Consider the following 45,009-nt stretch of genomic DNA (forward strand, 5'->3'; position numbering starts at 1 on the left):
ACTCTAGGTAAAACCGGTAGTCATCATCCGCAAAGAAGCAGGCCTGCCGATTGTTGCCACGCTGAATTACGTGCATCGGCACATCCGGCAATACGACACGAGCTCGACGTGGCACCTCTACTCTCCTAACGAAGTCGCCTACTGAAGATTAGCGGAAAACGTGGTCTGTCCCCTATTACCGTAGGTAAAACCGGTAGTCATCATCCGCAAAGAAGCAGGGCTGCCGATTGTTGCCACGCTGAATTAGGTGCATCGGCACAACCGGCAATACGACACGAGCTCGACGTGGCACCTCTCCTCTCCTGACCGAATCGCCTAGGGAAGATTAGCAGGAAAACGTGGTCTGTCCCCTATTATTCGGCTTCGGCCATACCGTCGTCCGACAAAACCACAGACTTCGCCTCCGTTTTTGGGTTACTAATCAACCCCCGTTCGTGTAGCCGATCGGTCGCTTCCCAGGGAACGCCCTTCCATGCCCGCCTATCGTCATGCAGCGTCAAGTACAGCAACGCGAGAACTGCCGCGTCGATTTTATCGTCATCAGGTTCCATAACCGGAGATGATCGCGTCCGCTCAGCCGGAGCCAAATCGGCTCGAACCAATTCCGAGCGCTTCAAAAGCTGCGGATGAACCGCGCTGGATGTGCCAATGCAAGACCTGCCCCCACGCCCGCTTAGCGCACCTTATATCCGGGGCAGCACATCTACCGCGATGCGATCAATCCAACGTTTTTCGGCCAATAGGCTGAATTAAATATACTGCACCTGGAGCACCGAAAGTACGCTGAGCGGGCTAACGTCCTAACTCGATCATCGCTATACGGCGCGCTGAAAGGCCAAAAACGATCGCTTTATGCACAACGCAAGACCTGACCCCAGCTCCGCGGGTTCAAGAGTTCCGCATACTGTCCCTGGATCGCGCCTGACTGCCCTATCTCCTAGTCAAAACCATACTTTTCCCTGCGTTGGTTGAAGGCGGCTTCGCCACCCTCGAGAATATCTGCCGCTAAGCGCTGGATTTCGGGTAGATCAATCGCCCCCTGTTGCTGCGGAAGTATACGACCCTTGCCCTCTTCAACGCTTAGTATCCCAATCCACTCTGCGTCGCCGAACACCGGGATATTGGCGTTGTGTGTGGCAAAAATGAACTGGCGCGTCAATTTCGCATTACGCAGTTCACTGACGATTCGCTCAGCGATAAAGGCGTTGTCTAGGTTGTCTTCGGGCTGATCCAAGATGAGAGGGTCCTCGTTATCCAGCAACAACAGATGCAAGACGGCGGTACATTGCTGCCCAGTGGAGAGATCGTCGATCGGTCGAAATTTCGCCTCTTGTTCACCGTGGGCGATGTTCAATTCGATCTCATTGAGATCCGGCAGGAGCAGCTCTTCCAGCTCTAGAAGTTTGCGCTCCGGCAGACGACACAGCGCCTCGGAAACCCCCGGCGTTATGCCCCACTCTGATTGCCGCAGGGCCTCTGAGCCGTATCGAATCTGGGCCGCAAGGGCTGCCGGAGAAAAGTCCCCCTCATTTACCCATGCGAGACGCTTGGCACCGACCCCCTCAAGGGCACAAGCAGAGAGAAAATCGAACAGCGGCTGTCGATCACCTTCATTCCTGAGTGTCAACAAAACCTTCTTGTCTAGACGCCGGTTGAGGCGTTTTGCTGATCTCTGCATTGCGGCGGCGCGGTCGCTGGCCGCCTCCGAAAGCTCAAGAAGCAGCAACTTGCGCTTGTCATACAGCTCTTCGATTTGAGCTTGACGGGACTGCAGAACATTTCGCTTCGGCTCGATCTGCTCAATCCTCTGAAGCAAAGCTTGGTACTCGGAGCCAATTTGCCGACCGGTTTTACCTTGGCTGGCCGGGATCTCTTTGAATGCCGCCTCCAACGTCCGCTCTTCCGCCTTTATGGCTTCCTCCAAGTTTTGCTGAAGCGGTGCTATACCCTGGACCGACTGTCGGTACGTCTCCTCCAACTGCGCAATCGCTTCCCGACCCATTACGACCACGGTATCCAGAAGCTGCTTCTGGCGTCGCAGTGTCCCTAAATGGGGCAAACCCTTCAGGGCGGCATCGTCAAGATAGGTGGTATCGGGCAAGCTGTCCTTGAGCCCGTTGATCGCCTCGCTAAACCGATCGAGTTCTTCTGTCCCGCGCTTACTGAGCCGCCTCTCTCGTTCAAGCAGAGGAATGACCTTCAGCTTCTCATCTAGTCCGAGATCCCGAAACTGCCGCGCCTGATCTTGCAACTTGGGCAAGCGCTCCACATCTGCCTCGGTCTCCTCAACCTGTTGCAGCGCCTTGACGATGTCCTCCCGATTCCCCTTCAGACGCTGTCTAATGTCGGCGATAGTCGCTTCATAACTGGACGGTTCCCCCTCCAGAAAGCGCTCCATTAAACGGCTACGAATCGACCGATCACGGGTCATTTCGTAAATCTCGTTCTGGCCGAACAGATCCAGTCCGGACATCAAGTCGTGAGGCTGATGGGGAGAGACGTTTCCCTCTTCATCGAGCACCACTGCCTGTTCGCCATACCGTCGAGTGATACGGAAACGACGGCCATGCATTCCGGCCGAACGAATGACAAGCTCGACCCGCCCGCGCTCGTTACCCAGATTGGCTTTGATGACCGCCTCATGCTGTTTTTGGGCCAACTGACCGAAGGGCTGCAGCTCTAGGGCAAAACGAATACATTCCAGCAGAGTGGACTTGCCAGTACCCCGTCCGCCGATCAGTGCGTTTAGACACTCGGAGAACGCGATATCTACCTCATCTAGATATCCGCCGATGAACCGTATACGTTCGATGGCCGAGGCGTAGTGCTCGGGCTTGTCGGAGTTGAGCCGCACCCGAGACTCCGGATCACTGAAGGCCTGCTTGAATGAGGCAAAGCAGGGCCGGGTCATTTTGATGAGACACGAGGCACCAGGGGCCTTGATCTCCTCCGAACTGGCGACATCAGCGGCGTTAATCGCCGCCATAGGGCGTTCCCGGCGATAGTCTGCATTCTTGTTCAACAAGACTTTGCGATAAAAATCGTCTTGCACGCCCTTGAGATCTTCGATCGGTCCGGGGATCTGGGCGGCACATAAGCCTTTGTGCCTCCAGACATGATTCATTCGGCGTTTGAGGACACCATCGTCGTTCGTGCAGTGTGCCGCAAAAACAAATCCCCCAATTTCGTTGACCGTGTCGATCAACTGAACAGCTGTTAAATTCGTCGGCAACACACCATCTTGCGGGTCAAGCAGATCGAGGCGGCCTAGAACTCTCTCCAGCTCTTGGGACGTTTTCCCTTCATCGAACAAACAAACAAAATGGGTCTTTTCGCTCGATGCGATTTCAAATCCTGGGAAGACTACGATTCCATGTTGGGTGAACAGCTCACGAATCCTGTCCACGGCCGCGACCGACCCGTGATCCGCAAGGCCAATCACTTCGAGCCCCGCTTCAAGCGCTGCATCCAGCAGTTTCCGGTTGTATTCGTCCTCGCTAAGCGCTTGCTGCTGCCCCCGGTGTTTGATGTATGCGGCGGGGTTGACCTGCAGGGCGCATTTGTAAAAACGCGCCTTAGTGTGGGTAGGCGCACTATTGCGTGCGACTTCAGTCATTGGCGGACTCTTTCGGTTTCGTTTCGAGTATGAGGAACATTTCGGCCAGGGCCGTATGTGTGCTTCCGGGGTTAGTCTCGCATCGTGCGCCAGTCCCGCGAGTAGCGGCCGGCACGGAGTTCACAGTTACGCGAATTCCAACCACTGTCAAAACTACACGACACAAAAAAGCCCGCACAAGGCGGGCTTTTCTAAGCCGCTTAAGAGATAGCGGTCACTCGGGCGCCTGATCCGTAACCGCCCCCTTGGAGGCCGTCCCGACCAACCGGGCGTACTTTGCCAACACACCCAGCGTGGCGTTCGGCGGCTTGGGCTGCCAGGCCTTGCGACGCTCGGCCAACTCTTCGTCGCTGACGTGCAGGTGCAGTTTGCGTTCGCGGGCGTCGATAGTGATCGTGTCGCCTTCCTGCACGAGCGCGATGTTGCCGCCAACGGCAGCTTCGGGGGCCACATGGCCAACGACCATGCCGTAGGTGCCGCCGGAGAAACGGCCGTCGGTGATCAGGCCGACTTCTTCGCCCAACCCGCGCCCCACAATCACGCGGATATCCGGGGACAGTATATTTAATTCCTGATCCCGCTAAGCGATCAGCTCGGCTTTCAGCCTTTGCCGCCTATTCCGCAAACTGCCTCCGATTCCTTTCTGCACGCAAAGCTAGGACTAGTAGTTCCATATCCGGATCATCCCAGCGCTTTGGGCGGTCAACTTCAGCGATTCATTAGATATCCGACCGCACTCTAAAAGGAGCGTCTACGCCGGAGGTAGCTTACCTGTGCCGGCGCAGAGATTACATTCTTCACCCTTGTAGATCCCTCTGCCTTCGCAGTCAAAACACAGTTGGTTGTCGCCGATTTCTGACTCTTCTCGCGCCTGAATAGCGTTCTTAGCTGCTTCGTAAGTCTCAAACTCCCCAAGGCTAATTTGGGTATCTCCAAATCCGTACGTCGCGTGAAAGATAGCTTGTACTGTGCCATTGCCGACTTTATCAATTACTGGATTACCCATTATTATTTCCTCTATCTAACGCCTCTTAATGAGGGGCACATTTGGAGTCCAGCCAAAAGGGCGTAACGGAAAATACGTCCCACTCTGTCGCGTTGTTAGAACGCACCCAACTCGGAACCGGAGAATCCTGCTAGCTTTCCAATGATCATTTCCAAGCTCCACATTGGATCGACGAAACTGTATTTGTTTGGCGCGGCAAACTCATCGAGCTCTTCGATAATACCCCTTAGGGCTGGAATACTCCTTTTAGGGCACAATACGATGTAGCGCGGCGGAAGAGAAAAATTTCCAACATGCCGCCATTCTCGCTCCCACCAGAATTCCTTTCGATAGCCCTGCTCACCCGGGCCATCTCCGGTTTGCTGTCTTGTTCCCATTTGTTCCATGAATGGCGATATTTCAAGGATTCCCCGCGAATCGCCACCGGGGTTTTCGATATTTGTTTGTACAAGCGTATTTATCGGGTTCGTCAGCCAATTGTGACCGGGGGTTATATCAAGATACCAAACTGGATTGACGCCTAGTGATCGAGCCTGCCGCCTTGTTATGGCTATGCCATAAGGTGCAAATTGACAAGCTCGCCCCTCAATTGCCGAGGCAAGTAGGTTCACGTTTTCAAGCGGTGTTTCTGTAAAACAGACGGTATTCTGACTTGATGCGTCATCCCCCGCGCTTCGTAGCTTATCCGCGGCCATTCCAAAAGGATTTCTAGCTTCTATTACTTGGCTCCGAAGAATACTCGCCAACGAGTCTTCAGCCGTCAGTTCTTCGGTGTCGGCACGAGTGAGGTGCACCAGAAAAGTGCTGAGGTCCGTACGGCGGGCAAGAATCTCGTTTACGTTCATATACGTTCTAACGCCCATTCGACGACATTTGTAGGCATAGCGCGCGTTCGCTTCGCAACATAGCGCCATTGTCGTCCATTAATAATCAGTGCTTTGCTTGCCGCTTGCGTGTTAGATCGACACTAACGCGTCCGCGAATTACCTACGCTTCAAATATGAGCGGTCAAAAATATCGCGGCACGCGCGTCTATCCCTTAAGAGCAATATCGCACGATCGCTAGCTATAAGAAAACCCGCCTTTCGGCGGGTCTTCTTTTACCGGGATGTTGCGGGCAGATCAATCGTCGCCTTGGTCAGTAACCGCGCCCTTGGAAGCCGTCCCCACCAACCGCGCATACTTCGCCAACACACCCCGCGTGGCATTCGGCGGCTTCGGCTGCCAGGCGTTGCGGCGGTCGGCGAGTTCTTCGTCGCTTACGTGCAGGTGCAGTTTGCGTTCGCGGGCATCGATGGTGATCGTGTCGCCTTCCTGCACCAGCGCGATGTTGCCGCCGACGGCGGCTTCCGGGGCGACGTGGCCGACGACCATGCCGTAGGTGCCGCCGGAGAAGCGGCCGTCCGTGATCAGGCCGACTTCTTCGCCGAGGCCGCGGCCGACAATCGCGGAGGTCGGCGAGAGCATTTCGCGCATGCCGGGGCCGCCTTTGGGGCCTTCGTAGCGGATGACGACGACATCGCCGGACACAATCTTCTCGTCGACGATGGCCTGCATGGCTCCTTCTTCGGAATCGAACACGCGGGCGGGGCCGGTGATGGCCGGGTTCTTGAGGCCGGTGATCTTGGCGACGCCGCCCTCTTCGGCCAGATTGCCCTTCAGGATGGCGAGATGGCCGGACTTATACAGCGCCTCTTCCATCGGCAGGATGACTTTCTGGCTCTTCGGCGGCTGGTCCGGCACGTCGGCCAGGGTTTCGGCCAGCGTTTCCCCGGTGATGGTCAGGCAATCGCCGTGCAGCAGGCCGGCGTTGAGCAGCATCTTGAGCACCTGCGGGATGCCGCCGGCGGCGTGTAGCTGGGTGACCACGAAACGCCCGGAGGGCTTGAGGTCGCAGAACACCGGCACCTTGGCACGGATGCGCTCGAAGTCGTCGATGGTGAGGTTCACGTCCGCAGCCTGGGCGATGGCCAGCAGATGCAGCACGGCGTTGGTGGAGCCGCCCACGGCCATGATCAGCGTGATGGCGTTCTCGAAGGCTTCGAACGTGAGCAGGTCACGCGGCTTGATGTCCTTCTCGATGGCCTGGATCAGCACTTCCGCCGAGCGCGCCGCACTTTCGGCCTTTTCTTCGTCTTCCGCGGCCATGGTGGAGGAATACGGCAGGCTCATGCCCATGGCCTCGAAGGCGCTGGACATGGTGTTGGCGGTAAACATGCCGCCACAGGAACCGGCGCCCGGGCAGGCGTTGCATTCGACGGTCTTGACGCGTTCGTCGTCGATCTTACCGGCCACGCGCTGGCCGACGGCTTCGAACACGGAGACCACGGTGAGGTCTTCACCGAAGGCATGGCCGGGCTTGATGGTGCCGCCATAGACGAAGATGGCCGGCACGTTCATGCGGGCGATGCCGATCATGGCACCCGGCATGTTCTTGTCGCAGCCGCCCAGCGCCATGACGCCGTCCATGGACTCGCCCTGCACGGCGGTTTCGATGACGTCGGCGATGACTTCGCGCGACACCAGCGAATACTTCATGCCCGGCGTGCCCATGGAGATGCCGTCGGACACGGTGACGGTGCCGAACATCTGGGACTTGGCGCCGCCGGCTTCCAATGCGCCTTCGGCACGTTTGGCCAGATCGTTCAGGCCCATGTTGCAGGGCGTGATGGTCGAGTAGCCGTTGGCGATGCCGACGATGGGCTTGTTGAAGTCTTCGTCGGTATAGCCCATGGCGCGCAGCATGGCGCGGTTGGGCGCACGCGAGGTGCCCTGGGTGACGACGTGACTGCGGCGCTGTTTCGGCGTGTCCTCGGCCATGATGTGTTCTCGTTGTGGGTCGAAAAAAGGTTGTGTGCTGGATCGGGGCGGGCATGGCTGGCGCGCTCGCTGGCATCGCGGCCCGGTCGGCGGCGCGCGGGCCCTGCCCGGTTATCAAGCCGCGTAGTATGCCGCGACCCGTGCAGTACACACAAAAAAGGCGCGGCCTGAAAAGACCGCGCCTTCTTACTTACTTGCCGAAACAGGCTTACTTGTTCGGCTGCTTGGTCATGCGCAGGTAGGGCTTGAGCTCGTTCCAGCCGGCCGGGAACAGTTTCTTGGCGTCCTCGTTCGACAGCGCGGGCGAGACGATGACGTCGTCGCCGTCCTGCCAGTTCGCGGGCGTGGTGACCTTGTAGTTGTCGGTCAGCTGCAGCGAATCGATCACGCGCAGGATTTCGTCGAAATTACGGCCGGCGCTCTTCGGGTAGGTGAGCGTCATGCGGATCTTCTTGTTCGGGTCGATGATGAACACCGAGCGCACCGTCGACGTGTCGCCCTCGTTGGGGTGAATCATGTCGTAGAGCTCGGCGACCTTGCGGTCGGTATCGCCGATGATCGGGAAATTGACCGCATTGCCCTGGGTTTCCTGGATGTCGTTGGCCCAGGCCTTGTGGTCTTCCACCGAATCCACGGACACCACGATCGCTTTCACGTTGCGCTTGGCAAAGCGTTCGGTCAGGCCGCCCACGGCGCCCAGCTCGGTGGTGCAGACCGGCGTGAAGTCGGCCGGATGCGACATGAGCATGCCCCAGCTGTCGCCGAGCCATTCGTGAAAATTGATTTCGCCTTCGGTCGTGTCGGCGTTGAAATCAGGTGCGGTATCGCCCAATCGCAAACTCATATCCCTTACTCCATGAATTGTTGTGCCGCGACTATAACAGTGCCATTTCGCGCCACTAAATAACTTTCACTTCGTCTTTTATTCTGGGGCCGGCTGGGCGCGGGACAAGAGCGGCGTGTGATCGCGCATTGCGCCGCAAACTTCTAGAATGCGGGCGATGAACGACACCCGAAACTCCGCCGACGCCCGCATGGTCTATGTGACCTGCCCGGATATCGAAACCGCCCGCCGCATCGCCAGCGCCGTGGTCGAGCATTTCGAAGCCGCCTGCGTGAATATCGTGCCGGGGCTGGAATCGGTCTATCGCTGGCAGGGCAAGATCGAAATCGACAGCGAGCTGTTGTTGCTCATCAAAACCCGCGCCGAACAGGTGCCGGCACTCCAGGCGCGCGTGACCGCCCTGCACCCGGACGACGTGCCGGAAATGGTCGCGGTGCCCATTATCGAGGGCTCGGCAGCCTATCTCGACTGGCTCGACGAGCAGACCCGGCCACTGTGAACGCCGTCGCAAATAAAGCCCGGCCAGCGTGTCGGCGCTGGCTTGTGCTGAGTCTGACGCTCTGGCTGCTCGCCCTGACCAGCCTCACCGCGTCGGCCGCGAACGACTTCCTGCCGGTGGACGAGGCCTTTGCGCCCAGCGCTGCCCGCACCGAGGACGGCGACATCGCCGTGACCTGGCAGGTCGCCGACGCCTATTACCTGTATCGCCACGCCTTCGACTTCGAGCTCGTCGACGCCGGCGCCTCGAACCTGGGCGATGCCCGCATACCCGCTGGCGAAAAACATACCGACGAGTTCTTCGGCCCGGTCGAAACCTATCGCGACAGCGTGCGCGCGGTGTTGCCGATCGCGGACGATACGCCGCTCGCCGACGACGCGCGTATTCGTGTGACCTATCAGGGCTGTGCGGATGCCGGGCTGTGCTATCCGCCGCAGACGAAAACGCTCACGATCGATGCGGCCCCGGCCGGCGACACGTCGCCGGCAAACGAAACCGCCGCGGGCGACAGCGACAACGGCTTTCTCACCCAGCAGGACGATCTGGCTGGCCGGCTCGCTGGCGCCGGCACGCTGCCCACCCTGGGGCTGTTCTTCCTGTTCGGCCTGCTGCTGGCGTTCACGCCCTGTATTCTGCCGATGATCCCGATCCTGTCGGGGCTGATCGTCGGCGCCCAGGCCACGCCGGCCCGGGCCTTCACGCTGTCGCTGGCCTATGTGCTCGCCATGGCCGCGGCCTATACCGTATTCGGCGTCATCGCCGGCTATTTCGGCGCCAACCTGCAGGCCGCGCTGCAGATGCCGGTGGTACTCATTCCCTTTGCCGTGGTGTTCGTGCTGCTTGCGCTGGCGGCCTTCGGCCTGTTCCAGCTGCAGATGCCGGCACCGATCCGCCAGCGTGCCAGCGCCATCGGCGCCCGCCGTGGCGGCATCGCCGGCGCATCGCTGATGGGCTTTTTCTCGGCGCTGATCGCCGGCCCCTGTCTCGCGCCGCCACTGGTGGGCGCGCTGCTATATATTTCCAGCAGCGGCGACATGCTCCTCGGCGGTGCCGCGCTGTTCATGCTGGGTCTGGGCATGGGCGTGCCCCTGATCGCCATCGGCGTTTTCGGCGCCCGGCTCATGCCCCATGCCGGCGCCTGGATGAAGGAAGTGCAGGTTCTGTCCGGCGTGATTCTGCTGGCCGTCGCACTCTGGCTGCTCACCCGTATTCTGCCCAACGCGGTCAGCCTGGCCGGCTGGGCTGCGCTGGCGCTGGCCTATGGCAGCTATCTCTCCACGCTGGACCCGCCAGCGCGTGCCGGCCGGGCCATTCTGCGTGCCCTGGTATTCCTGCTGTTCGTCTATGCCGGGGCCGCCACGCTGGGGGTGCTGGCCGGGGCAAGCAATGCCACCGCCCTGCGCCCGCTCGCACCGCTGACGGCTGGCCCGAGCGCTGCGCGCACCGACGCGCCGCAGGCGACAGATTCGCCCTTCACCCGCGTCGCCGATCTCGATCAGCTCCAGGCAGCGCTCGCCAACGCCCGCGAAAACGGTCGTGCCGCGGTGGTGGACTTCTATGCCGACTGGTGCGTGGAATGCGTACAGATGGAGCACGGCCTGTTCGCCGAATCGGAGGTACGCGAAGCGCTTTCCAACGTCGTCGCCCTGCAGGTGGACGTTACCGATTACGACAGCGCCGACCGCGCACTCATGCGCGAACTGGACGTATTCGGCCCGCCGACGGTGCTGTTCTACCGCCCCGACGGCAGCGAAGCCGCCGACCAGCGCCTGATCGGCACCATCGACCCGGCCGGGTTCATCAACCGTCTGAACCGTCTGGAGCGTTCGCCATGACTCGCCGTAAGGCCAATATCCTCGGGCTCCTCGTGCTGGTCGCCGTTGCCGCCGCGGCGGGCCTGCTTTACTGGTACAGCGCCGAGGACACGCCATACCGTGCCGATTTCACGCTCGTCGATCTCGAGGGCCAACCGCATGCCATGGCCGACTACGACGGCAAGGTGGTAGTGCTCAACTTCTGGGCGAGCTGGTGCAAACCCTGCCGCGAAGAAGTGCCCATGCTCATCGACGCCCAGCGCGAATACGGCGACCGGGGCCTTCAGATTCTGGGTATTGCCGTCGATACAGCCGAGGCCGCGGGCGAATTCGCCAAGCGCTACGATATCAATTATCCGGTGCTGGCCGACGCCACCGAAGGCGCGCGTATTCAGGATCGCTATACCGCGACCGATGCGCCGGCCGGCGTACTGCCGTTCACGGCCATCGTCGATCGAGACGGACACGTGGTCGCCCGTATAGCGGGTGCGCTGGATCATGCGCGATTGTCCGATATCGTGCAGCCATTGCTCGAAAAAGGGGCATCTGCCACCAAAGACTGAGTCCAGGGCACAAACGCCGCCGAACGGCCGCAACGATGCGGCCCGGCTGGGGTGAACGTCGCCGAATTACCGACAATACGGCAGCGAACGGTCGCGAAAATCCTTTCTTTTCGGTTGTAACGCCGATTCCCTTGGGGCAGACTCCAGCCATCGCCATACTAGGACGGCCTGCGTGGCTCATTTTCTGCTGCTCAACGGACCCAACCTGAACCTGCTCGGCACCCGCGAGCCGGACGTCTATGGCCACGACACGCTCGCCGATATCGAGCAGCAGCTGGCCGCCCGCGCCAGCGAGCACGGCCACAGCCTGGCCTGCTACCAGTCCAACCACGAAGGCGAACTGATCGATCGCATTCACGCCGCACGCGACGAGAACGTTGCCTGCGTGCTGTTCAACCCCGGCGCGTTCACGCATACGAGCATTGCTCTGCGCGACGCGCTGCTGGGCACGCAGCTGGCCTGTATCGAAATCCATCTGTCCAATACCGCGCAACGCGAAGCGTTTCGCCACCATTCCTATATCGCCGATATCGCAATCGGCACCATCACCGGTTTTGGCGCGCACGGCTACAGCCTGGCCCTGGATGCCGCAATGGCGCGCGCCGCCGAGACCACCGAGGAGAAATAGCACCCCATGGATATCCGCAAGCTGAAAAAGCTCATCGAGCTGGTCGAGGATTCGGGCATCGCCGAACTCGAAATCACCGAAGGCGAAGAATCGGTCCGTATCGGCCGCTATCCGGCGCCGGGCAGCGTGCCGGCTGCCCCGCCCCAGCCGGCCACACCGGCAGCGCCGGCGCCCGCGCCGGCCGCCGCAGCCGGCGGTGGCAACGACGCCAGCGCAGCCGAGGAAGAAGACGATACGCCGGAAGGCCATATCGTGCGCTCGCCGATGGTCGGCACCTTCTATCGCGCGCCGGCGCCGGACGCCAAGCCGTTCGTCGACGTGGGTGATCGTATCGGGCCCAGCGACACGCTGTGCATCATCGAAGCCATGAAGATGCTCAACCAGATCGAAGCGGAAGTCTCGGGCGAGGTCAGCGCCGTGCTGGTAGAAAACGGCCAGCCGGTCGAGTTCGATCAGCCGCTGTTCGTCGTCAAATAAGGGGGCGCCCATGTTAGGCAAAGTCCTCATCGCCAACCGCGGCGAGATCGCGCTGCGTATTCTGCGCGCCTGTCGCGAGCTCGACGTGCCTGTAGTTGCGGCGTATTCCACTGCCGACCGCGAACAAAAGCATGTGCTGCTCGCCGAAGAAGCCGTGTGTATCGGCCCGGCCGAAAGCGCCAAGAGCTACCTGAACATGGCCGCGCTCATGAGCACGGCCGAAGTGGCCGGCGCGAGCGCGATTCATCCCGGCTACGGCTTTCTGTCCGAAAACGCGGATTTCGCGGAAAGCGTGGAACAGTCCGGCTTCACCTTCATCGGCCCGCGTGCCGAAACCATCCGCCTGATGGGCGACAAGACCTCGGCCATTCAGGAAATGCAGGCCGCGGGCGTGCCCTGCGTGCCCGGCTCCGGCGCGCCGCTGACCGCCGACGATGCCGCCAACCGCAAGCTGGCCCAGAAGATCGGCTTTCCGGTCATCATCAAGGCCGCCGGCGGCGGCGGCGGGCGCGGCATGCACGTGGTCTACGAGGCCAAGGCCCTGGCCGGCGCCATCGATATGGCCCGCCGCGAAGCCGCGAGCTTTTTCGGCAACCCGGCCGTCTACATGGAAAAGTATCTCGAGTTGCCGCGGCATATCGAGGTGCAGGTACTGGCCGACAATCACGGCAACGCCATCCACCTGGGCGAGCGCGACTGCTCGCCGCAGCGCCGCCACCAGAAGGTGGTCGAAGAAGCGCCCGCGCCGGGTATTACTCCGGAAGAGCGGGCACATATCGGCAAGCTGTGCGTAGATGCCTGCAAGCGAATCGGCTATCGCGGTGCCGGCACGTTCGAGTTCCTGTACGAAAACGGCGAGTTCCATTTCATCGAAATGAACACCCGTATTCAGGTCGAGCATCCGGTGACCGAGATGATCACCGGCGTGGACCTGGTCGCCGAGCAGCTGCGTATCGCGGCCGGCCATGAGCTGCGCTACAAGCAGGAAGACATCGTGCTGCGCGGGCATGCCATCGAATGCCGCATCAACGCCGAGCACGCAGAAACCTTCGTGCCGTCGCCGGGCAAGATCCAGGCCTACCACGCACCCGGCGGCCCCGGTATTCGCATGGATTCGCATATCTATGCCGGCTACAGCATCCCGCCCTACTACGACTCCCTCATCGGCAAGCTGATTGCCCACGGCGATACCCGCGAAGCCGCGGCCGCGCGTCTGGACATGGCGCTCTCTGAAATGGTGGTCGAGGGCATCAACACCAATATCGCCCTGCACAAGCGCATCATCCACGACCCGGCACACATCGCGGGCGGCGTGTCGATCCACTGGCTGGAGAAGAAGCTCAAGGAAGAAAGCGGCCGTGGCTGAAGCGCGTGGCCCGGTAGCCTGGCTGCAGATCACGGTAGAAACGCCGCGCGCGGCGCTGGCCGAAGCGGTGTTCGAAAGCTTCGACGCCGAGGCCGTCACCGTTCTGGACGCCGGCGACGACATCACCGTGGAAAACACGCCCAACGAACAGCCGGCCTTTGCCGATTCGCGCATCACCGGCCTGTTCACCGACGGCACGCTGGCCGAGCCGATCGAGGCCGCGCTGCGCGAGGCCCTGGGCGACGCGGCGACCATCCGCAGCGACCGGCTGGAAAATCAGGACTGGGCCAGCGCCTGGCTGGCCCAGCATCCGCCGATCCGCTTTGGCGAACGGCTCTGGATCGCGCCCCACAACGCGCCGGTCGAGGCTGACGACGATGCCATCATTGTGCGCCTGGATCCGGGCCTGGCATTCGGTACCGGCACCCACCCGACCACGGCCCTGTGCCTGGCATGGCTGGCCGAAGCCGACCTCGCCGGCAGGCATGTGCTCGACTACGGCTGCGGCTCGGGCATTCTCGCGGTGGCCGCGGCCCGCCTGGGTGCGGCTTCGGTCACGGCCGTGGATATCGACGAGCAGGCATTGCGGGCGACGCAGGAAAACGCCGAACGCAACGGCGTACTCGAACGCATCCATACCCCGGCGCTCGACGGCATCGGCGAGCGCTGCTTCGATATCGTGCTGGCCAATATCTTGGCCAAGCCGCTTATCGCCCTCGCGCCCACGCTTACTGCGCATGCTGCCCCCGGGGCACCGCTGGTGTTGTCCGGACTGCTCACACGCCAGATCGAAGAGGTCAGGAACGCCTACGATCGCGCATTCGAGTTCGCCGAGCCGGCCGTGGAAGAGGACTGGGTGCGCCTGAACGGCTGGCGCCACGGGGCTGGATAACGAATAGCCGAAAGTCGTCTTTCTCTGGGCGGTAAATGCCGTTATAGTTTTGCGCCTTGTCCCTGCCAGTGCGCCCGTTTCGAATGCCGAAGACCGACTCCGACGCTGCCCAGCCGCTCAGTCACTATGTCGGCGCCAGTCTCGATCGTTATTTCGAATCGCTCAACGGCTGCGCGCCGCCGCGCGACCTGTATCAGATGGTGCTCGAACAGGTCGAGAAGCCGCTGCTCGAGCGCGTGCTCGACTACAGCCAGGGCAACCAGTCGCGGGCCGCGGAAATGCTGGGCATCAATCGCGGCACCCTGCGCAAGAAGCTGCGCAACTACGCCCTCGATCGCTAGGCCGTCGCACAACGGCATGAACGCTACCACCCGCATCGCGGGTGTTTTTATTTGAACCGAAACAATCCGTTTAACGGACAAAGGCCAACGTGACCGCAACCGAACACGCCCCCATCCGCCGCGCCCTGATCAGTGTTTCCGACAAGACCGGCGTAGCCGCCTTCGCCAAGAGGCTGGCCGCCGAGCACGGCGTCGAAATCCTGTCCACCGGCGGTACCGCGCGGGTGTTGCGCGAAGCCGGCGTGGACGTGGTCGATGTCGCTGCCCACACCGGCGCGCCGGAGATCATGGACGGGCGCGTGAAAACGCTGCACCCGAAGATCCATGGCGGCATCCTCGGGCGTCGCGGTCAGGACGACGCGGTGATGGCCGAGCAGGACATCGCGCCTATCGACCTGGTGGTGGTCAATCTCTATCCCTTCGAACAGACCGTGGCCGACCCGAACTGCCCGCGCGATCAGGCGATCGAAACCATCGATATCGGCGGCCCGGCGATGCTGCGCGCGGCGGCCAAGAACCACGCCTATGTCACCCTCGTGGTCGACGCCGCCGACTACGACGCCGTGCTGGACGACCTGGGCGCCCACGGCGGCACGAGCACGGCCACGCGTCGCCGTCTGGCTGCCAAGGGCTTCAACCATACCGCCGGCTACGACCGGGCCATCGCCGAGTATCTGCAGGGCGACGACAGCACCCCGGACAGCGAAGCCGAAGACGTTCTGCCGGCACGCTTTGCGGCAACCTATACCAAACGCCAGGATCTGCGCTACGGCGAGAACCCGCACCAGCGCGCCGCGCTCTATGCGGCGTCCACGCCGGTGGCCGCGAGCCTCGTCGATGCGCGCGTATGCCAGGGCAAGGCGCTGTCGTACAACAATCTGGCCGATTCGGACGCGGCCCTGGCCTGCGTACGCGCCTTCGATCAGGCGCCCGCCTGTGTGATCGTCAAGCACGCCAACCCCTGCGGCGTGGCCGTTGGCCCCGACCTGAAGACGGCTTACGAGCGCGCCTTCGCGACGGACCCCACCTCGGCCTTCGGCGGCATCATCGCCTTCAACGAAGCGCTGGACGTCGATACGGCGAACCAGATTCTGGCCAACCAGTTTGCCGAGGTGATCCTTGCGCCGCGTATCGACGATGCTGCGCTGGACGCCTTTTCCAAGAAAAAGAACCTGCGCGTGATCGCCACCGGCGATTTCAACGCCAGCGACGCGCCGAAGCTGGCCATGCGCCAGATCGCAGGCGGCCTGCTGGTACAGGACGCCGACGCCCTGCTGTTCGACCGCGACAAGCTGGACGTGGTGACCAAGGCTCAGCCGGACGGCACCCAGCTGCAGGACCTGCTGTTTGCCTGGCGGGTGGCCAAGTACGTGAAATCCAACGCCATCGTCTATGCCCGCGACGGACGCACGATCGGCGTGGGCGCGGGCCAGATGAGCCGCGTGGATTCGGCCCGTATCGCCGGTATCAAGGCCCGCGATGCCGGCCTGGACGTGGCCGGCTCGGTGATGGCATCGGATGCATTCTTCCCGTTTCGCGACGGCCTGGACGCGGCGGCCGAAGCCGGCGTCAAGGCCGTGATCCAGCCCGGCGGCTCGATTCGCGACGACGAAGTGATCGCGGCCGCCGACGAAGCCGGCATTGCGATGCTGTTCACCGGCATTCGCCACTTCCACCATTAGGGTCGTGGCCGGCTCGGAATAACACCCGATTCGGCTGCGCTGGATCGAGCGGATTCAGCGTCGAATGCTTTCCTGGGCGAATTTTCCCAAAAAATTGACAATGGGGTAACCCGTTGTCGTCACAGCCTTGTGCCGCAAAAGACCGCGCTCCGACGCGGTTTTCGCGTTTGCGCGACTTAATTGGCGCGTGCTACCGGTTGCTTCCGACCGAACACAAAATAACAACGACTCGGGCAAGACCGCGAAACTGCCTTGAAGTTGTCGGAGGAGAACCCGATGCGCATGACCCTGTCTGCGGCGACGACGGCCGCCCTGGCCCTTTGCCTGTCATCCAGTCCGGCGCTGGCCGCGCTCGACGACGGCATCCTGGGCAAGCTGCTCAATGCCGGCAAGCCGGATACCCAGACGACACCCGGCGACGCGCCCACCGAGTCGCCCGCGGTCGCCGATAAGGCCGTTTCGGACAAGCCTGCCGCCGACACCCGGGGCTCTGGCGCGAACAACCTGCCGCCACAGGTGGGCGGTCATTTCAGCGAACCCTTCGCCGAACCCACGCTCGTGGTCGACGGTAAAACGGTAGAAACCGACGAGCGCTGTCTGGCCCGCGAAGACGGCACGCTCAGCTGCAAGCCTGCAGCCGGCACGGTGGCCAATCTCGGCGACGGGCGCTTCGTCTATCTCAACGCCCTGGAAGGCACCGAGAACGTGGAACTGTCGATCGTTGCCGAGTTCGGCGAAGTGACCGTCAACGATCAGTCACGCGTACTCACCCTGGGCGAAGACGACACGCCGTCATGGAAAAAGCCCGCGCCGCTCGATGGCGGTGCCAATCCGGACGGCAACGACAGCGAAACCATTGCGCGTGGCCTGCCGGGTGTCCCCAACGGCATCCTGTCCACGGCCGATAATACGGCCAAGAACGACGGTGCCCTGTTCTGTGCGGACGTGGTGTTCCTGGCCGACGGCAGCATGATGGCCGTGGGCGGCACCGACTACTACACCGAGCCCGGCGTGGACGGTCTGCCGGTGGGCGTGGTCGAACTCGAAGGCCTCAAGTCCTCGCGTATCTTCGATCCGCAGAGCAATACGTGGACGCAAAGCGGCGATATGACCTTCGGGCGCTGGTATCCCACGCTGGTCACCCTCGCCGACGGCGATGTGTTCGTGGCCAGCGGTGTCACCAAGCTGCTCAAGCCGGTGTATCCGGAACAGCCGTTGAACTCGGGACGCAACGTCACACAAACCGAGACCTACGACCTGGATACCGGCCGCTGGAGCGAGAACGGCGACGCCGCTCAGCGCTCCCTGCCGCTGTTCCCGCGCCTGCATCTGCTGCCGAACGGTCAGGTCTACTACAACGCCGGCGGCCAGGCCTTCAATCCGTTTGGCCAGGCCTACGATCAGGCGCTGTGGAATATCGTCGCCGCCTACGATCCCGACACCCAGCAGTGGACCGATCTCGGCTATGCCGGGCTGCCGCTCAAGTTCAACGAGATCGGGCTCAAGGAACTCACGAGCACCCTCAACCCCACCAACCTGAACGGCGAACAGGTCAGCAGCCTGCTCGGCGACCTGGTGGGCACGACCGTGAGTAATCCCGCGGCGGCGATCGAACAACTCGCCGATACGCCGGTCGATGCACGCGCGCTCGAACGCACCATCGGCTCCGGCATGCGCGGATCGACCTTCTCGGCCATGCTGCCCCTGCGCCCGGATGAAAACGGCGGCTACCACGAAGCCGAGTTCCTGACCGCCGGCGGCGTCCCCACCTACGTCACCGTAGGCAGCCCCGGCGGCTATCTGCCGGTGTCCTCCTCGCGCATCGATACGGTCGAAGTCAACGACGACGAAATGCAGTATTCCTCGCGCCTGACCGGGCCGCTGAGCCGGCCGCGCTGGTACGGCTATTCGGTGGTCATGCCCGACGACAGCGTCATGATCTTCTCCGGCGGCGATCGCGACGGCGTGGTCGTCCCCGGTGCGGAAGGCGCGATCCGCGAAGCCGAACGCTTCGACCCGCAAACCGAAACCTGGCAGGTGATGGCACGGGCGCACCGCAAGCGTACCTACCACAACACCGCACTGCTGATGCCGGACGGGCGCATACTCATCGGTGGCCATTCGCCGATCAACACCGCCTATGCGTCCAACATCAATTTCGACAGCATCGGCCTGGCCAACTACGAAAGCCGCGATCCTTCGTTCGAGATCTATACCCCGCCCTACGCCATGCGCGGCGATCGCCCCGTGATCACCGACGCGCCCACCGAACTCGAAACCAACGGCGACACGTTCACGGTGACGGTAAGCAATCCGGCCGTGGATCAGGTGATGCTCATCCGCCGTACCGCAACCACGCATCTGGTCGACGGCGATCAACGCGCGGTGGTGCTGCCGATCGTTTCGCGCAGCGGCAACACGCTCACCGTGCAGATGACCGGCAACCCGGCGGTGCTGCCCGCGGGCCAGTACATGCTGTTCGCGAGTTTCGAAGCCGGCGACGGCAAGCGCGTGCCTTCGGTGTCGACCCCCGTTGGCGTGGCCCCCAACCCGGCCGGCCAGGGTGATATCAATCAACCGGAACCGGCTCCGGAGGCTGTCGATTCAGAACGAGGCGACGGTTTGATCGGCGGCCTGCTAACCGGCAGCAACGGTTTGCTGGGTAGCGGACAAGACGCCAAAGCGGTATCGCCGCTCATGCCGATCACCGATCTGCTGTCGGGCGTAACCAGCATCATTCCCGTGCCGGGCGAACTGATCGACGGCGCACCCGCCGTGGCAGACGAGCTGACTCAGGCCGGCAAGCGCGCCGCGGGCGTTGGCGTGGATACGGCCACCAGCCTGCCCGAAGCCGGCAAGGGCCTGGCCGAGGATCTCGGCGACGGCGTGGCCGACGACGATACAAAAGACGAATGATGCGTCGCCTATCGATACGCCGGCTCGGGGTCGCGAGCCGGCATCTCAGCCTGCTGATCCTGCTTGGGGCGAGCGCGCTGGCCCACGGGCATGCCGGGCATTCCGGCGACGAGGACAGTGCGACCGTGCGTGCCGTGCTCGGCCCGCTGCCGGCCGAGCTTGAAGGCCTGCGGGTGCAGCTACGCCGCACACTCGCCCCGCAGCTGCTCGTGGCCAACCCCGGCAAGCAACCGCTGACGGTGTTCGACGACAACGGTCGTGCGTTCCTGCGGATCGGCGCGGAAGGGGTCGAAGCCGACCTGGGCGCCGCGGCGTTTCACCGCAGCAATACGCTCATGGCGCCGGGCACCTTCGGCGCCGATGCCTCGCGCGCACCGAACTGGCAAGTGGTCGAACCGGCCGCAAACTGGGGCTGGTTCGATCTGCGCCTGCGCACCGACGCCGTGGCCGTGGCTGACGGCGTCCGCGAGCAAGGCAAGACCGCCGAGGTCGGCGAGTGGCGTATTCCCGTGCAGTACGGTGACACGCGCACCGCCATTCGCGGCCATTTCCAGTTCGTACCCGAGCCTACTGGCATCCCAGAGGCCCGTGTAACCAACGCGCTGGCGCCGGAGGTCGGGGTCCGTGCCATGAACGGCAGTGCGCGGGCCGGGCTTTTTCTATCCTATTCCGGCGATGCACCGCTGGTGGTGCGCGGCGCAGACGCCGAACCCATGCTGCGCTTCGACGCACGTGGCGTGTCGGTGAATCGGCATAGCGTTACCTGGCAAAAGGCCGCGCCCGCCGGTGCGCCTAGCTACGAGGCCGGCAGCGACGTCAGCTGGACCGCGGTTTCCAGCCAGCCGCGCTACGGCTGGGTCGATCCTCGAATCGGCTATCTCGGGGAGGTCGAGTCCGAGGATACCGACACCGTGATCAAGCGCTGGTCGATACCGGTGACGATAGGCGAACGCGAGGATGCGATCGAAGGCGTGACCGAATGGAAGCCGGTGGCGCCGATCGCCCGCGCGCAGTGAGCATACGCCCTGCAACATTCGCTGCATCGCTCCTGCTGATCATCAGCGCCAGTACGAACGCTGCCTCCAAGCCAACCGAAATACATCGCCTCAGCCTCGACGGCCGCGGCCAGCCCGTGGGGGTGGTGACGTTCTCCGACACCGAGTACGGGCTGTTGATTACGCCCGATCTGCATCATCTGGAAGCTGGCGGCGCTCACGGCGCCCATATTCATACCCATGCCGACTGCGGCGCGGCATCGAAGCATGGGCGAATGACGCCGGGGGCCGCCGCTGGCAACCATTACGACCCGGGTGAAACCGGGCGGCACGGCGGCCCCTACGGTACGGGTCATCTGGGCGATCTACCCAATCTCGTCGTGGAGGCTGACGGTTCGGCAACCATTCCGGTACTGGCGCCGCGCCTGCGGGTTGCCGATCTGGCCGGCCGCTCAATCATGATTCATGCAGCCGCCGATCGTTACCAGAACCACGCGAGCGCGGGCCACGGCCATGGCCACGGCAAGGGCGGCGTACGCATGTACTGCGGCGTCATCGAATAGCGGCACTACCGCTTATTCGACCGGCCAAGCGGCCGCATTGTCGGGTTCGTCCGGCGCTGCAACCCGCGCTTTCATGCAATTCGAACGCGCAGCGGCTGGCCACCCGTCCCGGCGACACGCCCTAGCCCACGGCCGGCAACAGGGTAACCACCACCTCGCGCTTATGCGGCGCGCTGCGGTGCTCGTAGAGATAGATGCCCTGCCAGGTGCCGAGATTGAGCGCGCCGTCGGTAATCGGCACGCTCAAATCCATACCGGTGAGAATACTGCGGATATGGCCGGGCATGTCGTCGGGGCCTTCCATGTCGTGCACGAACATGGGGTCGCCATCCACCACCGCCTTGGCCATCCAGCGTTCCACGTCTTCGCGCACGTCCGGGTCGGCGTTTTCGCAGATCATCAGCGAGGCCGAGGTGTGCCGAATGAATACATGGCATACGCCGGTCGCCACGCCTGCCTCGCGCACCACCGCGTTGACGTCGTGCGCGATATCGCGTGTCGAACGGCCCGGGGTATCGAATAAAAGCGTGCGTTGCATGAGCTTAAGGGTGGCGCCTGTGACCCCGATTACAAGAGCCTTCCAAACTGGACGTACACCGTCCGCAGATCGACGCCGGCCGAAGACGGGCCACCGAGCGCGCGGCTATCGATCAACACGCACCGACGGCACGCGTGGATCCGCGGATAAAAAACCCGCGAGACGGTTGTGCTATTCGGCGAGCTTGGCCGCCAGCATCTGATTGACTTCCTTGGGGTTGGCCTTGCCCTTCGAGGCCTTCATCACCTGCCCGACGAGAAAGCCGATGACCTTGGTCTTGCCTTCGCGGTACTGCTCGACCTGATCGGGATTGTCGGCGATGACCTGATCCACGAAGCCTTCGATTTCGCCGCTGTCGGTGATCTGCTTGAGGCCCTTGGCTTCGATGATCGCATCGGCGGATTCGCCCTCGCCCTTGAACAGCGCCTCGAACACATCCTTGCCGATCTTGCCGGAGATGGTGTTGTCCGCCACTCGGGCAATCAGACCACCGAGCTGCTCGGCACTGACCGGCGACTGGGCGATGGCCAGCCCTTCGCGATTGAGCGCACCGGACAGATCCCCCATGATCCAGTTGGCGGCCGGCTTGCCGTGGCTGGCCGCGTCGCCACCCACCGCTGCCACCGTGGCTTCGAAATAGTTGGCCAGGGCGCGCGAGCTCGTCAGCGCCGCGGCGTCCTCACGGCCCAGGGCGTATTCCGTCATGAAACGTTCGCGCTTGGCATCCGGCAGCTCGGGCAGATCGGCACGCGCGGCATCCACGAACTCATCGTCGATGACCACGGGCAGCAGGTCCGGGTCCGGGAAGTAGCGATAGTCGTGGGCTTCTTCCTTGCTGCGCATGGAGCGCGTTTCGTCGGCGTCCGGGTCGTACAAGCGGGTTTCCTGCACGATGGTGCCGCCGGATTCGAGCACATCGATCTGGCGCTCGACTTCGAACTCGATCGCTTTTTCGAGAAAGCGGAAGGAGTTCACGTTCTTGGTTTCAGTGCGCGTGCCGAACTCGCTCGAGCCCACCGGGCGTATAGAGACGTTCGCGTCCACGCGGAAGGAGCCTTCCTGCATGTTGCCGTCGCAGATACCCAGATACTGGACCAGCGCATGCAGCTTGCGCGCATAGGCCACCGCCTCCGCCGCGCTACGCATATCCGGCTCGGAAACGCATTCGACCAGCGGCGTGCCGGCCCGGTTGAGGTCGATGCCGGTATCGCGATCGAACGCCTCGTGCAGCGATTTGCCGGCGTCTTCTTCCAGATGCGCACGGGTGATGCCCACCCGCTTTTCCGTTCCATCGGGCAACACGATATCCAGATGCCCGTTGGCGACGATCGGCAGCTCGAACTGACTGATCTGATAGCCCTTGGGCAAATCCGGGTAAAAATAGTGCTTGCGCGCGAACACCGATTTGGGCGCGATATCGGCATCGATGGCCAGCCCGAACAGGGTGGCCATGCGGATGACCTGGCCGTTGATCACCGGCAACACCCCGGGCAGCGCGATATCGACCGCGCTGGCCTGGGTATTCGGCTCGGCCCCGTAGGCGGTCGGCGCGGTGGAAAAGATCTTGCTTTGCGTTGCGAGCTGGATATGCACTTCCAGCCCGATGACGGTTTCCCAGGCCATTATTCGAACCCTGCCGGACGCTTGCTGTGCCAATCGGTGGACTGCTGATAGGCATGCGCTGCCCCGAGCAGACGGCTTTCCTCGAACCACGGCGCCAGCAGCTGCAGGCCAACGGGCAGCCCGTCGACAAAGCCGGCCGGCACCGACATGCCCGGCAAACCGGCCAGACTCGCCGGCAGCGTATAGACGTCGTTGAGATACATCGATACCGGATCGTCGAGCTTTTCACCGAGCTTGAAGGCCGGCGCCTGGGTCACGGGCGCGGCGATCAGGTCAACCTTGTCGAAGGCATCGCTGAAATCGCGCGCGATCAGACGCCGCGTCTTCTGCGCTTTCAGATAGTAGGCGTCGTAGTAGCCGGCCGACAGCACATAGGCGCCGACCATGATGCGCCGCTGCACCTCGCGGCCGAAGCCTTCGCCGCGCGAGCGGGTATACAGGTCTTCCAGATCCACCGGGTTATCGCAGCGATAGCCGTAGCGCACGCCGTCGAAGCGGGCCAGGTTGGAAGACGCCTCGGCCGGCGCGAGCACGTAGTAGGTCGATACGGCGAGCTCGGTATGCGGCAGCGTGATCTCGACAATCTCGGCGCCGCGCGCCTCGAATTCGCCGATCGCGGCGTTGATGACCTCGCGACTGGCGTTGTCCAGTCCTTCGGCGAAGTATTCCTTCGGCAGGCCGACCTTCATGCCCTTGAGAAAATCGTCGCCCTGGGCAGCCAGGGCCGCGCTGTAATCGGGCACCGCGCGTTCGACGCTGGTGGAATCGCGCTCGTCGAAACCGGCCATGGCCTGCAGCACCGCGGCACAGTCCTCGGCCGAGCGGGCAAAACAGCCGCCCTGATCCAGGCTGGAGGCAAAGGCGATCATGCCGTAGCGCGATACGCGCCCGTAGGTCGGCTTGATACCGGTCACGCCACAGAAAGCCGCCGGCTGACGGATCGAGCCGCCGGTATCGCTGCCGGTCGCCGCGGGCACCATCCCGGCAGCCACCGCCGCGGCCGACCCGCCGGAGGAACCACCCGGTACATGATCGGTATTCCAGGGGTTGCGTACCGCGCCGTAGAAGCTGGTTTCGTTGGACGAGCCCATGGCGAACTCGTCCATATTCGTCTTGCCGAGCGTCACCGTGCCGGCCGCTGCCAGACGCTCGACCACGGTCGCATCATACGGTGCGACGAAGTTGTCGAGCATGCGCGAGCCGCAGCTGGTGCGTACGCCGCGGGTGCAGAAGATGTCCTTATGGGCGATCGGCACCCCGGCCAGCGGCGTACCGGCGTCGGTGCCGGCATCGATGGCCGCGGCGCGCTCGCGCGCGGCCGACTCGCTACGGCTGATCAGCGTATTCAGGCGCTCGTCGTGGGCGGCAATGCGCTTGAGGAAGTGGTCGGTCAACTCGACGGCGCTCAGCCTTTTCGCCGCCAGATCGCCCGCCAGCTGGCGGATACTGCGCTCGTCGCTCATTCGATCACCTTCGGCACGAGATAGACGCCCTCGGCGACCGCGGGCGCAATCGCCTGGAAATCGTCGCGCGATTGCACCGCGACCGCGGCGTCGGCGCGCAGCCGCGCGGCCAGATCCAGCGGATGCGCCATGGGCTCCACATCGGTAGTGTCAGCCTGTTCCAGGCTTGCTACCACCTCGAGGATGTTCGACAACTCGCCGGCATATTCGGCGATCTGGTCGTCATCGAGGCCGAGACGGGCCAGACGGGCCACATTCCGAACCTGCTCTTCGCTCAGACTCACAGTAATTCTTCCAACCAGTACGGGGGCGTGAAAAACACAGCGCAGCGGCGCTGCGCGCGGCTAAAACTAGCATAAGTGTCTTGGCGGCCGTCGTCAGCGTTGCCGTTACGCATGCCCGTTGCTAGCATTGCGCTCCTGATGAACCTCTGACCTATTTTCAGGTTCCCTAGTGCGTCACGATGCGACTTCGCGGCGCCCGCCGCGCGTGTCGACCACGCGCTTTTTTGTACTTGCCCTCGGGTGTGCTCTACATGTTCGACAATTTCCGCGGCCTGTTCCTCAACGATCTCTCGATTGATCTGGGTACAGCCAACACGCTGATTTATGCGCGCGATCAGGGCATCGTGCTCAACGAGCCGTCGGTGGTCGCCGTCCGTATGGACGCGCGCGGCGGCAAGCGTATCGAGGCCGTGGGCCACGATGCCAAGCGCATGCTCGGGCGTACACCGAACCACATCACCACCATTCGTCCGCTCAAGGACGGGGTGATCGCCGACTTCACCGTCACGGAGAAGATGCTTCAGCACTTCATCCGCAAGGTGCACAAGAAGCGCATGCTGCGGCCGATGACCCGCGTTCTGGTCTGCGTGCCCTATGGCTCGACCCAGGTCGAGCGCCGGGCGATCCGCGAATCCGCCTCCAACGCCGGCGCGCGCCGCGTGTATCTGGTGGAAGAGCCGGTCGCGGCCGCCATCGGCGCGGGTATTCCGATCGGTGAGGCACGCGGCTCGATGGTGCTGGATATCGGCGGCGGCACCTCGGAAGTCGCGGTCATCTCGCTCAACGGCATCGTCTATGCCGAGTCCGTGCGCACCGGCGGCGACAAATTCGATGAGGCGATCGTCAACTACGTGCGGCGCCAGTACAACATGCTCATCGGCGAATCCACCGCCGAGTCCATCAAGCAGCAGATCGGCACCGCCTTCCCCGGCCACGAGGTCAAGGAAATCGAGGTGGTCGGCCGGCATCTGTCCGCGGGCGTGCCGCGCGCGTTCACGCTCAACTCCAATGAAGTACTGGATGCGCTGCAGGAACCGCTTTCGAATATCACCAGCGCCGTGAAGCTTGCGCTGGAGTCCACCCCGCCGGAGCTGGGCTCCGACGTGGCCGAGCGCGGAATCGTGCTTACCGGCGGCGGCGCGCTGCTGGCCGATCTGGACAAGCTGATCTCCGAAGAAACCGGCCTGCCGGTGATCGTGGCCGACGATCCCTTGACCTGCGTGGCCCGCGGTGGCGGCATTCTCCTGGAAATGATCGACCGCAAGACCGGCCAGCTGCTCGCACTGGAGTAAGGCCGCGGTCTATCGCCTTCGCGACTGCAAGACAGTTGCGAAGGTCCGTGCGCCAGCCTAATCTGGCGCGATAATTACGGTTTATTCCACGGTTTCAGGGGCGTTGAGTGCGCGGACTCGCCGAGGACGACAAATCATCGCTGCTGGGTCGACGCATTACGCCAGGCCTTCGGATCGTCGCGATCGTGGTTATATCGATTATCCTGATGATGGTCGATCACGCGAGCACGTCGCTCAAGCCGATCCGCAGTACGCTCGCGGTCGCCACCCAGCCCATTCAGATGATCGCCGAGCTACCCGGCGAGATGGTCCATTATCTGGGCCGCTATTTCGATCGCGGCCAGCTCATTGCCGATAACGAAGCGCTCGAGCAGAAGGTGCTGCTATTGCAGGCGCGCCTGCAACGCCTGGCGTCGCTGCAGGCCGAAAACGAGCGCATTCGTGCCCTGCTCGCCTCGGCCAGTTCGCTCGACCAGAACGTGCTGATCGCGCGCATACTCTCGGTCAGTCCCGATCCGTATCGACACTACATCAAGCTCAACAAGGGCTCGACCGACGGCGTGTTCGTCGGCCAGGCACTGGTCGATGCCAACGGCATCATGGGCCAGGTCACGGACGTGACGCCCATGGGCTCGCGCGCGATTTTGATCACCGATGCCAATCACGGCATTCCGGTCGAAATCAATCGCACCGGCCTGCAGACGATCGCCCAGGGGAGCGGCAAGTCCAGCGAACTGCGCCTGCCGTTTCTGGCCAATAATTCCGATATCCAGGTGGGTGATCTGCTGGTGACCTCGGGGCTGGGCGGGCGTTACCCGGCCGGCTATCCGGTAGCCGAGGTCACGAGCGTCGTCCACCAGCCGGGCGATGAGTTTCTGGAGGTCGTAGCCACGCCGACCGCCCACCTCAATCGCGGCCGGGAAGTCCTGCTGGTGTGGACTGACAACACGCTCGACCCCGTTGCCGAGGCCCAGGAGGGCAACAGCACGGATCAGGCGAAAGACGATGCGAACGGCGACAGCCCGGCTCCATGATTACCGAGCGCCGCGTCAGCGGCCTGCTTATTCTGTCTACGCTGGGCGGCGCGCTGTTTCTGGCCATTCTGCCGCTGCCCGATGCGCTGTCGGCGGTTCGCCCGGCGCTCTACCCGGCGACCGTGCTGTTTTGGGTATTGGTGCAGCCGGGGCGTTTCGGCCTGCTGGCCGCCTGGACCAGCGGCGTTCTGATCGACGTGATCTACGGTACCCCGCTGGGCGAACACGGGCTCGCGCTGGCCGTGGCCGGATACCTCGTCATCCGCATGCGCGAGCTGCTTTGGAGCTTTCCGGTCTGGCAGCAGAGCGTGCTGTTGTTGCCGGTATTCATACTCTATGAGTTCGCGCTGTTCTGGATCGATGGCGTAACCGGGGCCGAGGTCAATCAGTGGTGGCGCTGGCTGCCGGTGGCAACGACCGTGCTCGTCTGGCCGCTTTGGGCGTCGCTGCTGGAACGCATCGCCGAATTAGAGGTCGGATAGATCAGGGAATTCTGAAACGTTCGTGATCGCTGCCCGGACCCACGGTGAAATCCGCCGGGCGCGTCGCTGCGCTGCATGCCGGCGCTGCATCCGTTCGCGCGCCGCGCGACGATTCACGTCATACTTCAACAGATTAATGCAGGCCCTTGGGGCACGGGAGTTTTCAACGCCGCATGGTCACCGATAACGCGATCAAGAACCATGCGGCCGAGCGGCGCATGTTTTTGCTGCGCACCGCGGTGGCGGGGGCGGCGATCATGGTGCTCGTGGGCGTGCTGCTTTTTCGCGTGGGTTTTCTGCAGGTGCTGCGCTACGGCTATTACGAAACGCGTTCGCAGGACAACCGCATGCGTGTTCAGGTGATGCCGCCGGTACGCGGGCTCATCTACGACCGCAATGGCGTGGTGCTGGCCGATAACCTGCCTGCCTACCGGCTCGAGATCGTGCCCGAGCAGGTCGACGACGTGAACGCGACCCTCGATCGCCTGTCGCGCATCGTGGAAATACGCGAGGCCGACCTGCAGCGCTTTCGAGATCGCATGGCCAAGACGCCGCGTTTTCGAGGTGTGCCCATCCGACTCAATCTCAGCCAGCGCGAGGTCGCCCGTTTTGAAGTCAATCGGGGTGCCTTTCCGGGCGTCGACGTACGGGCCGGGCTGACCCGCCACTATCCGCTGGGCGACGTCTCGGCCCATCTGGTGGGCTATGTCGGCGGCATTACCCTGGAGGATCTGCGGCGCGTGGACGAAAAGCGCTATCGCGGCTCCAACCACATCGGCAAGTCGGGCGTCGAGTACAGCTACGAATCACGCCTGCACGGCGAGCCGGGCTCGCGCGTGGTCGAGACCAACGCCAGCGGCCGCGCGCTGCGCGAACTGGAAATGAATCGCCCGGTCGCAGGCGAGAGCCTGTTCCTGACCATCGACGCACGCCTGCAGCGCGCCGCATACGACGCGCTGGGCGACCAGGACGGTGCCGTGGTCGCCATGGACCCGAAAACGGGCGGGCTGTTGGCCCTGGTATCCAAACCCAGCTACGACCCGGACCTGTTCGTCGACGGAATCAGCCACGTGAACTACCAGAAGCTGATATCCGACCCGCATAAACCGCTGTTCAACCGGGCGTTGCAAGGCCAGTACCCGCCCGGCTCCACGGTCAAGCCGGTGATGGCGCTGGCGGGGCTGGAAACCGACCAGATCGCCGCCGACAAGCAGGTGTGGTGTCCCGGTTTCATCACGCTGCCGGGCAGTAATCACCGCTATCGCGACTGGAAACGCTCGGGGCATGGCTGGGTGGATATGCCGGAGGCGATCTATCGCTCCTCGGACGTGTATTTCTACAAGCTCGGGCTCAAGCTCGGCATCGACAATATTCACCGCTACGGGGCGCTGTTCGGGCTCGGCTCGCGTACCGGGATCGACCTGCCACGCGAGAATTCCGGCATCATGCCGTCTCGCGCCTGGAAGAACGGCACCCGTAATCAGCCGTGGTTCCCGGGCGAAACGCTCAATACGATCATCGGCCAGGGCTTCATGACCACGACGCCGCTGCAGCTCGCACAGATGACCAGCCGGATCGCCGAACGCGGCGAGGGCTACAAGCCGCACGTGCTGGGCGGCTGGCGCGATCCGCTTGACGGCACCATGCACCAGACCCGGCCCACGGCCCTGCGTCCGATCAAGCTGGAAGACCCGGCACACTGGGGCGTGATCATCAGCGGCATGGAACAGGTGATCACCAACCCCCGCGGTACCGCGCACTACTACGTGGGCCAGAATCTGGATTACACGATCGCCGGCAAGTCCGGCTCGGCGCAGGTCACCAAGCTGGCCCAGAACCAGGCTGCACCCGATCTTGAAGATGTCGAGCACCAGTTTCGCGATCACGCCCTGTTCATTGCCTTTGCCCCCATCGACGATCCCGAGATCGCGGTGGCGGTGCTGGTCGAACACGGCGGCGGCGGCTCCAGCGTCGCCGGCCCGGTGGCACGCAAGGTGATCGACGCGTTTCGCAGCCAGCCGCCGGTGCTGCAGGCGTCGACCGGAGCGGGCCGATGAGCGCCAATGCCACCAATGCGCCTTCGACGCTGTCGGAGTGGCTCGTCTACTGGCGTATCGACCTGCAGCTGCTGGTCGCACTCGCCTGCTGTGCCGCGCTGGGGCTGTTCGTGCTCTATAGCGCCTCCGGCCAGTCGAGCGCGGTGGTCATCAACCAGGCGATCCGCCTGGGTATCGGCCTGCTCGGCATGCTCGTGGTCGCCCAGATACCGCCCGAATGGTTTCGGGTCGCCGCGCCCTGGGTATTCGGCTTCGGGGTGTTTCTGCTCGTGCTCGTGGTCCTGCTGGGCGATACCGCCATGGGCGCCCGCCGCTGGCTCGACCTGGGCGTGGTGCGCTTTCAGCCCTCGGAGCTGATGAAGCTGGCCGCGCCGCTGACCGTAGCCGCCTATTTTCGCGACCGTAGCCTGCCGCCCAACCTCAAGGACGTGGGCGTGGCCGCGCTGCTGATTGCCGTACCCGTGCTGCTCGTAGCCGACCAGCCGGACCTGGGGACCGCGCTCCTGATCGCCGCGGCCGGCAGCTTTGCCCTGTATTTCGCCGGCCTGCGCTGGCGCATCATTCTGCTGCTGGTGCTTGTGGCCGCAGCGGCCGCGCCGCTGCTCTGGTACAACATGCACGACTACCAGCAGGAGCGCGTGCTGACGTTTCTAAACCCCGCTCGCGACCCGACGGGCGCCGGGTATCACATCTCGCAGTCCAAGATCGCCATCGGCTCGGGTGGCCTGTTCGGCAAGGGATGGCTCAACGGTAGCCAGGCCCACCTGAACTTCCTGCCGGAATCCGACACCGATTTCGTGTTCGCGGTATTCGCCGAAGAAACCGGCCTGTTCGGGGTGATGGCGCTGCTGGCGCTGTATTGCTTCATTGTGGGCCGCGGGCTGTATATCGCACTCAAAAGCCAGGACACCTTCCAACGCCTGGCCGCCGGCAGCCTGAGCCTGACTTTCTTCATCTATGTCTTCGTCAATATCGGCATGGTCGCCGGGCTGCTGCCCGTTGTGGGCGTGCCGTTACCGCTGATCAGCTATGGCGGCACCTCCATGGTGATCCTGCTGGCCTCGTTCGGCATTCTCATGTCCATTCATACCCATCGGAAACTGCTCGCCACATGACACGATCCCTCCTACTGCTCGTGCTGGCGCTGACCAGCGTGCCCGTGATCGCGACGGCTGCGACCGGCAATTATGCCGAACGCCCGGAAGGCAAGGCCCTGCTCGAACGCCTCGAAAAAGCCGACGGGGTGGACATCGACGCGGCCCGCGCCCTGCTCGAAGACGCGCAATACCAGCCCAAGATCGTAGCCACCATGCGCAAGCCCGCCGAGCGCACGCTCACCTGGGCAGACTACCGGCCGATTTTTCTGCAGCCCGAACGGGCACGCAAGGGCGCGGCCTATATCGAAGAGCACCGCGAGCTGTTCGACGGCGCGGTCGCCAAATACGGCGTGCCGGCCAATATCATCGCCGCCATTATCGGCGTGGAAACCAAGTACGGCGCCTTTCTCGGCCGCGATCGCGTGCTCGACGCGCTGGCCACCCTGGGCTTCGACTACCCGGAGCGGTCGGACTATTTCATCAAGGAGCTGGAAAACTTCATCGTGCTCTGCGTCGAAGAAGACCTCGCCTGCGACCGCGAGATCGGCTCCTATGCCGGCGCCATGGGCCTGCCGCAGTTCATGCCGTCGAGCTATCGCGCCTATGCGGTGGACGGCAACGGCAACGGCAAGCGCGATCTGTGGGAAGAACCGGCCGATATCATCTACTCGGTGGCCAATTATCTGGCCGAACACGGCTGGGCCCGTGGCGAGCCGGTCGCGCTGCCGGCCTGGATCGGCAGCGACAAAAACCTGGATGCCATCGAACGCAGCAAACGCAAGCCCGCCTATCGCTGGGACGCGCTCGACCAGCTGGGCGTACGCGTGGACGATCCGCCGGCCGCCGATGCCGAAGTCGGCCTGTTGCAGTTCGAAGGCGCCCAGGGCACCGAATACTGGCTGGGGCTGAACAACTTCTTCGTGATCACCACCTATAACCACAGCCCGCTGTATGCCATGGCCGTCTATCAGCTCGGCCAGGAGATCGCCTTCGCCCGCCAGAACGCTGCCACCGGCGGCAACACGGACCGATGATCGGCGTGCGGCGCACACTGGTGCTGGCCGGTCTGGCCCTGATCGTGGCGGGCTGCGCGAGCCAGCCGCGCGGTGGCTCGAGCGGCGGCTCGCCCTCTCCGCAAACGAGCAAGGGCGGCGGCTACTACCAGAACGACGGCCCGCCGGACGACGAGGATATCGATATCGACGCGATACCCGACGCCGTACCCCGCGACGAGCCGCCTTCGCGCTACGGCAACCCGGCCAGCTACGAAGCGCTTGGCAAAACGTATTACGTATTGCCGAGCGCGGCAGGCTTTACCCAGACCGGCCGCGCCAGCTGGTACGGCAAGCAGTTTCATGGCCGGCGTACCTCCAGCGGCGAGCCATACAACATGTTCAAGATGACCGCGGCGCATAAACGCCTGCCGGTACCCAGCTATGTCCGGGTCACGAATCTGGACAACGGCAAGCATGTCATCGTGCGCGTCAACGATCGCGGCCCGTTCCACGATGGCCGCATCATCGATCTGTCCTATGTTGCGGCACGGCGGCTCGACGTGGTCGCCCACGGCAGCGTGCCGGTACGTATCGAAACCGTCACGCCGGCGAGCCTGAAGGCCGAAAAGCGCGCGGCAGATCGCGGTACGCAGGTGGCCGACGCCACGCCGCCACTTCGCAGCCAGCCGTCGTACTCGTCAAACGTGCGCGCGCCGGCCGCAGCGCCCGCCCGCGCAACGCCAGCCGCGAACACGCCCGGCCGCGCCATTCAGGTTGCCAACCGTACGAATGCCGCGCCCGCCGGCCCGTCTACGTCGAATCGCAGCGAGGGCACCCTCTATCTGCAGACCGGCGCCTTCGGCAACCCAACCAATGCGCAACGTCTGAACCGGCGTCTACAGAACGCCGGCTTTGCCCAGGTGCGCGTGGTGAAGTCGGACGGCGCCACCCCGATCTATCGCGTTCAACTCGGACCCTATCCGGATGAACGCAGCCGTGCCCTGAACCGCCAGATTCTGCGCGAGCAGGGGTTTTCGGCCCAGGAAGTCGATCGTTAGCCCGAACCGCCCCGAAGCGCTAAACTGGCGCGCTTCGCAACCGTCCTTGTTTGTCCTTAAAGAGCCGAAGTCGATGAGCCACGCGAAACGCCTGCTTTATCTCGTTTTTCTTTTCCTGGTCACGGCCGGTGCATGGGCCAAGCCGTTGCCGATTCCCGAACCGCCGAGCCTGGATGCGCGCAGCTATATCCTGATCGACTTCAACTCGGGCCAGGTGCTGGCGGCCAAGAACGCCGAACAGCGTGTCGAGCCGGCGAGCATCACCAAGCTGATGACGACCTATATCGTTTTCGATGAGCTCAAGAAAGGCAATATCTCGCTGGACGACAAGGTCACCATCAGCGAAAAAGCCTGGCGCATGGGCGGCTCGAAGATGTTCATCGAAGTCGGTACGCAGGTATCGGTGGACGACCTGCTCCACGGCATGGTGACCGCATCCGGCAACGACGCGACCGTGGCCCTTGCTGAATATGTCGGTGGCACGGAATCCACTTTTGCCGACTACATGAACCAGTACGCGCGCGAAATCGGCCTGGAGAACAGCCATTTCGTTGATGCCAGCGGCTGGCCGCATGAAAACCACTACATGTCGGCCCACGATATCGCGCGCCTGCTCAGCGCGATCATTAGCGACTTCCCCGACCTGTATCAGCAATACTTCAACGAAAAGAAGTTCACATATAACGGTATCGAGCAGTACAACCGCAACTCGCTGCTGTGGTCGGACGAAAGCGTGGACGGCGGCAAGACCGGGCATACCGAAGCTGCCGGCTACTGCCTGTCGGCCTCGGCCAAGCGTGACGGCATGCGCACGATCGCGGTGGTCACGGGCACGAATTCCAACAATGCCCGCAAGGCGCAGACCGCGGCCCTGCTCAACTATGGTTTCCGCTTCTACGAAAGCGGCCATCTGTTCGATGCCGGCAAGCAGATCGCGGAAGTTCGCGTCTGGAAAGGTGACGACACCATGCTGCCCGTGGTCGCCAAGGGCGCTGTAGACGTGGCTTTTCCGCGCGGCCAGCGCGATGCGCTGACCACCAACGCCGAGCTGCCGTCCACCCTGCTCGCGCCGATCAAGAAAGGCGAGCGCCTGGGCACGCTGGAGATCAAGTACGACACGAAGACGCTTGCGCAGGTGCCCCTGTTCGCCGGCAAGGACATCGAAAAAGGCGGCATCTTCCGCCAGCTCACCGACGAAGTGATGATGATGTTCGAATAAGCTGCAACGCCGGCTTACGCCTGTGAATCGCGCAGGCGGGCCGGCCTGCGGTTCGAGCGAATGGCATGACCGGCCGGGAGTGGCACCGATGAACACGGCTTTCGTGAACGGCGAGTTCCTGCCGTTGGCCCAGGCGCGCGTATCGGTGCTTGATCGCGGCTTTCTGTTCGCCGACAGCGTCTATGAAGTGGTGCCCTTCTATGCCGGCCGGGGCTTTCGACTGGATGAGCACCTGGATCGTCTGGCGCGCAGCCTGGGGCTGTTGCGTATCCGCGACCCTTACGATCGCCAGCGGTGGCACGGGATCATCGCAGGGTTGATCGACGCCAATGGCGGCGGCGATCTTTCTTTGTATATCCAGGTGACCCGCGGCGCGCCGGCAAGGCGCGATCATCGTATTCCCGACGACATCGAGCCCACGGTGGTGGCCTTCTGCCAGAGTCGCGCGCACGTGGACCCGGACGTACTGGCGCACGGGATCGCCGCGGTCACGCATGACGATACACGCTGGCGCTACTGCACGATCAAATCGACTTCGCTGCTGGCCAACGTGCTGGCCGCCGACGCGGCTCGGGCGCAGGGCGCCAGCGAAGCACTGCTGGTGCGCGACGGCTGTATCCAGGAAGGGACATCCTCAAACGTATTCGCGGTAATCGACGATCGCCTGGTCACGCCAGCCCTGCGCGATACCATTCTGCCCGGCATCACACGGGCGGCGGTGCTCGAACTCGCCGCGCGCGAGCAGGTCGAGCACGCGGAAGTCCAAACCCTTCTGCGAGAGGATCTGCAGCGCGCCAGCGAGATATGGATCACCTCGTCGGTGCGCGAGATTTTCCCGGTAACCGAGCTCGATGGCGCGTGCGTGGGCAACGGCGAACCGGGCCCGCTCTGGACGCGCATGCACGCCGCGCTGCAAGCTATGACCCATGACTGAGCAAGAAACCCTACTCGAATTCCCCTGCGAGTTTCCGATCAAGGCCTTTGGCAAGCATGCCGGCGATTTCGAAGAACATATCTATACGCTGATCAAGCAGCACGCCCCCGAACTCGAGCGCAGCGCGGTCAGCGCCCGCGACAGCCGCGGCGGCAAGTATCTGGCGGTGACGGCCAACATCACGGCCCGCAGTCAGGCTCAGCTGGATGCGATCTACGGCGATCTGAGCAACGACAGCGCCGTGCTGATGGCGCTCTAGCATGGCCGCCCCGTTCATCGAGGTCACCCGTTTCGGCTGGGCACCCCAGCCCTATGAGCCGGTATGGCGGGCGATGCAGGATTTCGCCGAAACGCGCAATGACCAGAGCCAAGATGCGCTGTGGCTGCTCAATCACGCCCCGGTGTTCACCCAGGGCAAGAATGGCCGCGCCGAGCACGTGCTCGCCCCCGGCGATATCCCCGTGGTGCCGATCGATCGCGGCGGCCAGGTCACCTATCACGGGCCGGGCCAGATCATGGCCTATGTGATGGTGGATCTGCGCCGGCTGGGTATCGGCATTCGCAGCCTGGTCACCGCGCTCGAACAGGCCATGGTCGCCACGCTGGCCGGCTACGATATCGATGCATTCGCCAAACCCGACGCACCCGGGGTCTATGTGGGCGAAGCCAAGATCGGCTCTATCGGGCTGCGCGTTCGCCAGGGCACGAGCTATCACGGGCTTGCACTGAACGTGGACATGGATCTCGAGCCCTTCTCGCGAATCGATCCCTGCGGCTATCACGGCCTGGCCATGACCCAGGTTTCCGCGCTGGGCGGCCCGGCGTCGCTCGACGTGGTGGCAGACGATCTGAGTACGCAGCTCTGCCGCACTTTAAATGTTCGTGCCGCGGAACATCTCGGTGCCTTGCCGATCTGATAGGCTGCGCGCAAGTTAAGTGTGTAATGCTCAATGAATCCAGAAACCTCCATGGCTGACGATCGGGACGGCGTACCCGACAACCTGGTCGAAGTGCGCGGCGTGCACTTCACCATTGGCCGGCGTGTGATCTACGAATCCGTGGATCTGGATATTGCGCGCGGTCGTATCACCGCGATCATGGGCCCCAGCGGCACCGGCAAGACGACCCTGCTGCGCCTGATCAGCGGCCAATGGCGCCCGGCCGCCGGCAAGGTCTATTTCGACGGCCGGCACGTGGCGAAGCTGTCCCAGAACGAACTCTTCGATCAGCGCAAACGCATGGGCATGCTGTTTCAATCCGGCGCGCTGCTCACCGATCTGTCGGTATTCGATAACGTGGCCTTCCCGCTGCGCGAACACACCAAGCTGCCCGAGCGGCTGATTCGCGACATCGTGCTCATGAAGCTCGAGGCGGTCGGCCTGCGCGGCGCACGCGCGCTCTACCCGGCCCAGCTGTCCGGCGGCATGGCACGGCGTGTGGCGCTGGCGCGCGCGATTGCCCTGGATCCGGAAATGATCATGTACGACGAGCCCTTCGCCGGACAGGATCCGATTTCGATGGGCGTACTGCTGCGCCTGATCCGCCGGCTCAACGACGTGCTCGGCCTGACCGCCATCGTGGTCAGCCATGACGTGAAGGAAACGCTGGGCATCGCCGACTATGTGTACGTGATCTCCGACGGTACGGTCATCGACCACGGCACGCCGCAGCAAATTCGCGACTCCCGCTCTAAATGGGTCCAGCAGTTCATCCACGCCGAGGCGGATGGCCCGGTGCCCTTCCACTATCAGGCCAGCGAGCCCTACGCCAACGACCTGCTCGAGGCCAAACGCTGATGAGTGCGCTGCAACGCGGTTTCAACACCACCACGTCGTGGATCGCCGACCTGGGCCGGGGCGCCCTGTTTCTGCTGCGTATTCTCATGAGCCTGCCGTCGCTGCTGCTCAAGCCGCGCCTGCTGGTCGAGCAGATCTATTCGGTGGGCGTGCTGTCGCTGGTGATCGTGGTGGTGGCCGGTATTTTCGTAGGCATGGTGCTGGCCCTGTCGGGTTATCGTCTGCTGGTGGGCTTCGGCGCCACCGAGGCGCTGGGCACGTCGGTCGCGCTGGTCGTGGTACGCGAACTCGGCCCGGTGGTCACGGGCTTGCTGTTTGCCGGGCGTGCCGGCAGCGCGCTCGCCGCCGAGATCGGCCTGATGAAGGCCACCGACCAGCTATCCGGCATGGAAATGATGGCGGTGGATCCCGTCAAACGTATCGTCGCGCCGCGCTTTCTGGCCGGCGTGATCGCCCTGCCGCTGCTGACCTCGATATTCTGCGTAATGGCCATCGGCGCGGGCGGCGGCTATTTCGTGGGAGTGGACATGCTCGGCGTGGACGCCGGCTCGTACTGGTCGGGTATCCAGAGCAACGTCGACTTCGGCGAAGACATCGTCAACATCTTTCTGAAAAGCGGCGTGTTCGGTGCGATCATCACCTGGGTCGCCGTTTATCAGGGCTATCATGCGCCGCCGACATCCGAGGGCGTGTCGCGCGCGACCACCAATACGGTCGTCATCGCATCCCTGGCGATCCTCGGCGCCAATCTCATGCTGACTGCCGTGCTTTTCGGCAGTAATTAGGGTTCGTCTATGCAGTCTCGTGCAGTAGAGCTTCTGGTCGGTTTCTTCGTCTGCCTCGGTATCGCGGCGATCTTTATCCTCACCATGCGGGTGAGCAACCTGGCGGATACCAGCGATGTGGACGGCGGATATACCGTGGTGGCCGCATTCGACAATATCGGTGGGCTCAAGGTTGGCGCACCGGTCAATCTGGCCGGCGTCCGTGTGGGCCGTGTCGCCGACATCAGCCTCAACCAGAACACCTATCGCGCCGAAGCGCGCCTGCGTATCGGCAGCCAGTACAAGCTGCCCAAGGACTCGGACGCATCGGTACTGACCTCCGGGCTGCTGGGCGAGCAGTACGTGGGTATCGGCCCCGGTGGCTCGCTGGACAACATGCAGGACGGCGACGAATTCATCATCACCCAGGGTGCGGTGGTGCTGGAAAACCTCATCGGCCAGTTCATGACCAGCATGGGCTCGGACGACAGCAGTTCCGGCAACGGCGGTGGTTCGAGCGGCGGTGGCAGCGGCAACAACGCCCTACCCGCCCCCTAGTTCGTGGGCGGGCGATCTCGCTCGCGCACAATCAATTCAGATTCGATTCATCGCTGTCAGCGATACTCGATGCCATTCGAACACTCCTGTCGAACAACCCTGCGAGGATTCGCGATGTTACGCATTAAGCGCTCTCTGATTACTGCTTTCGCCGTGGCGCTGCTCGTGCCGGCGCTGGCCCTGGCAGCCCCCACACCGCCCGACCAGCTCGCTCGCGAAACGGTACAGTCGGTGCTTTCCAAGATGGAAGGCCGGCGCGACGAACTGCGCAAGAATCCGCAGGAACTCTACCAGCTCATCGATCAGGAACTCGTACCCCTGATCGACCTGCCCTATATGTCGCAGCTGGTGCTCGGCCGTGCCTGGCGCACCGCCACGCCCGAGCAGCGCGATCGCTTCCAGACCGCGTTCAAGAACATGCTGATTCGTACCTACGGCAACGGTCTGCTGAGCTTCGACGACAGCCAGGAAATCGAATACCAGCCCGTGCGCGCTGCCGAAGGCGCCGATGACGTGACCTTCCGCGCGATCGTGACCACCGACGACGGCCAGAAGACGCCGGTGACCTTCCAGCTGCACGTGGTCGATGGCGAATGGAAGATCTACGACGGCAGCGTCGGCAATCTGTCGTTCGTGACCAACTACCGCGGGCAGTTCAATTCGCAGATTCGCAACGGCGGCCTCGAACAGCTCATCGAGCGCATGGAATCGCGCTACAACACCGCCAGCTAGTCGCAGACGGCGCGCTCGACATGACCGATCAGGATACGCATACCGACCACGTCCAGCTCTCGGGTGAGCTGGACGCGGAAACCGTACCCCGCCGTCTGCGCGAATCGGAAAACTGGTTCGTGCATGGCGAAGAAACGGTGATCGACCTGTCCGGCGTCGAGCGCGTCGATAGCGCCGGCGTGGCGCTGCTGCTCGAATGGGTGCGCGATGCCCATGCCAACCACGCCTCGCTGAGCTTCATCAACGCCCCGGCACAGATGCGCGCCATCATCGATTTCTGTGCGCTCAACGACGTGATTCGCCTGAGAAGCCCGGCCAAGCCGTAGCGCCTGTCAGCGGATCGAGTCACTACAAGAAAGGGTCGCCTCGCGCGGCCCTTTTTTTTGCTCGGGACTGGCGCCGCATTCGGCCCGTAGCAGGCGCCGGCTTAGCAAATGCGCGACTCCTATCGAATGATCGTCCCGATTGGCGCGCATTTGCTTTGACTTGCCGGCCCGCTCGCGATTTTCCGAGCCATTGGACACGACGCCACACGAACCAACGAAACACGGTTTCACTTTCGTTGCGATCGGCATGGCTGCGTGCAAGACTCCGCAGCACAACGACTAAAATCCGCCGGCGCCGAACAGCCGGCTCTGCACGAGGAGCTTTCATGTCCAGCTACGCCCCCACCGAGGCCATGGCCGAATTCGGCACCCTGCCCGGCCGTGTTCATGAACACGCGCTCAGCCGACCCGACGCCGTTGCGCTGATCGACGCCGAGCGCAGCACGACCTACGGTGCGCTGGACAGCGTGGTGAACCGCGCGGTCGCCGCGCTTCAGCGTGACGGCTTCGCACCGGGCGACGTCCTCGCCCTGTGTGCCGCCAACTCTATCGATTATGTAGTGGCCATGCTCGCCGCGCTGCGGGCCGGCGGCTCGTTCGCGCCGCTGGCACCCTCGAGCACGGCCGAAGCCCTGGGGCTGATGCTCGACAACAGCGGCGCCACGTTCGCCTTCGTCGACGATTACGGCCGCAATGCCTGTGATGCGCTCGCGGCGCGCCCGGCCATTCGCACGATCAGCATCAACGGCGACACGCGCTATACGGGCATCGACGACTGGCTTGCCGACGATGGCGTGATGCCGACTCCGGTCGAGCCAGACCCGGATACGATCTTCAATATCATCTATTCCTCGGGCACCACCGGCGCGCCCAAGGGCATCGTGCATACCAACCGGCTGCGCTGGCCGCAGATCGCCGGCGGCGTGGTCAAGCTCTACGACGAAACCTCGGTCACGCTGGTATCCACGCCGCTGTATTCGAACACCACGCTGGTGAGCTTCATGCCGGCGCTGGCGGCCGGCGGCACGCTGGTATTGATGCCGAAATTCGATGCCGCACGCTTTCTCGCGCTCGCCGAACAACACCGCGTCACCCATGCCATGCTCGTGCCCGTGCAGTATCGGCGCCTGCTCGATCATCCCGATTTCGATCGCACCGATCTGTCCAGCTTCCAGGTCAAGTGCTGCACCAGCTCGCCGTTCGGCGCCGACGTAAAAGCCGAAGTGCTCGAGCGCTGGCCGGGCGGGCTGCTGGAATTCTATGGCATGACCGAAGGCGGGGGCAGCTGCATGCTCGTTGCCCACGAGCATCCGGACAAGCTGCATACCGTCGGCCAGCCCATGCCGGGCCACGAGCTGCGCATCATCGACGAAGACGGCGTCGAGATCGATCGCACCCGCGTGGGCGAAATCGTCGGTCATTCGGGCTTCATCATGCGCGGCTATCACGGCGACGCCGAGCGCACGCGGGCAACCGAATGGTACGAGCCCGACACCGGCGCCCGCTTCATCCGCACCGGCGATATCGGCTACTTCGACGAGGACGGTTTTCTCAACATCGTCGGCCGCGCCAAGGAAACCATCATCTCCGGCGGCTTCAATATCTTTCCCAGCGATATCGAGGCGGTGCTGCGCGAGCACGAAGCGCTGGCCGATGTGGCCGTGTTCGGTGTGGCCAGCGAGCAATGGGGCGAAACCCCCGTGGCTTTCGTCACCCTCGCTCCAGGTGCGGATATCGATGCCGAGGCGATTCAGGCCTGGGCCAACGAACGCCTGGGCAAGTTCCAGCGCCTGAACGATACGCGCGTGGTGGACGCCGTACCGCGCAACGCCATTGGCAAGGTGTCGCGCAAGGATCTGCGACGGATTTACGCTGAAAGCTAGTCGTCGGCGACCAGGCGTTTGCCCAGCGGGATGGCATCGTCTGCCACATAGCCCAGGCGTCGATAGAAAGCGAGCGCCTCGGTGTTGTCGCCCCGGATCATCAGATTGATCTTGGGGCAGCCGCGCTCGTGCAGCAGGTGCTCGGCGTGCGCCATGAGCGCACGCCCGATGCCTTCGCGCTGGCATGCGGGTGCGACCGCCAGATAGTTGACCCAGCCGCGATGGCCTTCATAGCCGATCATGATGCTGGCAACGAGTTCGCCGGCCCGCTCGGCCACCCGTAGCAGTTCCGGATCGACCGCCAGTTTGCGCTCGATATCGCGATACGGGTCGTTCCAGGGGCGGGTCAGGCCACAGGCCTGCCACAAGGCCACCAGCGCCTCTACGTCATCGGGCGCGAACGCCCGCAGCGTAAACGCCGCGACGCCGAGAGCCGCGACCGCTAGCCGACGAAACGCCGCGCGTTGCCGAACAGACGTGCCCAGGGGCTGAGTTCGCCCCAGCCTTTTGGCGCCCAGGACAGGTTCACGCTGCGGGTGACACGTTCGGGATGCGGCATGGTGATGAACACCCGGCCATCGGCATTGCACAGCCCGGTCACGCCCTGGGGCGACCCATTCGGGTTGGCCGGATAGGTGCTCGCGGGCCCGCCGCGACCGTCGACATAGCGCATGCCGACCTGGGCGTTGGCGGCGAGCATGTCCAGATCGTTGGCATCCGCGAATTCGGCCCGGCCTTCGCCATGGGCCACCGCGATCGGCACGCGGGTGCCGGCCATGCCCTCAAGCAGGACCGCCTTGGACTCGACGATTTCCACGCCGCTGGTGCGCCCTTCGAACTGGCGGGACGCATTGGCCACGAAACGCGGCCAGTGTTCGGTGCCGGGGATGATCTCGGCCAACGCCGCCAGCATCTGGCAACCGTTGCACACGCCCAGAGTGAACGTCTCGTCGCGTTCGAAGAAGTCGGCAAAAGCCGCCCGTGCACCGGCATTGAACAGAATCGATTTGGCCCAGCCCTGGCCGGCACCGAGCACGTCGCCGTAGGAGAAGCCGCCACAGGCCGCCAACCCCTGCATGTCCGACAGATCACGACCGGCCGCGATCTCGCTCATATGCACATCGACCGCTTCGAAACCGGCACGCGAGAACGCCCAGGCCATTTCGTTATGGCCGTTGACGCCCTGCTCGCGCAGAATCGCCACGCGCGGGCGTGTGGTATTCACGAACGGCGCGGCCAGGTCTTCGCTCAGATCGAACGACGGCGCCGCCGGCAGGCCGGGATCTTCGTCGTCGAGCAGCGCCTCAAACGCCTGATCGGCGCTCGCCGGGTCGTCGCGCAGCGCGGCCATGGCATGGCTGGTCGCGGCCCAGGTCCGTTCCAGCGCGGCGCGCGTGTTGGTATAGATCGTTTGCCCTGCGTGACGCACGACCAGGCCAGGCTCGGCCGTGACCGTGCCGATCGCATGCGCGGTCAGGCCCGCGGCGCGCAGTTCGCCGACCACCACCGACGCATCGTCCGCGCCGACCTGCAGCACGGCGCCCAGTTCTTCATTGAACAACGCCGCCAGCGCATCGTCGCCGAGGTCGTCGAGCGCGATATCGGCGCCTACCCGGCCGGCGAATACCATTTCGGCCACACAGGCCAGCAGGCCGCCATCGCTGCGGTCGTGATAGGCCTTGATCCGGTTCTCGCCGGCCAGGCGCTGGACGACGCCGAAGAACTGGCGCAGCTGTTTGGGCTGATCCAGATCCGGTGCGACGTTACCGAGCGCCCCGAATGCCTGGGCGAAAGCCGAGCCGCCGAGGCGGTTCTTGCCGTTACCCAGATCGGCCAGCACGAGTGCAGTGCGCCCATCGCTCGGTGCGGCCAGCTGCGGCGTGAGCGTCGAGCGCGCCGCGCTCACAGGCGCGAAGGCAGACACGATCAGCGACAGCGGCGCGCTCATGCGGCGTTCGTTGCCATTGTCGTCGCGCCAGACGCTGCGCATGGACAAGGAATCCTTGCCTACCGGAATCGCCAGGCCGAGTTCGCTGCACAGCTGTTCGCCCACCGCCTGTACGGTGTCGTAGAGCCGTGCATCCTCGCCCGGTTCGCCGCAGGCCGCCATCCAGTTGGCGGACAAACGGACATCGGTGAGCTTGTCGATACGGGCGGCCGCGATATTGGTCACCGCCTCGGCCACGGCCATCCGGCCGGAGGCCGGCGCATCGATCAAGGCCAGCGGCGTGCGCTCGCCCATGGCCATCGCTTCGCCGGTGTCGCCCGTATAAGCGGTCGTGGTCACGGCCACGTCGGCGACCGGCACCTGCCAGGGTCCGACCATCTGGTCGCGGGCGGTCATGCCGCCCACGCTGCGATCACCGATGGTGATCAGAAACGATTTGCTGGCCACGCTGGGCACGCGCAGCACGCGTTCGACAGCCTCGGCCACGTCGACCGCGCTGTGGTCCCAGGCGTCCAGCTCGAGGCGCTGGTGTTCGACGTTGCGCTGCATCTGCGGGGTACGCCCGAGCAATACGCCCATGGGCATATCGACCGGATAACGTGCGTCCTCGTTGTCGGCTTCGCCGTCTTCGACGGTGAGCCGCGACTCGGCCGTGGCCGTGCCGACCACGGCATAGGGGCAACGCTCGCGTGCGCATAGCGCTTCGAAGGCGTCGAGCTGGTCGGCCGCGATCGCGAGCACATAGCGCTCCTGTGATTCGTTGCACCAAATCTCCATCGGCGACAGGCTCACGTCGGCCGCGTCCACGTCGCGCAGGCGAATACGCCCGCCGCGGTCGTCGGCATCGATGATTTCGGGCAGCGCGTTCGACAGCCCGCCTGCGCCCACGTCATGGATCGAAGCAATCGGATTGTGGGCGCCGAGCGCAATACAGCCTTCCACGACTTCCTGGCAGCGGCGTTCCATTTCCGGGTTGGCGCGCTGTACCGAGGCGAAATCCAGCTCGGCCGACGAGGTGCCGCTGGCCATCGACGAGGCCGCGCCGCCACCCAGGCCAATCAGCATGGCCGGCCCGCCGAGCACGATCAGTGCGGCATCGACCGGCACCACGTGTTTTTCGACGTCGTCGGGGCGGACGTTGCCCATGCCGCCGGCGATCATGATTGGCTTGTGATAGCCGCGGATGCCGGTGGCCTCGGACTGGTACTGGAAACTGCGGAAATAGCCGCCCAGCGCCGGTCGGCCGAATTCGTTGTTGTAGCGGGCCGCGCCGATCGGCGCATCGCGCATGATCTCCAGCGGCGTCGCGATGGTCGCCGGGCGGGCGTCGTCGATTTCCCAGGGCTGGATATCGTCCGGCAGACGCAGATCGGACACCGAAAAACCGGTCAGCCCGGCCTTGGGCTTGCCGCCACGTCCGGTGGCGGCTTCGTCGCGAATCTCGCCGCCCGCGCCCGTAGCCGCCCCCGGATTGGGCGCAATCGCGGTCGGGTGGTTATGCGTTTCCACCTTCATGAGCAGATGCACGGGTTCTTCGTGCAGCCGATAGACCCGATCCGCGCCGACCAGCTGGCGGGTGGCGTGATGACCCTCGATCACCGATGCGTTATCGCGATAGGCCGAAAGCACGCCCTCGGGCGCGGCCCGATGCGAATCGCGGATCATGTCGAACAGCGACTTGGCACGGGTCTCGCCGTCGATCGTGAACGCGGCATTGAAGATCTTGTGCCGGCAGTGCTCGGAGTTGATCTGGCCGAACATCATCAGCTCGACGTCGGTCGGGTCGCGATCGAGCGCGCGATACTGCTCGGCGAGGTATTCGATTTCCTCGTCAGCCAGGGCCAGACCCCAGTCGCGATTGGTGGCCTGAAGCGCCGCCACGCCCTGCGCGGCCAATGGCACCC

At 63.6% G+C, this 45,009-nt stretch carries 40 protein-coding genes and 4 pseudogenes; 29 read left to right on the forward strand and 15 right to left on the reverse strand.

The annotated features are described in order from the left end of the window. The 9 genes and pseudogenes from ABNU97_RS04755 to ABNU97_RS04795 form a co-directional block, all read right to left on the reverse strand. A pseudogene (locus ABNU97_RS04755) lies at nucleotides 1–115 on the reverse strand (transposase); the annotation flags it as partial. 66 nt (nucleotides 116–181) lie between these two features. Further along, a pseudogene (locus tag ABNU97_RS04760) lies at nucleotides 182–292 on the reverse strand (transposase); the annotation flags it as partial. A 61-nt stretch (nucleotides 293–353) separates the two neighbouring features. Further along, complete coding sequence (locus tag ABNU97_RS04765; protein ID WP_348765606.1) at nucleotides 354–551, reverse strand: DUF6429 family protein; 198 nt, start codon at nucleotides 549–551, stop codon at nucleotides 354–356. Nucleotides 552–937: 386 nt separating this feature from the next. Then, entirely contained in the window at nucleotides 938–3,616 is a 2,679-nt protein-coding gene (locus tag ABNU97_RS04770) for a TrlF family AAA-like ATPase (RefSeq protein ID WP_348765607.1), read from the reverse strand. 214 nt (nucleotides 3,617–3,830) lie between these two features. Beyond that, nucleotides 3,831–4,154 (reverse strand): annotated as a pseudogene (locus ABNU97_RS04775) (dihydroxy-acid dehydratase); the annotation flags it as partial. A 213-nt stretch (nucleotides 4,155–4,367) separates the two neighbouring features. Continuing rightward, on the reverse strand, nucleotides 4,368–4,622 hold the full coding sequence (locus ABNU97_RS04780) for a hypothetical protein (RefSeq protein ID WP_348765608.1): 255 nt from the start codon (nucleotides 4,620–4,622) through the stop codon (nucleotides 4,368–4,370). A gap of 95 nt (nucleotides 4,623–4,717) precedes the next feature. Continuing rightward, on the reverse strand, nucleotides 4,718–5,467 hold the full coding sequence (locus tag ABNU97_RS04785) for an abortive infection system antitoxin AbiGi family protein (protein WP_348765609.1): 750 nt from the start codon (nucleotides 5,465–5,467) through the stop codon (nucleotides 4,718–4,720). A gap of 277 nt (nucleotides 5,468–5,744) precedes the next feature. After that, nucleotides 5,745–7,442 carry a dihydroxy-acid dehydratase gene (gene ilvD, locus ABNU97_RS04790; RefSeq protein ID WP_348765610.1) on the reverse strand — a complete coding sequence of 566 codons (1,698 nt, stop codon included), beginning with the start codon at nucleotides 7,440–7,442 and terminating at the stop codon, nucleotides 5,745–5,747. Between the two features lie 208 nt (nucleotides 7,443–7,650). Continuing rightward, nucleotides 7,651–8,286, reverse strand: coding sequence for a peroxiredoxin (locus ABNU97_RS04795; protein WP_348765611.1), 636 nt, complete (start codon nucleotides 8,284–8,286; stop codon nucleotides 7,651–7,653). Nucleotides 8,287–8,443: 157 nt separating this feature from the next. On the opposite strand from ABNU97_RS04795, the gene cutA reads away from it, so the two are divergent. The 12 genes from cutA to ABNU97_RS04855 all read left to right on the forward strand — a co-directional run bounded on the left by cutA (nucleotide 8,444) and on the right by ABNU97_RS04855 (nucleotide 21,022). Beyond that, nucleotides 8,444–8,785, forward strand: coding sequence for a divalent-cation tolerance protein CutA (gene cutA / locus ABNU97_RS04800; RefSeq protein ID WP_348765612.1), 342 nt, complete (start codon nucleotides 8,444–8,446; stop codon nucleotides 8,783–8,785). A 44-nt stretch (nucleotides 8,786–8,829) separates the two neighbouring features. Further along, on the forward strand, nucleotides 8,830–10,620 hold the full coding sequence (dsbD, locus tag ABNU97_RS04805; RefSeq protein ID WP_348765613.1) for a protein-disulfide reductase DsbD: 1,791 nt from the start codon (nucleotides 8,830–8,832) through the stop codon (nucleotides 10,618–10,620). Beyond that, nucleotides 10,617–11,162: a TlpA disulfide reductase family protein gene (locus ABNU97_RS04810; protein ID WP_348765614.1), complete on the forward strand. Its 546-nt coding sequence runs from the start codon at nucleotides 10,617–10,619 to the stop codon at nucleotides 11,160–11,162. The genes dsbD and ABNU97_RS04810 overlap by 4 nt, the downstream gene beginning before the upstream one ends. A gap of 172 nt (nucleotides 11,163–11,334) precedes the next feature. Then, nucleotides 11,335–11,790 carry a type II 3-dehydroquinate dehydratase gene (gene aroQ / locus ABNU97_RS04815; protein WP_348765615.1) on the forward strand — a complete coding sequence of 152 codons (456 nt, stop codon included), beginning with the start codon at nucleotides 11,335–11,337 and terminating at the stop codon, nucleotides 11,788–11,790. A 6-nt stretch (nucleotides 11,791–11,796) separates the two neighbouring features. Next, complete coding sequence (accB, locus tag ABNU97_RS04820) at nucleotides 11,797–12,267, forward strand: acetyl-CoA carboxylase biotin carboxyl carrier protein (protein ID WP_348765616.1); 471 nt, start codon at nucleotides 11,797–11,799, stop codon at nucleotides 12,265–12,267. 10 nt (nucleotides 12,268–12,277) lie between these two features. Then, the gene (gene accC, locus ABNU97_RS04825) at nucleotides 12,278–13,633 is read left to right on the forward strand and encodes an acetyl-CoA carboxylase biotin carboxylase subunit (protein ID WP_348765617.1); all 1,356 of its coding nucleotides are present in this window, start codon (nucleotides 12,278–12,280) and stop codon (nucleotides 13,631–13,633) included. Next, entirely contained in the window at nucleotides 13,626–14,525 is a 900-nt protein-coding gene (gene prmA / locus ABNU97_RS04830) for a 50S ribosomal protein L11 methyltransferase (protein WP_348765618.1), read from the forward strand. The genes accC and prmA overlap by 8 nt, the downstream gene beginning before the upstream one ends. An 83-nt stretch (nucleotides 14,526–14,608) precedes the next feature. After that, nucleotides 14,609–14,866, forward strand: a complete 258-nt coding sequence (gene fis / locus ABNU97_RS04835) for a DNA-binding transcriptional regulator Fis (protein ID WP_348765619.1) — start codon at nucleotides 14,609–14,611, stop codon at nucleotides 14,864–14,866. An 89-nt stretch (nucleotides 14,867–14,955) separates the two neighbouring features. Further along, entirely contained in the window at nucleotides 14,956–16,548 is a 1,593-nt protein-coding gene (gene purH / locus ABNU97_RS04840; RefSeq protein WP_348765620.1) for a bifunctional phosphoribosylaminoimidazolecarboxamide formyltransferase/IMP cyclohydrolase, read from the forward strand. Between the two features lie 276 nt (nucleotides 16,549–16,824). After that, a complete protein-coding gene (locus tag ABNU97_RS04845) occupies nucleotides 16,825–19,464 on the forward strand; it encodes a galactose oxidase-like domain-containing protein (RefSeq protein WP_348765621.1) in 2,640 nt (879 codons plus the stop codon). Then, entirely contained in the window at nucleotides 19,461–20,480 is a 1,020-nt protein-coding gene (locus ABNU97_RS04850; protein ID WP_348765622.1) for a hypothetical protein, read from the forward strand. The genes ABNU97_RS04845 and ABNU97_RS04850 overlap by 4 nt, the downstream gene beginning before the upstream one ends. After that, nucleotides 20,477–21,022 (forward strand): superoxide dismutase family protein, encoded by a 546-nt coding sequence (locus tag ABNU97_RS04855; protein ID WP_348765623.1) that lies wholly within the window; start codon nucleotides 20,477–20,479, stop codon nucleotides 21,020–21,022. Before ABNU97_RS04850 ends, ABNU97_RS04855 begins: the two co-directional genes overlap by 4 nt. Before the next feature lie 121 nt (nucleotides 21,023–21,143). Here ABNU97_RS04855 and ABNU97_RS04860 read toward each other — a convergent pair whose 3' ends face one another. The 4 genes from ABNU97_RS04860 to gatC form a co-directional block, all read right to left on the reverse strand. Further along, on the reverse strand, nucleotides 21,144–21,560 hold the full coding sequence (locus ABNU97_RS04860) for a secondary thiamine-phosphate synthase enzyme YjbQ (protein ID WP_348765624.1): 417 nt from the start codon (nucleotides 21,558–21,560) through the stop codon (nucleotides 21,144–21,146). A 171-nt stretch (nucleotides 21,561–21,731) separates the two neighbouring features. Further along, nucleotides 21,732–23,183 (reverse strand): Asp-tRNA(Asn)/Glu-tRNA(Gln) amidotransferase subunit GatB, encoded by a 1,452-nt coding sequence (gene gatB, locus ABNU97_RS04865; RefSeq protein WP_348765625.1) that lies wholly within the window; start codon nucleotides 23,181–23,183, stop codon nucleotides 21,732–21,734. Continuing rightward, nucleotides 23,183–24,646, reverse strand: a complete 1,464-nt coding sequence (gene gatA / locus ABNU97_RS04870) for an Asp-tRNA(Asn)/Glu-tRNA(Gln) amidotransferase subunit GatA (protein WP_348765626.1) — start codon at nucleotides 24,644–24,646, stop codon at nucleotides 23,183–23,185. Before gatA ends, gatB begins: the two co-directional genes overlap by 1 nt. Beyond that, the gene (gatC, locus tag ABNU97_RS04875) at nucleotides 24,643–24,930 is read right to left on the reverse strand and encodes an Asp-tRNA(Asn)/Glu-tRNA(Gln) amidotransferase subunit GatC (protein ID WP_348765627.1); all 288 of its coding nucleotides are present in this window, start codon (nucleotides 24,928–24,930) and stop codon (nucleotides 24,643–24,645) included. Before gatC ends, gatA begins: the two co-directional genes overlap by 4 nt. 251 nt (nucleotides 24,931–25,181) lie before the next feature. Between gatC and ABNU97_RS04880 the strand changes: the two genes are divergently transcribed. The 17 genes and pseudogenes from ABNU97_RS04880 to ABNU97_RS04960 all read left to right on the forward strand — a co-directional run bounded on the left by ABNU97_RS04880 (nucleotide 25,182) and on the right by ABNU97_RS04960 (nucleotide 41,157). Then, on the forward strand, nucleotides 25,182–26,222 hold the full coding sequence (locus ABNU97_RS04880; RefSeq protein WP_006915356.1) for a rod shape-determining protein: 1,041 nt from the start codon (nucleotides 25,182–25,184) through the stop codon (nucleotides 26,220–26,222). 107 nt (nucleotides 26,223–26,329) lie between these two features. Then, nucleotides 26,330–27,256: a rod shape-determining protein MreC gene (gene mreC / locus ABNU97_RS04885; protein WP_348765628.1), complete on the forward strand. Its 927-nt coding sequence runs from the start codon at nucleotides 26,330–26,332 to the stop codon at nucleotides 27,254–27,256. Further along, nucleotides 27,253–27,738, forward strand: coding sequence for a rod shape-determining protein MreD (gene mreD / locus ABNU97_RS04890; RefSeq protein ID WP_348765629.1), 486 nt, complete (start codon nucleotides 27,253–27,255; stop codon nucleotides 27,736–27,738). Before mreC ends, mreD begins: the two co-directional genes overlap by 4 nt. 173 nt (nucleotides 27,739–27,911) lie before the next feature. Continuing rightward, a complete protein-coding gene (gene mrdA, locus ABNU97_RS04895) occupies nucleotides 27,912–29,795 on the forward strand; it encodes a penicillin-binding protein 2 (protein ID WP_348765630.1) in 1,884 nt (627 codons plus the stop codon). After that, on the forward strand, nucleotides 29,792–30,910 hold the full coding sequence (rodA, locus tag ABNU97_RS04900; protein WP_348765631.1) for a rod shape-determining protein RodA: 1,119 nt from the start codon (nucleotides 29,792–29,794) through the stop codon (nucleotides 30,908–30,910). The genes mrdA and rodA overlap by 4 nt, the downstream gene beginning before the upstream one ends. Continuing rightward, nucleotides 30,907–31,926 carry a lytic murein transglycosylase B gene (mltB, locus tag ABNU97_RS04905; protein ID WP_348765632.1) on the forward strand — a complete coding sequence of 340 codons (1,020 nt, stop codon included), beginning with the start codon at nucleotides 30,907–30,909 and terminating at the stop codon, nucleotides 31,924–31,926. The genes rodA and mltB overlap by 4 nt, the downstream gene beginning before the upstream one ends. A gap of 5 nt (nucleotides 31,927–31,931) precedes the next feature. Further along, nucleotides 31,932–32,945 carry a septal ring lytic transglycosylase RlpA family protein gene (locus ABNU97_RS04910; RefSeq protein ID WP_348765633.1) on the forward strand — a complete coding sequence of 338 codons (1,014 nt, stop codon included), beginning with the start codon at nucleotides 31,932–31,934 and terminating at the stop codon, nucleotides 32,943–32,945. A 73-nt stretch (nucleotides 32,946–33,018) separates the two neighbouring features. Continuing rightward, nucleotides 33,019–34,164 (forward strand): D-alanyl-D-alanine carboxypeptidase family protein, encoded by a 1,146-nt coding sequence (locus ABNU97_RS04915; RefSeq protein WP_348765634.1) that lies wholly within the window; start codon nucleotides 33,019–33,021, stop codon nucleotides 34,162–34,164. 88 nt (nucleotides 34,165–34,252) lie between these two features. Further along, the gene (locus ABNU97_RS04920) at nucleotides 34,253–35,098 is read left to right on the forward strand and encodes an aminotransferase class IV (RefSeq protein ID WP_348765635.1); all 846 of its coding nucleotides are present in this window, start codon (nucleotides 34,253–34,255) and stop codon (nucleotides 35,096–35,098) included. Then, complete coding sequence (locus tag ABNU97_RS04925) at nucleotides 35,091–35,357, forward strand: DUF493 domain-containing protein (protein WP_348765636.1); 267 nt, start codon at nucleotides 35,091–35,093, stop codon at nucleotides 35,355–35,357. Before ABNU97_RS04920 ends, ABNU97_RS04925 begins: the two co-directional genes overlap by 8 nt. Before the next feature lies 1 nt (nucleotide 35,358). Beyond that, entirely contained in the window at nucleotides 35,359–36,015 is a 657-nt protein-coding gene (gene lipB, locus ABNU97_RS04930; protein ID WP_348765637.1) for a lipoyl(octanoyl) transferase LipB, read from the forward strand. 51 nt (nucleotides 36,016–36,066) lie between these two features. After that, nucleotides 36,067–36,894, forward strand: a complete 828-nt coding sequence (locus ABNU97_RS04935) for an ABC transporter ATP-binding protein (RefSeq protein WP_348765638.1) — start codon at nucleotides 36,067–36,069, stop codon at nucleotides 36,892–36,894. After that, nucleotides 36,894–37,679 carry a lipid asymmetry maintenance ABC transporter permease subunit MlaE gene (gene mlaE / locus ABNU97_RS04940; RefSeq protein WP_348765639.1) on the forward strand — a complete coding sequence of 262 codons (786 nt, stop codon included), beginning with the start codon at nucleotides 36,894–36,896 and terminating at the stop codon, nucleotides 37,677–37,679. Before ABNU97_RS04935 ends, mlaE begins: the two co-directional genes overlap by 1 nt. Before the next feature lie 9 nt (nucleotides 37,680–37,688). Next, nucleotides 37,689–38,144 (forward strand): annotated as a pseudogene (gene mlaD, locus ABNU97_RS04945) (outer membrane lipid asymmetry maintenance protein MlaD); the annotation flags it as partial. A gap of 186 nt (nucleotides 38,145–38,330) precedes the next feature. Further along, the gene (locus ABNU97_RS04950; protein ID WP_348765640.1) at nucleotides 38,331–38,948 is read left to right on the forward strand and encodes an ABC transporter substrate-binding protein; all 618 of its coding nucleotides are present in this window, start codon (nucleotides 38,331–38,333) and stop codon (nucleotides 38,946–38,948) included. Nucleotides 38,949–38,968: 20 nt separating this feature from the next. Further along, nucleotides 38,969–39,274 (forward strand): STAS domain-containing protein, encoded by a 306-nt coding sequence (locus tag ABNU97_RS04955; protein WP_348765641.1) that lies wholly within the window; start codon nucleotides 38,969–38,971, stop codon nucleotides 39,272–39,274. Nucleotides 39,275–39,600: 326 nt separating this feature from the next. After that, nucleotides 39,601–41,157, forward strand: coding sequence for a class I adenylate-forming enzyme family protein (locus ABNU97_RS04960; RefSeq protein WP_348765642.1), 1,557 nt, complete (start codon nucleotides 39,601–39,603; stop codon nucleotides 41,155–41,157). On the opposite strand, the gene ABNU97_RS04965 is transcribed toward ABNU97_RS04960, so the two are convergent. After that, nucleotides 41,154–41,567 (reverse strand): GNAT family acetyltransferase, encoded by a 414-nt coding sequence (locus ABNU97_RS04965; RefSeq protein WP_348765644.1) that lies wholly within the window; start codon nucleotides 41,565–41,567, stop codon nucleotides 41,154–41,156. The genes ABNU97_RS04960 and ABNU97_RS04965 overlap by 4 nt on opposite strands. Nucleotides 41,568–41,599: 32 nt before the next feature. Then, nucleotides 41,600–45,009, reverse strand: a 3,410-nt coding sequence (purL, locus tag ABNU97_RS04970) for a phosphoribosylformylglycinamidine synthase (protein WP_348765643.1), incomplete at its 5' end; no start/stop codon positions are given.

The organism is uncultured Salinisphaera sp., from assembly GCF_964012375.1.
Classification (GTDB): Bacteria; Pseudomonadota; Gammaproteobacteria; order Nevskiales; family Salinisphaeraceae; genus Salinisphaera.

Bases quoted from the DNA above. Each gene is read 5' to 3' on its own strand.
- lipB (WP_348765637.1), top strand. From the start codon at position 35,359: ATGGCCGCCCCGTTCATCGAGGTCACCCGTTTCGGCTGGGCACCCCAG.
- ABNU97_RS04935 (WP_348765638.1), top strand. From the start codon at position 36,067: ATGGCTGACGATCGGGACGGCGTACCCGACAACCTGGTCGAAGTGCGC.
- ABNU97_RS04955 (WP_348765641.1), top strand. From the start codon at position 38,969: ATGACCGATCAGGATACGCATACCGACCACGTCCAGCTCTCGGGTGAG.
- ABNU97_RS04810 (WP_348765614.1), top strand. From the start codon at position 10,617: ATGACTCGCCGTAAGGCCAATATCCTCGGGCTCCTCGTGCTGGTCGCC.
- gatB (WP_348765625.1), bottom strand. From the start codon at position 23,183: ATGGCCTGGGAAACCGTCATCGGGCTGGAAGTGCATATCCAGCTCGCA.
- mlaE (WP_348765639.1), top strand. From the start codon at position 36,894: ATGAGTGCGCTGCAACGCGGTTTCAACACCACCACGTCGTGGATCGCC.
- ilvD (WP_348765610.1), bottom strand. From the start codon at position 7,442: ATGGCCGAGGACACGCCGAAACAGCGCCGCAGTCACGTCGTCACCCAG.
- cutA (WP_348765612.1), top strand. From the start codon at position 8,444: ATGAACGACACCCGAAACTCCGCCGACGCCCGCATGGTCTATGTGACC.
- accB (WP_348765616.1), top strand. From the start codon at position 11,797: ATGGATATCCGCAAGCTGAAAAAGCTCATCGAGCTGGTCGAGGATTCG.
- ABNU97_RS04765 (WP_348765606.1), bottom strand. From the start codon at position 551: ATGGAACCTGATGACGATAAAATCGACGCGGCAGTTCTCGCGTTGCTG.
- ABNU97_RS04850 (WP_348765622.1), top strand. From the start codon at position 19,461: ATGATGCGTCGCCTATCGATACGCCGGCTCGGGGTCGCGAGCCGGCAT.
- ABNU97_RS04770 (WP_348765607.1), bottom strand. From the start codon at position 3,616: ATGACTGAAGTCGCACGCAATAGTGCGCCTACCCACACTAAGGCGCGT.
- ABNU97_RS04785 (WP_348765609.1), bottom strand. From the start codon at position 5,467: ATGAACGTAAACGAGATTCTTGCCCGCCGTACGGACCTCAGCACTTTT.
- ABNU97_RS04920 (WP_348765635.1), top strand. From the start codon at position 34,253: ATGAACACGGCTTTCGTGAACGGCGAGTTCCTGCCGTTGGCCCAGGCG.
- rodA (WP_348765631.1), top strand. From the start codon at position 29,792: ATGAGCGCCAATGCCACCAATGCGCCTTCGACGCTGTCGGAGTGGCTC.
- mrdA (WP_348765630.1), top strand. From the start codon at position 27,912: ATGGTCACCGATAACGCGATCAAGAACCATGCGGCCGAGCGGCGCATG.
- gatA (WP_348765626.1), bottom strand. From the start codon at position 24,646: ATGAGCGACGAGCGCAGTATCCGCCAGCTGGCGGGCGATCTGGCGGCG.
- ABNU97_RS04915 (WP_348765634.1), top strand. From the start codon at position 33,019: ATGAGCCACGCGAAACGCCTGCTTTATCTCGTTTTTCTTTTCCTGGTC.
- ABNU97_RS04960 (WP_348765642.1), top strand. From the start codon at position 39,601: ATGTCCAGCTACGCCCCCACCGAGGCCATGGCCGAATTCGGCACCCTG.
- ABNU97_RS04860 (WP_348765624.1), bottom strand. From the start codon at position 21,560: ATGCAACGCACGCTTTTATTCGATACCCCGGGCCGTTCGACACGCGAT.
- mreD (WP_348765629.1), top strand. From the start codon at position 27,253: ATGATTACCGAGCGCCGCGTCAGCGGCCTGCTTATTCTGTCTACGCTG.
- fis (WP_348765619.1), top strand. From the start codon at position 14,609: ATGCCGAAGACCGACTCCGACGCTGCCCAGCCGCTCAGTCACTATGTC.
- ABNU97_RS04925 (WP_348765636.1), top strand. From the start codon at position 35,091: ATGACTGAGCAAGAAACCCTACTCGAATTCCCCTGCGAGTTTCCGATC.
- ABNU97_RS04795 (WP_348765611.1), bottom strand. From the start codon at position 8,286: ATGAGTTTGCGATTGGGCGATACCGCACCTGATTTCAACGCCGACACG.
- accC (WP_348765617.1), top strand. From the start codon at position 12,278: ATGTTAGGCAAAGTCCTCATCGCCAACCGCGGCGAGATCGCGCTGCGT.
- ABNU97_RS04950 (WP_348765640.1), top strand. From the start codon at position 38,331: ATGTTACGCATTAAGCGCTCTCTGATTACTGCTTTCGCCGTGGCGCTG.
- ABNU97_RS04780 (WP_348765608.1), bottom strand. From the start codon at position 4,622: ATGGGTAATCCAGTAATTGATAAAGTCGGCAATGGCACAGTACAAGCT.
- ABNU97_RS04880 (WP_006915356.1), top strand. From the start codon at position 25,182: ATGTTCGACAATTTCCGCGGCCTGTTCCTCAACGATCTCTCGATTGAT.
- mltB (WP_348765632.1), top strand. From the start codon at position 30,907: ATGACACGATCCCTCCTACTGCTCGTGCTGGCGCTGACCAGCGTGCCC.
- ABNU97_RS04845 (WP_348765621.1), top strand. From the start codon at position 16,825: ATGCGCATGACCCTGTCTGCGGCGACGACGGCCGCCCTGGCCCTTTGC.